The following is a 48,296-nucleotide window of genomic DNA, read 5'->3' on the forward strand; positions in this document are numbered from 1 at the left end:
TTCCCGATTCCCGATTCCCGATTCCCGATTCCCGATTCCCGATTCCCGATTCAAAATCCCCACTAATCAATCCCGCGTACTCGACTCCCAAGCCACATGCCTGACCCCAGGCATGCGCCGCAATCGCTCCACTACCGCGTCCAATTCCTTCGCATCCACCGCGGTGCTGACCAAGGTCGCGACGATCTCCACCACGCCCTCGCCGTGTTCGTCGAGCGCGACATCGCCGACCGGATAATTCGCCGCCTCCAGATGCTCGACCAGCCATTCGCGCGCGGCCGGCAGCGACTCCGGATCGGCGCTGAGCCGCACCTCGTAAGTCGCTTCCGACAACTGCGCATCGATCGGAATGCGATTGATCGCGTTGACCAACGGCCGCAGCAAGGTGTTGCCGGCGATCACGAAGCCGGTCAGCAACACGCCCTCGGCGATCATGTCCGCGCCGGTGCAGGCGCCGACCGCGGCCGAACACCACAACGTCGCCGCGGTATTGAGCCCGCGCACGTTCATGCCTTCCTTCATGATCACGCCGGCGCCGAGAAAACCGATACCGGACACCACATAGGAAATCACCCGCACCGCCTCGACGCTGCCGGCCAGGCGCATGCCCAGGTCGACGAACGCCGCCACGCCGAGCGCGACCAGCGCATTGGTGCGAAGTCCGGCGGTGCGCTGGCGGTACTGGCGCTCGGCGCCGATCGCGGTGCCGAGCACGAATGCGGCGAGCAGGCTGATTACCGTGTCGAGAAAGGGATAGAACTGAAACGTCTGGATGAAGCGCATGCCGCGGCTCCTTCGAAGATAGGTGGGCAGGTTGGAGAGGCCATCGCTCAGCTCGGGTTGTCGAGAGTGAAGCGATCGGCCTGTTCGTCGTAGGCGAAATACTCGGCGTAGCGCGCCCAACTGGTGATCGCGCGCAAGGTCGCGGCGGCGTAATCGGCCGACATGTGGTCTTCGAGTTCGTCGCGGAAACGTTGCGCCGGCGCCTGATGCGAGGCGCGCTCATCCAGCACGCGGCGGATATGCGCGGCCAGGGGAACCTTCGCCGCGAGCTGGCGGGCGAACTCGCGCTTGCGCGCGTCGATATCGTCGCCGGCGAAACGCAGGCCGGCTTCGCTCAGATGCAGATCGCCGTCGCCGAGCGTGGCCAGACCGAACAGCTGCAGACTTTCGGCGATCGGAAACAACTCATCCACTTCCATCCGCAAATGCTCGGCCAAGGCCGGCAGATCGGCGCGACCGCGGTATGGCGCGGCGGCGACGGCTTCGATCAGACCGGCCATCAGATTGCTCGACACCTGCGGCAGTTCCATCGCCAGACCCGGTTGCATCGCGCCGCTCTCGCGTGGCGCCTGCGCCGACGGCGAGCCGGTCATACGCGCGTAAATGCGGTCGACCTGGGCGCGGAACGCCGGGTCGAGCCGATCGCGCGGCTGCGGCAGATCGACGTGGATCTCGTCGATTACCCGGCCGGGATTGGAGCCGAAAATCAGGATGCGATCGCACATCAACACCGCTTCCTCGATGTTGTGGGTGACCATCAGGATCGCTTCGATCGGCATGCGTCCTTCCGACCACAGATCGAGAAGATCGGTGCGCAGAGTCTCGGCGGTGAGCACATCGAGCGCCGAGAACGGCTCGTCCATCAGCAGCACGCGTGGCTGCACCACCAGCGCGCGCGCCAGGCCGACGCGCTGGCGCATGCCACCGGACAGTTCCTTGGGGTACGCGCTTTCGTAACCGTCCAGACCGATCAGATCGATCGCCGCGACCGCGCGGGCGCGACGCTGCGCGGCGGCGACGCCGCGCGCCTCCAGGCCGAGCTCGACGTTCTGCAACACCGTCAACCACGGAAACAAGGCGAAGCTCTGGAATACCATCGCGATGTCGGCCGGCGCCTGGCGTAACGGCGTGCCGCAGAACGCGACCTCGCCCGCGCTGGGCTTGATCAGCCCGGCGATTGCGCGCAGCAATGTGGATTTGCCCGAGCCCGAACGGCCGAGCAGACCGACGATCTCGCCGGAATGCAGGGACAGGTCGACATCGTCGAGCACCACCAGCGGCGCGGCGCCGTCCTTGCGGTAGTGCTGGCGCAGATGCCGAACTTCGATCAGCGGCGCGACGGCGGGCAGTGCGGGAGTGAGGGAGGAGAAGGTCATGGTCGTGACTCCGATGAAGCGACAACAGAAAGGCGACGCGCCAATGCGAATGCACAGGCGTCGCCGCGAACGATCAATCCAGACGCAGCCGCCGTTCGGCGTAGGCGTACAACGGCCGCCACACGGTCCGGTTGAACAAGGTGACGAACAGCGACATCACCGCGACGCCGAGCACCACCCGATGGAAATCCCCGGCTTGCGTGGCGCGCGCGATGTAGGAACCCAGGCCGTAGGCTTCGACTCGCTGATCGCCCCAATGCACCAACTCGGCGACGATGCTCGCGTTCCACGAGCCGCCCGACGCGGTCAGCGCGCCGGTGACGTAATAGGGAAATACGCCGGGCACGATCGCGCGTAGCCACCAAGTCCACGAACGCAGCCGATACACCGTTGCGGCTTCGCGCAGATCGGTTGGATACGCGCTGGCGCCGGCGATGACGTTGAACAGGATGTACCACTGGGTGCCGAGCACCATCAGCGGCGACAACCACAGGTCCGGGTTTGCGCCGGTACGCATGATCGCGATCACCGCCACCGGGAACAGCACGTTGGCCGGGAACGCGGCGAGGAACTGCGCCAGTGGCTGCACGCGTTGGGCCAGCCGCGGACGCAGGCCGATCCACACCCCGATCGGCACCCAGATCGCGCTGGCGATCGCGATCAGGATCGCCACCCGCGACAAGGTCGCCAGGCCGCCGCCGAACGCTTCGGCCACATCGCTCAAGCCGAGCGTCTGACGGCCGTAATCGAACGCGAACCATCCGCCCCATGCCGCCACCGCGAGGGTCAGCGCCAGCCAGATGCGATCGGCCCAACCCGTCGCTGTCGCGCGCGCGGGTACCGGCGCGATCGCGCGTGGACGCAGCCGCAGCAGCATCGCGCGTTGCCACAGCCACGCCAGCGGCCGCAGCGCGCGCTTGAGCAGGCGCGTGCGCCGCGCCATGTCGTAGACCCACGAGGCCGGCCGCTGCTGTCCGGCAGTCTGCTCGACCCGGAACTTGTCGGCCCAGGCGACGATCGGGCGGAACAGCAATTGATCGTAGAGCGCGATCAACAGCGCCATCGCCAACACCGCCCAGGCGACCGCGGCGATGTCCTTGTGCGCGATCGCCAACGCCAGGTACGAGCCGATGCCCGGCAGTTCGGCCGTGGTGTCGCCGACGGTGATCGCTTCGGAGGCGACCACGAAGAACCAGCCGCCCGACATCGACATCATCATGTTCCACACCAGTCCCGGCGCGGCGAACGGCGCGTCCAGGCGCCAGAAACGCTGCCATGCGCTCAGGCCGAAACCGCGACTGACTTCGTCCAGATCGCGCGGCACCGTGCGCAGCGATTGGTAGAACGAAAAGGTCATGTTCCAGGCCTGGCTGGTGAAGATCGCGAACACCGCCGCGCATTCCGCGCCGAGCTGACGACCCGGAAACAAGCCGAGGAAGAAAGTCACGGTGAAGCTGAGAAATCCGAGCACCGGCACCGATTGCAGGATGTCGAGCGCGGGCACGATCACCCGTTCGGCGCGCCGGCTCTTGGCCGCCCAGGTGGCGACCACGAGGGTGAACAACAGCGAGGCGAGCATCGCCGCGAACATGCGCAAGGTGGTGCGCAAGGCGTACTCGGGCAGATTCGCGATCCGCAGCGATACCGGCTGTTGGCTCAGGCCGGACAACGGCTCGCGCATGTCGGCCGCGCCGTGCGCGAGCGCCGCCGCGGCGGCGATCAGCAGCGCGAACGCGGCCAGGTCGTAGGCATTGGGCCAACCGCGCGCGCGGACCAGCGCGGCGATCAGCGGGGAGTGCGGACGGTGACGGACGATGGGCGTCATGGCGAATCTCGATACGGCTCGATGGAACGGCGCCGCGTATCGGTCGAACGACCGCGGCGTGGGCGAGTGCGGTGCGCGGGCGCGCGGCCGGCGGAGGTTCCTCGCTCACGCCTTCGGCGCGGGCCGCGCGCCAACGGCATTCGAGACGATGGTTGAGCCCATTGCGTTGCCAGCGCGCGATCAGGCGCGGCTTGTCGTCGGTTGCGCGGTGGCGCTCGCTCGCGGGTGCGTTGTCGTTCGACACGCGGATGCGGCCGGGCGCGACGGTGTCATCGATCAACAGGCGTGCGTCGACGCGCACTGCACGCACGGATGCAAGCAAGCGCGCCGCGCTCAGGACGAATGCGGTCTTCGGGGGCATCGGCGATCTCCGGACGAACGGAAACGCCAAAGGCCACCTGGGCAGGTGTCTTCAGATGGAAACTGCAGTGCTTGTAGAGAGACGCGCGAATCGATGATTCGGCGATAGCGGCTCCGTTCTGCGCGAACGGTGCCGACCTGGGACATCCCAGACCTGTGGCGATCCGTCAGCGCGGGCGCTGCAGCAAAGGTCTAGATCGACTGTCCAAGGGGAGCCTCTGGGGTGGGCGGGAATGCGTGAACGGGCGCATGATCCTCGCCGATCGCCACCGGGTCAACCCCGCGCGGGCCTTTGCTGCATGAAGGTTTTGTAATGCGCGTCCGCGTCGATGCAGTTCGTGCCTGCGATGGCGGTCGATCCGAAGCCAGGTTGCGGCGGTGGCGATAGCGGATGCGGCGACGGTGATGGTTGTCACTGAGCCGCATTCGGGCGTGATTCGCCGCGGCGGTTAATCCGCGCGTATCCAGCGCTCGATCAGCGATGCCAGGGTCCGCGCCGCATCCATTTCGGTCATGCGTCCGGCGCTCATCTCGCGCGACAAGGACTCGCCCGCGCCGACGATGGCGATGCAGCGACGCCGCAGTTCGGCGTCGTCGACCTTCGCGTACGGCGCCAGCAGATCGCGATAGAACGCCACATAGCCCTGCACCAATTCCTGCTGCACGCGCTCCATCTGCTCATCGCCCTTGAGCGCGGCGAAGATCGCGTGGCACTCCGGGCCGGCGGTGCGGAAGCAGCTCATATAGCTCTCGCCGATCAATGTGGCGACATCGGCCAGGCGCTTGGGCGTGCGGGCGAAATCCTGCGCGACGGTCGTGGCCTGGCGTTCGTCGATCTGCTTGTACAGCGCGATCAGCAGGCCCGAGCGGGTGCCGAAGTGCTCGTAGGCGATCGGCTTGCTGACCCCGGCGCGTTCGGCCACGTAGCCCAGGGTCAGCGCGTCGGTGCCTTGCTCGCGCACGATCGTCATCGCCGTTTCCAGCAATTGGTCGCGGCGCTCGGCCTTGGGCAGGCGTCGGGCGGGGGCGGAAGGACTCATGGGCGCGGCTCTGCAAAAAGTGATCGGGAAGTGCTTGACATTGGCGCGCCAAATGTATCCTACTATTGGTAAGTTACCAATCGTAGTTTGAATCGGGTCGCCTTATGGACCCGTGCCGGCCACGTCCTCTACGACCTCACGGAATCCTCGTCATGAACGCAAACGCTCTCAAGCCCGTCCTCATCATCGGCGGTTCCGGCGTGGTCGGCGCGAAAGGCGCGCAGGCCCTGCGCCGGCTGCATCCCGAGCTGCCGATCGCGATCGCCGGCCGCGACTTGGCCCGCGCCGACGCGGTCGCCGCGACCCTCGGCAACGCTCGCGCACTGCGCGTGGACCTGCAGCGCGCCGATCTCGGCCTGCCCGAGGACGCGCAATTCTCCGCGGTGGTGTTGTTCGTCAAGGACGACACCCTCAACTCGCTCAAGTACGCGCAACGCCACCGACTGCCTTACGTCAGCACCTCCAGCGGTTCGTTCGAGATCGCGCCGGAAGTGGCGCTTCATCTGCGCGCGCCGGGCGCGGCGCCGATCCTGCTCGCCAGCCACTGGCTGGCCGGCGCGGCGACCTTGCCGGCCCTGCATTTCGCCGAAGAATTCCGCCGCGTCGACCGGATCGAAATCGGCGCGCTGCTCGACGAACAGGACATGGGCGGCCCGGCCGCGGCGGCGGATTACGAACGACTGGTCGATGCCGCCGCCGCGCAGATTCTCGAAAACGGCCGCTGGCGCTGGGTGCGTGGCGACGAGGCCGCGCGCAGTTTCCTGAGCGTGGACGGCACCCGCGTGGCGGCGTCGGCGTATTCGCCGCTGGATGTGGTGAGCCTGGCCGCGGCGACCGACGCGCATTCGATCCGGCTCGACATGGCGCTGGGCGAAAGCGCGAGCCGGCGCCGCGGCGAAGCGTTCTCGACCGAGATCGTGATCGAGCTGGAAGGCGAACTGCACGACGGCCGCATCGCGCGCAGCCGGCACGAGCTGACTCACCCGCAAGGCCAGGCGCCGATCACCGCGATCGGCATCGCGCTCGGGGTCGAACGCCTGCTCGGGCTGGCCGGTGGTGACGCGGTCGCGCCCGGCCTGTACACGCCCGATGGATTGATCGACCCGGCGTATCAGCTGCAACGCCTGCGCGAGTTCGGCGTGCAGGTGCGGCGTACGCCGGATGTGATCGCCGCCGCGGCGTAAGCAAGAGCGCGGCGAATCCCGCCGCGAACCCGGTTCACGTTTAAACGGCCGACGCCGATGCGCCGGCCGCGACCCCTTGCGGCCGCGCGTCGCGGCAGGACACCGTCATGGACTTCTCGCGTTTCTTCATCGACCGGCCGATCTTCGCCGCGGTGCTGTCGATCCTGATCTTCGCCGCCGGCCTGATCGCGCTGCCGCTGCTGCCGGTCAGCGAATACCCCGACGTGGTGCCGCCGACCGTGGTGGTGCGCGCGGTCTATCCCGGCGCCAATCCGAAAGTCATCGCGCAGACCGTGGCCACGCCGCTGGAGGAAGCGATCAACGGCGTGCAGGACATGATGTACATGAAGTCGGTGGCCGGCACCGACGGCGTGCTGGTCACCACCGTGACTTTCAAACCCGGCACCGATCCCGATCAGGCCCAGGTGCAGGTGCAGAACCGGGTCAGTCAGGCGCAGGCGCGCTTGCCCGAGGACGTGCGTCGGCAAGGCGTCACCACGCAAAAGCAATCGCCGACGCTGACCATGCTGGTACATCTGGTATCGCCTGGCGGTCAGTACGATTCGCTGTACCTGCGCAATTACGCGAGCTTGAAACTCAAGGACGAACTCGCGCGCCTGCCCGGCGTGGGCCAGACCCAGATGTTCGGCAGTGGCGACTACGCGATGCGGATCTGGCTCGATCCGGGCCGCATCGCCGCGCGCGGCCTCAGCGCCGGCGACGTGGTGCGCGCGATCCGCGAACAGAACGTGCAGGTCTCCGCCGGCCAGCTCGGCGCCGAACCGATGCCCGGCGGCAGCGATTTCCTGATTCCGATCAACAGTCAGGGCCGCTTGAACAGCGTGGCCGAATTCTCCCAGATCGTGCTCAAGAGCGGCGACGACGGCACCATCGTGCGCTTGTCGGATGTGGCGCGGATCGAGCTCGATGCCGCCGACTACACCTTGCGCGCGCAACTCGACAACGTCGACGCGGTGGCGATCGGCATCTTCGAGTCGCCCGGCGCCAATTCGATCGCGCTGTCGGACGCGGTGCGCGAGCGCATGGACGAATTGTCGCGGAAATTTCCGCCCGGTCTGGAGTACCGCATCGTCTACGATCCGACCGTGTTCGTGCGCGATTCGATCAAGGCGGTGGTGACCACGCTCGCCGAAGCGGTGCTGCTGGTGGTGCTGGTGGTTATCGTGTTCCTACAGACCTGGCGCGCGTCGATCATCCCGCTTCTGGCGGTGCCGGTGTCGGTGGTGGGCACGTTCGCGGCCTTGTACCTGCTCGGGTTTTCGATCAACACCCTGAGCCTGTTCGGCTTGGTGCTGGCGATCGGCATCGTGGTCGACGATGCGATCGTGGTGGTGGAGAACGTCGAGCGCAACATCGCCGACGGGCTGACGCCGCTGGAAGCGGCGCATCAGGCGATGCGCGAAGTGTCCGGGCCGATCATCGCCATCGCCATGGTGCTGTGCGCGGTGTTCGTGCCGATGGCGTTTCTGTCGGGCGTGACCGGGCAGTTCTACAAGCAGTTCGCGGTCACCATCGCGATTTCCACGGTGATCTCGGCGATCAACTCGTTGACCCTGTCGCCTGCGCTAGCGGCTGTGTTGCTCAAACCGCACGGGGCGTCAAAAGACGCGGCGACGCGGCTCATCGATCGTCTGCTGGGTTGGCTGTTCGGTCCGTTCAACCGTTTCTTCGGCTCGAGTTCGCAGCGCTACCACGGCGCGATCGGCCGATTACTCGGCCGGCGCGGCGCGGTGCTCGCGGTGTACGTGCTGTTGCTCGCGCTGAGCGGACTGATGTTCAAGGCGGTGCCGGGTGGATTCATCCCGACCCAGGACAAGCTGTACCTGATCGGCGGCGTGCAGTTGCCGGCCGGCGCCTCGCTGTCGAGCACCGACGCCTTGATCCGCAAGATGAGCGCGATCGCGATGGAGACCGACGGGGTGGACGCATCGGAGGGCTATCCCGGGCTGAATCCTCTGCAATTCACCAACACGCCAAACAGCGGAACCTTGTTTTTCGAACTCGAACCCTTCGCCAAACGCGGCCGCAGCGCCGAGGCGATCAACGCCGAACTCAACGAGAAATTCGCAGGGCTGCAGGAAGGCGTGGCGTTCTCGTTCATGCCGCCGCCGATTCTTGGCTTGGGCACCGGCTCGGGCTATGCGCTGTACATCCAGGACCGCGACGGCCAGGGCTACGGCGCCTTGCAGAACGCGCTCAACGATTTCACCGGCGCGATCGCGAACACGCCGGGACTGGGCGTGCCGATCAGCACCTACCAGGCCAACGTGCCCCAACTCGATGCGCAGGTCGATCGGCTCAAGGCCAAGGCGCAGGGCGTACCGTTGAGCGAGTTGTTCGATACCTTGCAGACCTATCTGGGCTCGGCCTACGTCAACGACTTCAATCAGTTCGGCCGCACTTATCAGGTGATCGCCCAGGCCGACGGCGCGCATCGCGACAGCGTCGAAGACATCGCCAACCTGCGCGTGCGTAACGAGCGCGGGCAGATGGTGCCCGTGGGTTCGATGGTTACCCTCGGCCACAGCTACGGCCCGGACCCGGTGATCCGCTACAACGGCTATCCCGCCGCCGACCTGATCGGCGAGTCCGATCCGCGCGTGCTGTCGTCGAGCCAGGCCATGCAGTCGCTGCGTGAAATCGCCCAGAAGACGCTGCCCAACGGCATGCGGATCGAATGGACCGACCTGAGTTATCAGCAAGCGACCCAGGGTTCGTCGGCGCTGATCGTGTTTCCGTTGGCGGTACTGCTGGCGTTCCTGGTGCTTGCGGCCTTGTACGAAAGCTGGACCTTGCCGCTGGCGGTGATCCTGATCGTGCCGATGACTCTGCTGTCGGCGTTGGCCGGCGTGTGGCTGACCGGCGGCGACAACAACGTGTTCGTGCAGGTCGGCCTGGTGGTGCTGATGGGATTGGCCTGCAAGAACGCGATCCTGATCGTCGAGTTCGCGCGCGAACTGGAGCGGCAGGGGCGCGGCATCGTCGACGCCGCGCTGGAGGCCTGCCGTCTGCGTCTGCGCCCGATCGTGATGACTTCGATCGCGTTCATCGCCGGCACCGTGCCGTTGCTGATCGGCCAGGGCGCCGGCAGCGAAGTGCGCGCGGCGACCGGGGTGACGGTGTTCGCCGGGATGCTTGGGGTGACCTTGTTCGGGCTGTTTCTGACGCCGGTGTTTTATGTGGCGTTGCGGATGTGGGTGGCGCGCAAGGGTGGGGCGGACGTGGCAGTCGATGCGTCGACGCAAGGCGTCGGGGAGGCGACCGATCGCACGGTTCCTCATCAGGCATCGATCCCTCATTGAAGTCATCGGCAGCTGACGATCCCTCGCTGAAGCCATCGACGGGGGAATATCCCTCACGCAAGCGACCACCGCGCCAACCGTCGCCCACTTTGTAAAAGGGGGCGAGCGCCCGGCGTGGGCATGAAGCCGAATCGAAACGACAGCGCGGGGGATTCGCTTTTCGCTTCCATCCGAGCAAACAAGCAAGAGCAAAAGCGAATCCCCCCCTTTTCCAAAGGGGGGAACAGCACAAGCAGGATTGCGACTCACAGCTCCTTTCCGCACATAAAGGTGACGCTCAGTCAAAACCCCAAGCGCATCGCAATCTCCCCACCACCGTGTAAAGTGACCCCGCCGGGGGGCCGACTGAATCGACGTCGAGGGGAGTTTCGTGGAGCAAGCAATCCGACTGGCCGGCTTCTTCGCCGCGCACGGGGTCTGGTGCGTCGCCGACGGCGAGGCGCTGATTCCGTTGTACGCCTACGAGGACGCGCAAGGCGCGCGCAAGATGGTGCGCTACGACGCCGACTCGCTCGAGGACGGTGTGGCCCTGGCGCGCGCAAGCCTGGCCCAGAACGACGAAGAGGCCACGCAGGCGGTGGTGGTCCACGACGGCTATGTCACCCTGGAGTCGGGGCGCACCGATGCCTTGATCGTGATCGTGCGCGACCACCTCGCCGATCTGACCCTGACCATGGCCATCCCCTACCGCAACGCCGCCCACCCGCAGGGCTTCGCGGTGCATAGGCCGAAGTTTCTCGACTGGCGCGGCGCCAGCGAACCCGACTACGCGCTGCTCGGCGAACAATTCTTCGCCGGGGTCGAGATGCACGAACTCGGCGACCGGATCTGGCAGGCCAAGCTCGACGATTCGATCTGAGCGTCGCGATCGGCGGCTCCAGGATTGACCCGCGTCACAGAAGCATCGCCTGCCGGCAGCATCTGCAATAACCGGCGTGGATGATGGCGGGTCGCTCACGAGCCACCGCCAGAGCCGTCGCGCCATGCAGCCGGGAACCACGCACCAATGACCGATCCGCAACGCCGCCGCTTTCTGGTCGGCCTCGCCGTGGGCGGCGCCGCCACCGTGGCCGGGCCGATCGCGATGTGGCGCTGGACCGGCGGACACGGCCATCGCATGGGCTCGGCCGCCGCGCCGGACCTGCAACTGCTCGCGCCCGAGGCGCGCTTCGTGCAGCCGCTGCGCCTGCCGGGCGCGGAAGGGTTGCTGGCCGAGATCGAACTCAGGCAGCCGCTGCAACTGATCGCGCAGGCGACGACGCAGGCGTTGTTTCCCGGCGCGCCGACGCAACTGTGGGCCTACGCCACGCAGATCAATGCGCGCGCGGTGGTCAACCCGCTGCTGCGCGCGCGCCGCGGCGACACCATCGAGGTCGGCCTCGACAACCGTCTTGCCGAAGCCACCACGATCCACTGGCACGGTTTGTCGATTGACGAAGCCAACGACGGCAGCGGCCTGCATCCGGTCGAACCGGGCACGCAGCGGCGCTATCGCCTGCGCATCGACAACCGTGCCGGCTTGTACTGGTACCACGCCCATCCGCACGGCCGCACCGGCGTGCAACTGCAGCGCGGGCTGGCCGGTCTGCTGTTGATCGAGGACGCGGAGGAGCTCGCGCTGCGCCAACGCCTCGGCATGCGCTGGGGCGAACGCGATCTGCCGCTGATGATCGCCGACAAGCAGGTCGGCGCCGACAACGCGATCGTCTACAAGGACGGCGCCGACGACTGGATCGGCAATCGCGTGATGGTCAACTGGACACCCGAGCCGTACCTCGAAGTGATCCCCGCGTGGTATCGCTTCCGTCTGGCCAATGTTGCCAACGCGCGCATGCTGCGCGCGGCCTTCATGCAGGGCGAGCGCGCGCTGACGATGCAGTTGATCGGCACCGACGGCGGCCTGCTCGAACGCGCCTGGCCGGTCGACGACGTGTTCCTCGCGCCGGCGCAGCGCATCGACGTGCTGGTCGATTTCAGCGCGCTCAAGCCCGGCGAACGGGTGATGCTGCGCAGCCTGGACTACGTGGCGATGGAGAACGAGGACGAATCGGGCGCGTTCCTGCCCGATCCGATGGCCGACCATCCCGGCGCGGCCGCGATGGGCGAGCCGCTCGACCTGATGGAAGTGCGGGTGATCGAGTGCGCGACCGACAAGCGTCCGCCCGCGCACCTGCCCGACCTGAGCGCGATCTCGACCATCGGTCCGTTGCCCGACACCACGACCTGGCCGGTACGCGCGCTGCGCCTGCGCATGGACGAAGAAGGCCGCTGGTTCATCAACGACTGGAATTTCCACCTTAGCGGTCACGAGCCCGCGTTCTCGGTTCGACGCGGCAGCCGCGAGGTCTGGGAAATCCGCAACAGCATGACCAGCATGCCGCACCCGATCCATCTGCACGGATTCCAGTTCCGGATCCTGTCGCGCGCGATCAGCCCGCCGGACATCCGCGGCCGCCAGGTCGCGGCCGGCGGCTTGAACCCGCAGGACCTGGGCTGGAGCGACACTGTCGTGGTCTGGCCCGGCGAAGTCGTGCGTCTGGCCATCGATTTTTCCCAGCCCTTCAGCGGCACCCAGCGCTACATGCTTCATTGCCACAACCTCGAACACGAGGACATGGGGATGATGCTGACGTTCGCGGTCACCGACTGATCCGTATCGACCGACTCAAGCCACCATCGCTTCACGGAGCCGCCTGCATGCCGCGTTCGACCGTTCCTCGCATCTGCCTTCTCAGCGCCATCCTTGCCGCCGCCGTCGCATGTACGCCCGCGTCCAACGATGCGGCGAAACTGGCGTCGGCGGATGCGCCCGCGCCGCTGACCGCGGCGCAGGTAGCCAGCGACAAGGCCAAGGTCAGCTACATCGTCGGTCGCGATTTCGCCCGCAGCATCGAACCGGTGCGCGGCGAACTCGATACCGAGGTGGTGCTGCGCGCGATCCGCGATGCCCAGGCCGGCCGTCCCTCGCTGTTCGACGAAGCGCAGAGCAAGCGCATCCGCGAAGGTTTCAGCGAACACCTGCGCGGCAAGCACGATGCCGATACCAAGGCGCTGGCGGCGCGCAATCTCGAAACCGGCGAGGCCTTCCTCAAGCGCAATGCGCAGGCGCAGGGCGTGACCACCACCGCCTCCGGGCTGCAATACCAGGTGATGCGCGCGGGCAAGGGCGCGCACCCGAAAGCCAGCGACACGGTGCGGGTGAATTATCTCGGCCGCCTGCTCGACGGCAGCAAGTTCGAAAGCACCTACGACACCGATCACCCGGCCGAATTCGTGCTCGCCCAGGTGATGCCGGGCTGGACCGAGGGCGTGCAGTTGATGACGCCGGGCAGCCAGTACCGGTTCTGGATTCCGGCCAAGCTCGCTTATGGCGAACGCGGCATGGCCGGGCAGATCGAACCCAATTCGGTGCTGGTGTTCGAGATCGAGTTGCTGGAGATCGCGGGCGAGGGTGCGCCGGTGCATGACGAGTGAGGCGATGTGGGTTCGCGGTGATCTGAGCGAAGAGCGTCGGGCTGAAGCCCCATCCACAAAAAAACCTCGGGGCTGCGCTGGCGAATCGAGCTTGATCGGCTCAAGTGATCGTCTGCGGATTCTGCTTATCGCCAGGTTCGCGATGACATCGATAACTCGCGGCAGCGCACTACCGCCGAAGCGGATGCGGCCTGCGTGAAGCAAGCCAGAAAAGACATAAAAACAAACGAGCGAAGACAAAAGATTTTTGTGGGTGGGGCGTCAGCCCCGACGCTCTTCGTTCAGATCGCCGCGCCGCCCCACAACCGCTCGTCGCCCAGGCGCCCAACTTGTGACCGCGACCTCAGCCACGCCCGCAACGGGCGCGAAGTCCGTCGCAATCGTGTAGCAGTTTTCCGGCCAAACTCCGCAGCCAACGCGGCTCGTATCGCCGCGTCCACCCGCCACTCCCCGTTCCCGGAGACAGCCAGTGAATTCCAAGCTCGCCCACGGCGCCCTCGCCACCGTGCTCATCGGCGCCGCGTTCGCGCCCGCGCAGGCCGCCCAGCGCACGCTGCAACTGTCCGAGGACGACACCCTCAGCAAGCCGATCAGCGCCAGCGCATCGACCCTGCGCGGTACGCCGCTGGCCAAGGCAGCGTTGTCGCAGGCCGTGTCCAACCGCGTCTGCGAATCCGGCGTCAAGTGGCTGCGCGTGGGCTTCAAGCAACTCAAGCTGTCGGGTTACGACTCGCTGGTGCTCAGCAGCAGCGGCGGCGACCGCCTGGTGCTGGAGGGCAAGCAGTGGAACGACCGCAGCTTCACCACCCGCGCCTTGCGCGGTGAATGCGTCGACATCCAGCCTTATTTCAGCCAACCCGACAGCGGTTTCCAGCTCGACCGCTATGAATACAGCGCGGTGCCGCTGGACAAGGCCACCGTGGTCGTGGCCGGCGCCGGCGACATTTGCGACACCAGCGGCAACGCCTGCCAGGGCACCTCGGACCTGATCGTGTCGATCAACCCGACCGCGGTGTTCACCGCCGGCGACAACGCCTACAGCAGCGGCACCTTGACCGAATACAACAACCGCTACGCGCCGACCTGGGGCCGCTTCAAGGCGCTGACCAGCCCGTCGCCGGGCAACCACGACTACAACACCACCGGCGCCAGCGGTTACTTCGATTACTTCAACGGCGTCGGTAACCAGACCGGCCAGGCCGGCGATCGCAGCAAGGGCTATTACAGCTGGGACGTGGGCGATTGGCATTTCGTCGCCTTGAACACCATGTCGGGCGGCACCGTCGCCAGCGCGCAGATCAATTGGCTCAAGAGCGATCTGGCCGCGACCACCAAGCCGTGCATCGCCGCGTACTTCCACCATCCGCTGGTCAGCCGCGGCAGCTACAGCGGCTACAGCCAGGTCAAGCCGATCTGGGACGCGCTGTACGCGGTCAAGGCCGATCTGGTCCTGGTCGGCCACGATCACAACTACCAGCGCTACGGCAAGATGAATCCCAATCAGGGCGCCGCCAGCGACGGCATCCGTCAGATCCTGGTCGGCACCGGCGGGCGCGCGTTCTACGGCATCAGCGGCAGCCATGCCTTGCTTGAAGCCAGCAACGCCAGCACCTACGGCGTGCTCAAGCTGACCTTGACCGCGACCGGCTACACCGGCGATTTCGTGCCGCGCGCCGGCAGCAGCTACACCGATCATTTCACCGGCACCTGCAACGATGCCGGCACGCCGCCCGGGCAGTCGCTGACCCTCAACGCGACCCGCGACGTCACCGTCAAATCCGGCGGCACCCGGGTCAACACCGCGGTGCTGTACGCCGACGGCAGCGACGGCGGCCAAGTGTTGCGCGGGTTGATGGGCTGGGACGTGTCGAGCGCGAACGGTCTGAACCTGACCGGCGCGCAGGTGAAGCTGCAGGTCAGCGACAAGTCCGCCGGCGCCTACGATCTGTATCAGGTCGCCAGCGCCTGGAGCGAAAGCAATGCGACCTATGCCGGCGCCACGCTCGGCAGCAAGCTCGGTTCGGTGACGCCGAACGCGACCGGCGCGCAGTACGTCACGCTCAACGCGACTGGCCTGCAACTGGTCAAGAACTGGGCGAACGGCAGCGTGGCCAACAACGGCGTGATCCTGGTGCCGGCCTCGGGCGTTACCGACGGCGTCGATTGGTCTTCGCGCGAGGGCGCGAATGCGCCGCAGCTGGTGCTTAGTTACACGCCTTGATAGCGATGCGTCGCTCGAACATCGGGCGCGCGATCGCGCGTCCGGTGTTCGGCGGTATCAGCCGCCGCCACTGGAACCTCGCACCTCCGCGACACCTCCGGGGATGAGACGCGGCGCGAACGCGCGAGGTTCCAGTGGCGGCGACTGGCGGTCGTGCGCGGCGAGCTCGCATCGATCGCGATGAGTTTTCGCTGCAGTCAGCCTGCTGCGATCAGCTGTTCACCTGCAACGCAGGCCGCGCATTCGCGCCCACGCCGATCATCAACTTGACCGATTCCTTGATCCGCTCGGCGCCGCCCAACTTGACCGCGGCGATCAGGCGTTCGCCGATCGTGCGGCTTTCGTCGGCGGTGCTCGCGTGCGCGCCGAGAATCGCCAAACCTTTTTCGGTCAGCCGATAACGCAGCGCCAGATGCACGAACGGCACGCCGTTCAAGGACTCTTTCACGCAGGCGGTGCTGCGCAGATAGCCTTCGTCCATCAACCATTCGAAGGTCGCGCCGCAGGCGAGCACCGCCGCGGCCATCGCTTCGCGATTGCCGGGGTCCACGCCGGGCATATGTCGCGCGGATTCTTCGGCGTTGAAGCGGGCTACGACGGGATGCTGTTCGAGCGCGGCCGCACAGATGCGTGCGGTGGCTATGCTGAAAACTTCAATGTTTTTCATTAAGGACGCCCCCTGACGTCCTTGCTATTTACGAGGGGCATACGTAAAAACGGCGTGATGAAAAATGTTGTAAGAAATTGAAAAGTAAAGAGTATTTATTGATTATCGTCTCGTTGAATCTGTGATGCGCGCATGGAGAACCATGACAAACTGACCCGGCGCGGCAGTTGCGGCCGGTATGCGGCAAGCGGGCGGGAAAGCGGCGATCAGGTAGATGAACGACGCGTGGGTCGGAGGTGGCTCTAAATCGTTCGATTCCGGCGGGAGCCAATTTCCTGGCTGAGCCAATCGCATATTGCTTCAACTTATTACGCATCGCGCGCGGCCATGCCTGCCACCCATTCAACCATCGACAAGGACGCGACATGAGCACCGACAACATCTTCGACGCCGCGCGCGCGGGCGACATCGAAACCGTCAGCGCCCGCCTCGAGGCCGGCGCCGATCCGGCCGCGCTCAGCGACTACGGTTTCACCGCATTGCAAACCGCGGCGATGGGCGCGAACACCGCGCCGGTCGAGCGCAACCTCGCGGTGCTGCGCGTGTTGCTAGCCGCCGGCAGTCCGTTGGAATACGCGGGCAAAAGCGGACGCACTGCGTTGTACCTCGCCGCCGAGTTCGCGCCCACCACCGATGCGGTGCAGCTGCTGATCGATGCCGGCGCCCAGGCCGACATCAGCGACGGTCACGGCAACCACATCCTGGTCAACGCGATGATGGACGAAGTGGTTGAACTGCTGTCGCGCGTGACCGGCAAGCCGATTCCCGAACCGCCGCCGCCGGAACCCGAACCGGTCAAGATGACGCCGGCGCAATGGCGCGCGGCGAAGCTGCGGATCGATGCGGTGTTCGCCAACCTCGGCCGGGCCGGCGTGGTCGCGCTGCACGACGCCGGCTACACCCAGTCGGATGGATTTTCCGACGCCAGCGAAGCCCTTCTCGACGGCGGCGGCGAGGCCGCCGGCCTGCACGGCGTGTGCTTCTACACCCGCCAGGACCTGAACGCCGCCAAGCGCACCAGCCGCCTGTCGCTCGCGTTCTGGGGCGCGCCGGAAGGCGCCGACGCCGACATGCTGCGGGTCGGCGGGGTCATCGTCGGGGCTTTTCGCGACGCGGGCTTCGAGGTGCAATGGAACCAGACAGCCTCGCGGCGGCCGGAGCTCGACCTGCGGACCTGAGCGCGACGCCACGCGCCGGTGAAGCATCCAGCTGAACCGCAATTCATGTGCCCCCGTGTTATCTTGCGCGCAGAAGGGGAGTAGCTCCCGACTGTCGCATCGTCATTACGGGTCCACAGCCCCGGTGCGCAGGCATCCATCACCGACCCTCGTCGGCCGGATGCGAGCAAGACCTTCGCCGACAGCGGCGAAGGCACGTCTTCCAGATCTCAACGGACGACGCTTCGTGCCCTGCGGCTACGAAGCGCCTTTAATCATCCGGGAGAGTCATATGGAAACCATCGGTAGTCCGATGCTGTGGGGCGCGTTCGCCGCCTTCGTCGTCGTCGCGCTGCTCGTCGATCTGGTGCTGATGCGCCACGGCGGGCCGCACAAGGTCACCTTCAAGGAAGCCGCGTGGTGGTCCGTGGGCTGGATCGCGCTCGCGCTGCTGTTCAACGCCGGTTTGTGGTGGTGGCTGCGCGAACAATCGGGCGCCGAGATCGGCAATCGCATCGGCCTGGAATTCCTGACCGGTTACCTGGTCGAGAAATCGCTCGCGGTCGACAACATCTTCGTGTTCCTGATGCTGTTCTCGTACTTCGCCGTGCCCGAGGAACAGCGCCAGCGCGTGCTGGTGATCGGCGTGCTCGGCGCGATCGTGCTGCGCGCGATCCTGATCTTCGCCGGCGCGTTGCTGTTGGCCAAGTTCCACTGGATCTTGTACGTGTTCGGCGCGTTCCTGATCTTCACCGGCATCAAGATGCTGATGGCCGCGGGCAAATCGCCGGATCTGGACAACAACCCCGTGCTCAAGTGGATGCGCGGGCATCTGCGCCTGACCGACGACTACCACGACAGCAAGCTGTCGATCCTGCGCGACGGCAAGCGCTGGTACACGCCGTTGTTCGCGGTGATCGTGCTGATCGGCGTGACCGACGTGATCTTCGCGGTCGACTCGATCCCGGCGATCTTCGCCATCACCGAAGACCCCTTCATCGTGCTGACCTCGAACGTGTTCGCCGTGCTCGGCCTGCGCGCGATGTTCTTCCTGCTGCAGGGCATGGCCGACCGCTTCCACCTGTTGCCGTACGGCCTGGCGCTGGTGCTGGTGTTCATCGGCGGCAAGATGCTGTTGATCGACGTGTACAAGATCCCGGTGCTGATCTCGCTGATCGGCGTCGCCGCGATCATCGGCGGCTCGGTGGTGTTGAGTCTGATGCGTCCGGCCGCGGCCAAGCCCGGCGTCGGGCAGGGCTCCAGCGTGGTCTGACCGCGCAGCGATGACGCCACCCGGCCGAATCGCGATTAAGGCACATGGCGCGGCATCGATGGTTACATTGATGCCGCGCTGTCGCTTTCCGCCCCTATCGCCGGTGTCAGGACATGGCCAGAACCGCTAGTTCAAAAGCGACCGCTTCGGTGACGAAGAAGCCATCTACGCTCAAGCGAGCGACCGTGAAGAAAGCGGCGGTCGTGAAGGTTCCGGCGAAGAAAGCGGCCGCGAAGAAAGTCGCAGTGAAGAAAGCCGCGCCTGCCAAGACCGCGCCGATCAAGACCGCAACGAAGAAAGCCATCGCGGGGAAGTCAGCGGCAAGTGCGTCCGCGGCAGCGAAGAAGTCGGCCACAGTCAAAGCGAAAGCCAATGCTTCGGCACCCCGAGGCAAGACCCAGACCGCCGCACCCGCACGCGCGCTGGCGACCCGTCTCGACGACGCCCTGCATCAACTCAGAATGTCATCGAGCCAAGCCTATCGCGACGGCCTGGCGCGTTACGCGATTCCCACCGAGCGCGCCTTCGGCGTACCGATGGGTTCGATCCAGGCGTTGGCTAAGCGCCTGGGCCGCGATCACGAACTCGCGGCCGCGTTGTGGGACAGCGCCTGGTACGAAGCACGCCTGCTGGCGTCCTACGTCGACGACCCGGCCTGGGTCACGCCCGCGCAGATGGATCGCTGGTCGCGCGACTTCGACAACTGGGCGGTCTGCGACACCATCTGCTTCGCCCTGTTCGACCGCAGCCCGCACGCCTGGCGCAAGATCGAGCAATGGGCACCGCGCCGCGACGAATACGTCAGGCGCGCCGCATTCGCGCTGCTCGCCAGCAAGACCGTGCACGACAAACAGGCCGCCGACGCTTTGTTCCTGCACGGCCTGGAACTGATCGAGACCCACGCCGAGGACGACCGCAACTTCGTCAAGAAAGCCGTCAACTGGTCGCTGCGTTCGATCGGCAAGCGCAATGCCGTCCTGCATGCCGCCGCGCACGAAACCGCGACCAGGCTAGCCGCGCGCAAGGAGCCCGCACCGCGCTGGATTGGCAAGGATGCGCTGCGGGAACTCAACAGCGCCTCGGTGTTGGGGCGGCTGGCGAAAAAACGAGCCGGCTAGACGGATGGCACGGGATCGCCCAAGCGTTCGCAGTATGTCTTGAGCCCGGCGAGGCGTCGTTCGACCACGCTGGCGAAATAACGCGTCGCCAAGGGTTCGATGGCCCAGCGCGCGAACGCCGGGCGGGCGACTATCGAATAACGGAATCGCGCTGCGGTGCGGTTCGCGGCAGTTGCCTCGAACACCCACGAGCCGGCGAATTTGGCCAGGAACCAGGGTCCGTCGATCATCACGATCGCGGCATGGGTCGGTGGTTTGACCTGGACGAATTCCACCAGCATGCGCATGCCGAGCTTGGAGCGCACCCGCACGCGGGTGCCGATCGACAAGCTATCCGGGGCGCCGGCGACGACCTCGATGCGTTCTGGGAAAGGATCCCAGTGGTAGCGCACCGCGTAATCCTGCGATGCCCGATATACCTGTTGGACACTCGCGGCGATGTCGGCGGTGCGTTCGATGATGGCCATGGAGGAAGGCGCCTTGAAGATGGCTGGATTATCGCGCGTTCGCTTCGCTCCGATGCGGCCTGGATGCTGGCCTATCGTGATCGCAGCGGATAACGATCGTCATGAAGCCAAGTCGCGCGGGTCGGCTAGGATGGCCGCTGGCCGGTCCACGCATCTTGCAGGACTGGCGAGGTTCGACGGACCGAAATCGCCGTTGCGTTCACTGGCTCGTTTCGAGATTAGCTTCCCATGCTCGCATCCCTCATCGTCGCCAACCCGAGCCCCACCAGCCTGAGCCACGCGATGGCGCAGACAGCGCGGGACGTACTGACAGAGCACGGCTATCGCATCGCCTTCCACGACCTGTACGCCGAGCAGTTCAATCCGGTGCAGCCCACCGGCGAAAGCGGCAATGTCGGTTCGAGCGATCCGCTGGTCGAACGGCATTGCGAGGAGCTTGCGCGCGCCGAGTTGATCGCGATCTTTCATCCGAACTGGTGGGGCCAGCCGCCGGCGATTCTCAAGGGCTGGATCGATCGGGTGTTCCGCCTGGATACGGCGTACGCGTATCCGCCCGGCGTGTCCTACGAGGGCGTGCCGGTGGGCCTGCTGAAAGCGCGGCATGCGCTGGTGTTCAATACGTCAAACACGCCGGCCGACCGCGAAATGGCGGCGTTCGGCGATCCGCTCGAAGCGATCTGGGCGCGCTGCGTGTTCGGGCTGTGCGGCGTGGACAGCGTGATTCGGCGTATGTACGGCCCGGTGTCGGGTAGCGACGCGGCACAGCGCGCGCGGTGGCTGGACGAGGTCGGGGCGATCGTAGCCGCGGCGGCCCGTCGTGAAGTGGCGTAACGGCAAGCCGCATTGATCGCCGGCACGGTGCGGTTTCCATCCGGTGTGTCCGGTGCGGTATTACATCGATGCGGCGTCGCACGCCGCATCTGCAAAAGCCTCGCCGCGAAGGTTCAGCCGCCGGCTTTCGCCTCGCCCGGCTCCGCCAGCACATCGTCCTTGAACAAGGCCACATGCGGCTTGCCGTCCACGCCGATCCAGCCGCGGTACATGCCCTCGGTGTTGAACGGCAGGGCGAAACGGCCGTCGGTGCCGAGCACGATCGCGCCGCCGTCGCCGCCGGCTTTCGGGATGTCGCGGTTGATCACGCCTTCGCCGGCTTCGCGCGGGCTCTGGCCGGCGTATTGCATGCGCGCGCAGATCTCGTGCGCGGCGACCGCGCGGATGTAGAACTCGCCCCAGCCGGTGCCCGACACCGCGCAATGGGTGCTGGCGTAAGTGCCGGCACCGATGATCGGCGCATCGCCGACGCGGCCGTAACGCTTGTTGGTCATGCCGCCGGTCGAGGTGCCCGCGGCGAGATGGCCTTGCGCGTCGAGCGCGACCGCGCCGACGGTGCCGAAGTGCTTGGCGGTTTCCAGGTTGGCGTGGGCCTGGCCGGCGGCTTCTTCCTTGAGCGCCTGCTGCAATTGCTGCCAGCGTTTTTCGGTGCGGAAATACGACGGGTCGACCAGGGTCACGTCGTTTTCCTTGGCGAAGGCTTCCGCGCCGTCGCCGACCATCATCACGTGCTTGGATTTTTCCATCACCGCGCGCGCGAGCAGGATCGGGTTCTTGACCCGGTGCACGCCCGCGACCGAACCGGCGCGCAGGCCGGCGCCGTCCATCACCGCCGCATCGAGTTCGTTCTTGCCGTCGTGGGTGAACACCGCGCCGCGGCCGGCGTTGAACATCGGCGCGTCCTCGAGCACGGTGATCGCGGCGGTGACCGCGTCGATCGCCGGCTTGCCCGCGGCCAGTTGCTTGTGCCCGGCGCGCAGCGCCTGTTCGAGCGCGGCGCGCGCGTCTTTTTCGTCCTGCGCGTTCATGCCGGCGCGGACCACGCCGGCGCCGCCGTGGATCACCAGCACCGGTTGCGTTTTCGGCGCGGCGGCGGGAGCGGTGGGTTCGGCGGCCTGAGCCGCGGCGGCCGAGGCCATCAGTGCGACCAGACAGGCATGACGCAAGGCGTAGTTCATTCTCGGCTCCAGCTCGGTGGCGTGCGGTGGGTCGGCATCAGGCCGCGGGTTCGCGACGGATCAGCTGCCCGGATTCGACATCATAAAGCTCGTGCAACGCGGGCTGTTCGACCTTGAAATCGCGCAGGCGCAGGCGGCTGCCGGTGCCCAGGCCGATCACCTGTACCTCGCGGATGCTAAGCGGCTGGCCCGGCGCATACACCTGCGCCGACTGGCGCGGCCGCACCAGCCACACATGCCCGCCGTTGCCGCTGAACACCGTGCCGTGGCCGCGCGCGTCGATGCACAGCGCGGTGTACTCGTCCACGCCCAGGCCGATCAGATCGTCGCGCGCGTGTTCGTTCGACAGGCGTGCGACGAATGCGATCAATCGCCCGAGCCGTTCGCGCTTGCCGAAATGGCTGTCGGTGATGACGCGCTGCAGGTACGGCATGTGCAGGAAATCGTCGACCAAGGTCAGCTGCGGGCCGGTGGGATCGCGCAAGGCTTCTTGTGAGACCAGGCTGCCGCCGTCCATCGCGCCGTACGAATAGCCGCCGAGGATCGCCAGGCCGGCGCTGGTGCCGCCGATCGGCTTGCCGGCGCGCACGTGCGCATCGAGCGCGCGCGCGAGCGGCGTGTCTTTCCAGAAGCGCACGTACTTGGACTGATCGCCGCCGGCGAGGAAGATGCCGTCGGCATCGCGCACGATCGCCAGCACTTGCGGATCGCTGGCGGCGCGGCGGTCGTCGAACACCAGGGTCTGCGCGGCGGTGATGCCGCCGATGTCGTGGAAGAATTCGTTCTGCGCCTCGACCGAACCGGAGGCGCGCAGGATCACGATGCGGCCGTGGCCGGCGCGCTGGATCATCCATTCGAACGCTTCGCGCGGCCAGTCGCCGCCGCCGACCAGCATCATCCCGGCCTGGGTCGGAGCCGGTCGCGGCGCGGACAAGTCGCCGATCTGGTAGTAGCGGTAGCCTTCGCGCTGCGCGGTTTCAGCGGTTGTCGCGGGTGTTGTGTCCTGCGCATACACGGTCGAGCCGATGCCGGCGAGCAATGCGAACAACAGTGCCTTCGCCATCACGTGTTTCAACACGGCATGCCGCAAGCGCAGTCGCGCCGATCGCACGATCGACGTCGGTGTTGCCGACGAGGTCTTGGGTCCTTTCGACGTACTGCGCATCGCTCGGCCTCGGCAGGGATCGATGTAGATGACGAACCAGGCCGCAGCATCCCCCATCGCCTCGCTCAACACCGTCGTGATCGCGACCGGCGTGGTCACGCGGCCGGCGGTCGGCTAATGTCGGCGCAATGGACACCGCTCTCGACGCCTGGTTCGCCGACGAAATCCTGGTGCATGAAGCCGCGCTGGTGCATTACCTGCGCCGGGTCTGGGCGCATATCGACGATGTCCACGACCTGCGCCAGGAGATCTACGTGCGCGTCTACGAGGCCGCCGGACGGGCGCGTCCGCACCAGCCCAAGTCGTTCCTGTTCGCGACCGCGCGTCACCTGATGACCGACCGGCTGCGCCGCGGCCGGGTGGTGTCGATCGAGCCGGTGGGTGATTTCGAGTCCTTGAACGTCTTGGTAGATGAGGTGACGCCCGAACGCCGGCTCGGCGCGCGGCAGAACCTCAGACGCCTCGCCGACGCGTTCGACCTGCTGCCCGACCGTTGCCGGGAAGTGGTGTGGCTGCGCCGGGTCGAGGAGCTGCCGCAGAAGGAGGTGGCCGCGCGCATGGGCATCACCGAGAAGACCGTGGAAAAACAGGTCGCCAAGGGGATGCGTCTGCTGGCGGAGCACTACTACGGCGCAACGCAGTCGTCCGCCGACGATGCGCAGGACGCCGACAGGAATCGCGAACATGGCAGGAAGCAGACAGATTGAACGCGACGCCGCCGCTTGGCTTGCCAGGCGCGACGGCGGCGACTGGTCGCCCGGCGATCAGATGGAATTCGATGCCTGGATCGCGCAGTCGACCGCGCACCGGGTCGCGTGGCTGCGGCTGCGGGCGGCATGGGCTCAGAGTGACCGGCTGAAGGCCTTGGCCGCGGGCGTGCCGGCAGGCGAGGTGCCGGCGCGCGGTGCCTGGTCGGCTTCGCCGTACGCGCCGCGCGGCGAGGCTCAGGCAAGTCGTCAGCTTGATCAAGCCATCGCGAAGCAGTTCGATCAAGATGAAGACCCTAGCGCTGTCGCCGCACAGGAATCGACGGCTGCGCATATAACGGAGATCGGGACCGTATCGCCGATCGGGCTGAAGTTCGCGCCGCGCGTTGCTCCGCGCCGTCCGCGCACCGCGCGTTACGCCGCGGTGGCCGCGATTGCGGTGATAGCCGTGTCGTTGCTGTGGGGCTGGCAGCGCTATGGCGTGGTCGAACACCGTTCCTACCGCACCGCGATGGGCGCGCTCGATACGATCGGGCTCGCCGACGGCTCGCGCGCGACCCTGAGCAGCGACAGTCGCATCGACGTGGCCTTGTCGCGCGCGCAGCGCAACGTAGCGCTGGAACACGGCGAAGCCTTCTTCGACGTCGCCAAGGACCCGGGCCGGCCGTTCGCGGTCGACGCCGGCGCGCGCCGCGTGATCGCGGTCGGCACGCGCTTCTCGGTGCGTCGCGACGGCCACGACCTGCGCGTGGTGGTGACCGAAGGCACGGTGCGGCTCGAATCCGAACCGGTCGACGGCCGCGCGCAGCCGACCACGTTGTTGCCGGCCGGCAGCATCGCCCTGGCCGGCGCCAGCGGCGTGTTGGTGCGCAGCGGGTCGATCGAAGACGCCGAGCGTTACGTCGACTGGCGCAACGGCTATCTGGTGTTCCGCGACACCGCGTTGAGCGCGGCGGTGGCTGAGTTCAACCGCTACAACACCCGTCGCCTGGTGATCGGCGATGCCGCGGTGGGCGAGCTGCGGGTCGGCGGCAACTTCCGCTGGTCCAATGCCGAGGTGTTCGTCGGCCTGCTCGAACAGGCCATGCCGGTGCGCGCCGAGCGCCTGCCGGACCGGATCGTGCTGCACAGCCGCTGAGGCGGTCCCGCCTCGCATGCGCCGCGCTTGGGGGCGCCGTGCATGCGCGGCATGCGGGATTTTTCGAACTCGTTCGTCTGATAACACAACGGCGCCGCATGCGCGCCGATGGGGAGGGGAACCCGATGGTGCGTCGTCTGCGCGTGTTGCTGTTGAGTCTGGCCTGTACCGCCGCGCTGTCGGCGCAGGCGCAAGTCGCCGCGGGGGCGGTCGACATTCCGGCCGGCGATCTGGTCGCGGCGCTGGATGCGCTGGCGCGGCAATCGGGGGTGCAGTTCGTGTACCGCGCCGATCAGCTCAAGGGTTTGCGCACCGCGGGCGTGCGCGGCGCGATGCCGGCCGCCGATGCGCTCGACCGGTTGCTGCGCGGCAGCGGCTATGTCGCGCGCCGCGATGGGTCGGGGGCGATGGTGATCGTGCAGGCGCCGCCGCCGAAGGCCGCGCCCGCGCCGCCGCGCACGCCGCCGGCGAGCGGCGGCGCCTCGGCCGAACCGACTTCGGTGACCGAACTGGAAAGCATCCAGGTCACCGGTTCGCGCATTCCGCGCGCGCAGATCGAAGGCCCGGCGCCGATCACGGTGATGACCGCGCAGGAGATCAAGGCCAACGGCTTCACCAGCGTGCCCGACGTGCTGCGCGCGATGACCCAGAACGGCGGCGAGACCCAGAGCCAGCAATCGGCCAGCGGCGCGGACTTCTCGCCCGGCGCGCAACAGGTCGACCTGCGCGGGCTCGGTCCCAATCACACCCTGGTGTTGGTCAACGGCCGCCGCATCGCCGACTTTCCGATGCCGTTCAAGGGCCGCAGCAATTTCACCGACATCTCCAACATCCCGCTGGGCATGGTCGAGCGGATCGAGATCCTGACCGGCAGCGCCTCGGCGATCTACGGCTCGGACGCGATCTCCGGCGTGGTCAACTTCATCCTCAAGAAGCAGGCCGACGGCACCACCGTGGATTTCCGCATGGGCGACAGCACCCGCGGCGGCGGCGAGTCGTTCAACCTCAGCGTGTCCAGCGGCTACAGCAACGAGCGCTTCAGCGCGATCTACGGTTTCGAACTGCAGGCGCAGAACCCGCTGTGGGCCTACGAGCGCGCGCGCCAGGACTCGACCAAGGATGCGCCGACCGAATCGACGCGCGCGGCGCGGCGCGCGTTCCTGCGCACCAACTTCGACGACGAATACCTCGATCCGGGCGCGGCCTGCGCCGGACTGGCGCAACTCAATGGCGGCACTACCTATCGCGCTTCGCGCCCGGGCTGGGGCGCCGACGGCGAGGACGGTTATTACTGCGGCAGCGACGAGTCGATCGGCTACGGCACCATGATCAGCAAGCGCAAAGGCGTCAACGCGTTCGCCTCGCTGGGCTATCGCTTCGACAACGGCAGCGAGTGGTTCGCCGATCTGCAGATGGGTTACCACGAGCTGTCGATGTTCCGCGACGTGGGCAGCTGGAGCTATCAGGCGCCCGACGGCAACGAGGACGGCTATTTCTTCAATCAGGCCACCGATCAGGTCGAGTACTGGCAGCGCCAGTTTTCGCCGGAGGAAATGGGCGGCCTGGATGCCGGCACGATCCGCAATCGGCAGAAGACACTGAGCCTCACGACCGGCTTCAAGGGCCGCTGGGGCGAACACTGGGATTGGGAAGCGGCGTTGAGCCATTCGCAGTACCAGTCCACCATCAGCTGGCCGCAGATCGTCGCGTCCAAGGCCAACGATCTGTTCCTCGGCCCGCAACTGGGCACCGACGACGACGGCCTGCCGATCTTCAATGCCGACCCCGAGCGCCTGTATCGCCCGCTGACCCGCGCCGAGTACGACGCGATCGCCGCGCGCACCGTGTACCAACCCAAGTCGCGCACCGATACCGCGTCGGTGACCCTGACCAACACCGAGCTGTTCACCCTGCCGGCCGGCGCGGTCGGTTTCGCCGGCACCCTGGAAGTCGGCAATCAGAGCTACAACCTGCGCCCCGATCCGCTGGCGACGCAGTACTACTACTACAGCTGGCGCGATTCCGACGGCAAGGGCAGCCGCGACCGCTGGGCGGCGGCCGGCGAGCTGCGCCTGCCGCTGTTCGACAAACTCAACCTCAGCGTCGCCGGCCGGTACGACCAATACCGCTACGGCGGCCACGACATCGACAAGTTCACCTACAGCGCCGGCCTGGAATGGCGCCCGGTCGAATCGCTGCTGCTGCGCGGCTCCTACGGCACCGCGTTCCGCGCCCCTGACCTGCACTACGTGTTTTCCGGCGAAGGCAACCTGGAATCGTTCGGCGCCGACTATTACCGCTGCCGCACCGAAGAGCCCGATTCGGATCTGGGCGATTGCTCGTACTCCGACGAAAACCTAGTGGTGACCCGCCGCGGCAACCGCGAACTTGAGCCCGAGACCAGCACCGCGTGGACCGCCGGCCTGGTCTGGTCGCCGATGGCGAACCTGGATTTCTCGATCGACTACTTCAACATCGAACTGCGCCAGCAGGTCCAGGACCTGCGCATCGACGGCATCCTGCAGGACGAAGCCAATTGCCGGCTGGGCCGGCGTCCGGACGGCAGCGCGGTCGACGCGGCCTCGCCGACCTGCGTCGATGCGCTCGCGCGCGTCGGCCGCAACGACGACGGCGATCTATACAGCATCTACATCAACCCGATCAACATCGCCCGCGAACGCACCAACGGCATCGACTTCAACGCGCGGTATCGCCTGGAAACGCGCTTTGGCAGCTTGCGCTTCAACGGCAACTACAGCTGGGTGCGCGAACACGAAAGCCAGCAGTACAGCGGCGACCCGGTCGAGGACCAGTTCGCGGTCAACAGCGGTTTCGACATCCCACGCAGCAAGGCCAGCGTCAGCGTGAGCTGGGACAAGGACCGCTGGACCGCGACCTTGCACGGCGAGCGCCTGGGCAAGCTGCCGAACTACGATTCCTACAACCAGTCCTACGATCCCGACGACGGCGGCAGCCCGTGGGTCGGCGCGACCTACCGCTACAACGCCTCGGTGCAGTACCGCTTCACCGACCACGCCCAGTTGTCGCTGGCGGTGACCAACCTGTTCGACAAGCTGCCACCGAAAGACGCGACCTACACCAGTTATCCGTACTACGACGTGTCCTGGTTCGACACCGTCGGCCGTCAGGTGTACCTGCAGTACACCCACAAATTCGGCGGTAGCGCGCTTTAGTTACCCGCTTCCCGCCGCAGGGATGGCGGCGGGAAGCTTTTTCTTGCGGGCAAGAGGGCGGTTGATCCTTGGAGCGAGCGCATCGGAATAGCGACGGCCGATCCGCTACGCGTGCATGCTCTTGCCGATTCCCGATTCCCGATTCCCGATTCCCGATTCCCGAAGCCTCACCCAGCCGTGCGCGCGACCACGAAGATACGGCGGAACTCGAACCAGGTCGTGCCGTCGCCGCGCGGCGGATAAGCGCGATCGAGCATCGGCGCCAGTTCGTCGCGAAACCGCTGCCAATCGGCGTCGTTCAACGCCGACCGCACCGGCCGCAGCGCGGTGCCGGTGATCCACTCCAGCACCGCGTTCGGACCGGACAGGCGCTGCACGTACGTGGTCTCCCACGCATCGACCATGCAGTCCTCGCTGGCCAGCAGTTCGGCGTACTGCCGCGGCATGTCGACGGTATCGTCCTCGCGCAAACCGACATCGGCCAACTGCGGCGACCAGGCCGCGCTCGCCGCGAGTTCGCGGGTGAGCGCGTGCGAGGGCGCGTCGAAATTGCCCGGCACTTGAATGGCCATCCAGGCACCCGGCGGCAGCTCGCGCGCCCAGCGCCGCAGCAGGTCGCGATGCTCCGGCACCCATTGCAGCACGGCGTTGGAAATCAGCACATCGGTGTCGGGTTGCGGCGTCCACGCGCGCACGTCGACCAACCGCGCGTCGATGCCCGCCGCGCGCGCCGCCGCGACCATCTCCGGCGAGTTGTCGCTGGCTTCCAGCGTCGCCCGCGGCCAGCGCTGCGCCAGCGTGCGGGTGAGGTTGCCGGTACCGCAGCCCAGGTCGACCACCCGGCGCGGATGCTCGGCGCCGATGCGTCCGACCAGATCGAAGAACGGCCGGCCGCGCAGGTCGGCGAAGTCGAGGTATTTCTTGGGGTCCCACATGGCGTCGTCCCGTCGTCGCGTCGGCGATCACTATAAAGACCGGGTTTGAAGACCGCGCGACGGCAAACGCCAGACGCCGCACATCGACGGGCGGTCGCGCCATCGGGTGCGTGGTCGGAGCGATCGCCGTTCGGTCGTGGCCGCTGGTTCGTCGCTTACTCCAACGGCACGGGCTTCACCGGGCCAGCGTCGTGGCATTGAGCGATCAAGTTATCCGCCCGCGGGCGCCGTGGAGGTGGTCGCCGGTATCGGTCACACTGGCGGCGAGCCGCGCAAGGCCGGTGGCGCTCCACTCGCGGAGAAACTTCATGACGATGCAGATCGGTTTCATCGGCCTGGGCGTAATGGGCCAGCCCATGGCGCTCAATCTCGCCCGCGCCGGCATGGCGCCGGTGGTGTGGAACCGGTCCGCCGCCGCGTTGGCGGCATTGGCCGAGGCCGGCGCGCGCGTGGCCGACAGTCCGGCGCAGGTGTTCGAACAGGCGCGGGTGGTGATCGCGATGCTCGCCGACGAGGCCGCGATCGACGCGGTGCTCGGCCGCGGAACGCCGCGGTTCGCGACCTATCTGCGCGATCGCATTCTCGTCCACATGGGCACGACCTCGGCCGAGTATTCGCGGGCGCTGCAAGCCGATATCCGCGCGGCCGGCGGCGGCTATGTCGAAGCGCCGGTGTCGGGGTCGCGGCTGCCGGCCGAGGCCGGTCAACTGGTGGCGATGCTCGCCGGCGACGAAGCCACGGTGCAGCGGGTGCGACCCTTGCTCGCGCCAATGTGCAGCCAGAGTTTCGTCTGCGGCGCGGTGCCCAATGCATTGCTGATGAAGCTGTCGGTGAATCTGTTCCTGATCACGTTGGTCACCGGACTGGCCGAGTCGGTGCATTTCGCCCAGCGTCAGGGCCTGGATCTGCATCAGCTGCAGGCGATCCTGGATGCCGGACCGATGGCCAGCGCGGTGTCGAAGATCAAGCTGGCCAAGCTGGTCGACGGCGATTACTCGGTGCAGGCGTCGATCGCCGATGTGTTGAAGAACAATCGTCTGATCGCGCAGGCCGCGCGCGACGCGGGCATCGCCTCGCCCTTGCTCGACGTGTGCCACGCCCTGTTCGGCGAAACCCTGGCGCAGGGCCACGGCGCCGTCGACATGGCCGCGGTGGTGCGGGCGATCCAGGCGCGCAGTTCGGACTGAGTCCGCTCAGCCGCGAGGCCGGTCGAGCAAGGCGACGAATTTCTTCGGCGCCAGCACGCAATAACTTTCGACGATCAACTCGGCGATCTCATCCCAATCGGTGTGCGCGTCGATCGCGACGCCGACGATGTCGGCGAACCACGGCGGCTTGAAGAACGGCGTCCGGGCGAACTTCGGCGCCGCCAGCCGCGCGATCGGCAAACGAAACGTCAGCACCGGCAGCGGCCCGTCGCTGCCGGCCGCGTGCGCGTACGCCGGCGGCCAGCCGCGGTCGATCATCACCGCGTGAGCGAAATTTTTCTTGCCGATCATCCAGCGCACGCCGGTCCATGCGGATTCTTCGTGCACCTCGGGCAGGCCGAGGCAGATGGCGTTGAGTCTGGCGAGGATTTCGCTCGGAACGCTGGCGTGTTCGCTCATCGGGGCGGCTCGCGGTTGCGGGTTCAACGGCAGTGTCGATCTACTTGGCCGCATGGCGGTGTGCCAAAGCCGCATAGCCATCCGAGCCGGCGACACTTTGTGCCGCATCGTCAGCCGCGTCTACAACAGCGAAGCTTCGGCTATGTACTGGCCGAAGCTATTCCGAACTGCGCACGAACAGTCCGGGCAGCTGATCATGGTTCAGCCGGTCATCGTCAGCACAACGCGATGCCGACTCTCGGTGGCCGAGTACATCAATTACCGAAAGATCCAGAATTGCAGCACTTGAAGCCCGCAAGGTAGCCGGAGGTCATTCGACCGACGAAAACGGCCGCAGATTCAACCGCTATGCAGCACTAGCTAGCCGCGCCGACCGATCCATGAAGTACCCAACGATCGCCCCGATCGCGATCGGCACCAGCGCATAGAGCGGGATGAACACCAAAGCGATCGCCGCTTGCGCGTCCGCCGCCAGATCCAGCGAGTAATGGGCGAACGCGAGAAAGCCGAAGCCCAGCAGCACGGGCGCCCATAAGGACGACGGACGCTTGTAGAGGAAGCTGACGGCGATGATGGCGCCCCAGGCGATGGCGTTGAACGCCCCCATGAACAACCAGGCGCCGATGCCGTTGTCCGTGTATTGCTGAAGCCAGCCGATGCCGCGCGGCACACGCGCCGCATACGGCAGCAGTATCCCTACCAACATCACGAGCAGTCGCGCCTTGCGCATCGTCATGACGACCATCCTGGTTGCGATCCGCCCCCGAAGGGGAATGGCCGGATTCTCGACGGGACCACGGAGGGCGTCAATCGGAACTGCGTGGCGCCGCGCTCAATTCGCTGGATCCGCGCCGTCCGTGCAAGCCGATCGCCATTTCGAATTGTTTTTGGCCGACCTGTCCGCCAGACGCAAGAGCCCCGCCGAAGCGGGGCTCTTGCTGGATCATGTTTCGGCTAACCGAGCGGCCGCCGGCGCCGCGATCAACCTTCCGGAAGGTCGCATTTCATCCGCGCATCGATATGAAACGGCTTGGGCACGTCGGGGTTGGGGCTCTTCTGCTCGCCATCGATCTTGAACGAATCCGGATCGGGCTTGCCGCCGCGCTCGGTGCAGGCCGCGGTCAACTTCTCCTTCACCGAGGCCATGGCGCTGTCGCGAGTCGCGCCGGATGCGCTATTGGTCAGATTGACCACTTCCGCGAACGCGGTCTGGCTCATGCCGAAAGCGACACCCATCAGGGCGATCACATACCACTTCTTCATGCCTACTCTCCTTAGTAAACGACTTTGCTGCGCGTTGATGCTAATGCGGCGGTTGTTGAAATCATGTTATCCAGCGTCCGTCGTCAATGCGGCGTAAAGGGTTGGGCTGAACAACCGATACGCGGCTTCGTATTCAGGCGAGCGGCTGCGGATCCGATGACGCTCGTCGAGCGCGGGAAGGTACGATCTGTCCTGACGATGCCATCGACAATCGCCGAATTTCCAGGTGTTTTCTGGCGATTGTCCGGCGCATTCGTTCGTGGACCAAACTGCATAAGAAGCCGGCGAAGTTAAAGCGGTGTTACACAATCAAGAGCGTATGTACTCGCCTTCTTGATAGAAAGACAGATTGAAGGTGTTCTTAATGTGCCAATCGTCAAGCCATGCGCGAGTAGCGAGAACATCACGCTGCGAGCATTGTTGTTCGAGCCTTCGAGCCATCGCTTGAGGTCACAAGATGGCGGACGACCGTTATCGCTTCGACGGATGCACTTGAACGGTCTGTCGCGATTCACGCGATCGATCCACGCGTTCGATACGCACAGGCTCAGCAGGTCGGCATGACCACCGGCCAACGGATATCCCGCTTAGCCAGGGCAAGCGTCGTGCACCTGAAACGTGGCAAATAGCGACGCCATGCCCCTGCCCGCCGGCTCGATCCACCCCCGAAGCTTTGCACTAAGATGGTGCAATGCCCGCCCACCCCCAGCCCGCGCCCGACCTGAGTCTCGACAGCCTGACCACGCCGCTCGCCTGGAGCGATGCGGGCGGGACCTTGAGCGGCTGCAATACCGCGTTCTCGCGCTGGTTCGGGATCGGCGCGCGGCGCTTGCTCGGCTGGCCGCTGGCCGGCCTGGACGCGGGCGACGGCCGTCTGGCGCTGGCCCTGTCGCGCGAAGGCGGCGACGAGGCGCCGCTGCGGATGCGGCGGATGCGGCTGCGCTACGCCGATGGCGAGGAGCGTTTCGCCGACCTATGGTTGAGCCGGCGCGAGGGCGGCGGCTGGTTGTTGGAAGCGCATCCGGTCGACGAGTTTCCCGGCGACGATCCGGCCTTGCTGCTGCCGTCGGCGTTGTCGGCGTCGCTGAAGGGGCTCGCGCACGAGTTGCGCAATCCGCTAGCCGGGCTCAAGGGTGCGTCGCAGTTGTTGGCGCGGCGGGTCGACGATGCCGATTCGCGCGAGTTGATCGGCTTGATCGACAGCGAGGTCGAGCGCCTGACCGGTCTGGTCGATCGTCTGCTGACGCCGGCGCCGCCGCGGCCGCACGCGCCGTTGAACATTCATGCCGTGCTCGAACGCGTATTGCGTCTGGCCGAGGCCGACGCGGGTTGGGCGGTGCGGCTGGTGCGCGATTACGACCCGAGCCTGCCCGAATTCGCCGGCGACGCCGATCGCCTGATGCAGGCGGTGTGGAATCTGGTGCGCAATGCGATCGAGGCCGGCGCGACCCACGTCAATCTGCGCACGCGCATCGAACACGGCGTGCGCATCGCCGATACCTCGCATCCGATCGCGCTGCGCCTGGAGATCATCGACGATGGCCACGGCGTGCCCGACGAACTGGCCGAGCAGCTGTTCCTGCCCCTGGTGTCCGGTCGCGCCGAGGGCAGCGGGCTCGGGCTGGCGCTGGCGCAGCAGGTTTCGCGCGAGCATCGTGGCTCGCTCGCGTATCGCTCGCGGCCGGGCCACACCGTGTTCACCCTGCTGTTGCCGATGCATATCGAAAGCGAAGGAGACGCGGCATGAGCGCGGCGCGGGTATGGGTGGTCGACGACGATCGTTCGGTGCGCTTCGTGCTGGCGACGGCATTGCGCGAGGCCGGTTACAACGTCGATGCGTTCGAAAACGCGGCCGATGCGCTGGACGCATTGGACCAGCGCGGCGCGCCGGACCTGTTGTTCACCGACGTGCGCATGCCCGGCGATGGCGGCTTGGTGCTGCTGGAAAAACTCAAGGCGCGCGCGCCGTCGCTGCCGGTGGTGGTGATGAGCGCTTACACCGATGTGGCGAGCACCGCCGGTGCGTTTCGCGGCGGCGCGCAGGAATTCCTGTCTAAGCCTTTCGATCTGGACGATGCGGTCGCCTTGGCCGCGCGTACCTTGGCGGCGAACGAAGCGCAGCACGAAGTCGCCGAAACGCCGCAGGCCGCCGCCGATACCTTGATCGGCGACACCCCGGCGATGCTGACCTTGTTCCGCGCGATCGGACGCCTGGCGCAGGCGCCATTGTCGGTGTTGATCACCGGCGAAACCGGCACCGGCAAGGAACTGGTCGCGCGCGCGCTGCATCGCGAATCGCCGCGCGCGGCGCGGCCTTTCGTGGCCTTGAACACCGCGGCGATCCCGTCGGAACTGCTGGAAAGCGAATTGTTCGGGCATGAGGCCGGCGCCTTTACCGGCGCGCAGCGGCGCCATGTCGGGCGGTTCGAACAGGCCGACGGCGGCAGTCTGTTTCTGGATGAAATCGGTGACATGCCATTGCCGTTGCAGACCCGTTTGCTGCGGGTGCTGGCCGAAGGCGAGTTCTTCCGCGTCGGTGGACGCGAATTGATCCGGGTCGATGTGCGGGTGATCGCGGCGACTCATCAGGATCTCGAAACCCTGGTCGCGCAAGGACAGTTCCGCGCCGATCTGCTGCATCGCCTGGACGTGGTGCGCTTGCGCCTGCCGCCGTTGCGCGAGCGGCGCGCGGACGTGCCGCAACTGGCCGAACGTTTTCTCGCTTCGGCCGCGATCCGTTTCGCGGCGCCGGCCAAGCGCCTGTCCAAGCCGGCGTTGGAGCGGCTGCGCGCGCACGACTGGCCGGGCAACGTGCGCGAACTCGAGAACGTGTGCTGGCGCCTGGCCGCGCTGGCGCCGGGCGATACGATCACCCGCGAGGACATGGACGAGGTGCTCGGGGTCTCGGTGCGCAAACCGAGCGACGCGGCCGAATGGGAGGCGCAGCTGTCGTCGTGGGCGCGCGCGCAACTCGCCGACGGCCGCGCGAACCTGCATGCCGATGCGCGCGAGCGCTTCGACCGCGCATTGCTGGAGGCGGCGCTTGAGCACACCGGCGGGCGGCGCACCGAGGCGGCGACGCGGTTGGGCCTGGGGCGCAATACCTTGACGCGCAAGTTGGGGCCGGGGCGTAAGCGCAGTTAGCCGTTCGATGACAGATCGGTCTTCAATATTCCTGGGCTGGTGATGACCGGCCCGACCGGGCGGACGCTGCGGAATCTTTTGTGGGAGGGCCTTCAGGCCCGACGCTGTTCGTTCCGGTCGAGGTTCGAGTGGAGGTCTGGGTCAGCAGACGCTTCGTGCTTAACCGGCATTGCACGGCGATCCGAGCCGAAAGCGTCGGGCCTGAAGGCCCACCCAAAAAAGACTTCGTGGCATCACGGCGGCTGTGCGAACAGCGCGGTCCGCGATGGCTAAGCCTGCACGCATCGCGGTAATGCGGCACTTGGCGGAATCGCAGGGCTCGTACCGCGCTGCCGTCGCGACCGCCATAATCGAGCGGCCAGCCGCACGCCAGCCAGCTTCTCTCCGCCGCCGTTTCACCCGCGCTGAACCCGCGCGGGGCTAGCGTCGGGCCACCGTCCCATCCGGCGCCGCTCCAGGGCGCCGACGCACAGGAGTCCTGCATGAATCACCTGCTTCGCACGATCACGATCGCCTCATTCGTCGGCGCGTTGGCGGCCTGCGGTGGACAGACCACCAAGCCCACGCCGCCGCCCGCGCCGCCCAAACCGGTGTCGACCGCGCAATCGGCGACGGTGGTGCTGGCCTCGGCTTCCGGCAGCCTGGTCAGCGGCAAGTTGACCTTGCGCCCGATGGGCGACGGTGTGCATCTCACCGGCGAGGTCGGCGGCCTCACGCCCAACAGCGTGCATGCGATCCATATCCACGAGAAGGGCGATTGCAGCGCGGCCGACGCGAGCAGCGCCGGTGGGCATTTCAACCCGGCCGGGCAGCCGCACGGTCAGGTCGGTCACGGCGCGCATCACGCCGGCGACATGGACAATCTCAACTCCAACGCCGAAGGCGTGGCCAAGGTCGATGCGCACGCCAGCGGCGTGACGCTCGGCGGCGGCGCGGCTAACGATGTGGCCGGTCGCGCGGTGATCGTGCATGCCGTGCAGGACGACTACAAAAGCCAGCCCGCCGGCAATGCCGGTGCGCGCGTGGCCTGCGGCGTGATTAAGGTCGTGCAGTGAGCGTAAGTCTGCGCTGATCGAAGCCGATCGCCTCCCGCCGCGGCGGGAGGCGATGGCGATTTGGCGATTCGAACGATTCGAAGGCAGCGGAATCCTTTGCGGAAGGGCCTTCATGCCCGACGCTCTGCGTTCCGATCGAGGTTGAATTCGAGTTCTCGGCCGACGGCGAGTGGGACTTCGCCGATTGCTGCGCGGTGGTCTGAGCGCAAAGCCTCGGGCCTGAAGGCCCTCCCACAACAAACCTCGAAACATCAGGGCAACCCCTTGGCCGCGCATCGCCTTATCCTGAGCGCATCCCACGCAGCGACCCTCGCCATGACCCACTTGCGCATCCGCGACGCCGTTCCCGCCGACCGCGACCTGATCGCCGACTGGATGATCGCGATGGCCTGGGAAACCGAACACAAACGACTCGACCCCGACACCGTGCGCGCCGGCGTCGCCGGCGGCCTGGCCGACGCGGCCAGGGCGCGCTACTTCATCGCCATGCGCGAGGCCGAGGTCGCCGGCAACGAAACCATCGCGGTCCCGGCCGGCACCTTGATGTTCACCCACGAATGGAGCGACTGGCGCAACGGCGACTGGTGGTGGATCCAGAGTGTGTACGTCGCGCCGGAGCATCGCAGGCAGGGCGTCTACAACGCATTGCACCGCCATGTGTCGGACTTGGCGCGAGCGACGCCGGGCGTGGTCGGCTTGCGGTTGTATGTGGAGCGCGAGAATATCTCCGCGCAGCAGACTTATCGGTCGCTGGACATGGACGATAGCGGTTACCTGCTCTACCAATCCGAATTCTGACCCAGGAAACGACGCCATGGATGGAAGGCGCCCGGCAACGGCCGGCTTGCTCGTAGCATCGCTGATGCTGTCGTGCGCGTTGCCGCTGCGCGCGGGCCCGGCCGATTCGCCACCGGCCGCATCGGCGTCACCCCCGCCCGCCACTACACGCGAAGCGGCGGTGGCCGCCGCGATCGCGGAGCGTCAGGCGCTCAACGAGGCGCGAATCCGGCAGCTGCGACAGCAGGTCGAGCAGCGGGCGAATCCCACCCTCGAGCAGCGTCAGCAGCAGCTGGCCGAGTACCAGCGCACCGCGCCGGAGCGCGAAGCGCGTAAGCGGCTGCTCGATGCGCAGCCCAAGCTCGATGGCACCGAGCTGGAAGTACGCGAAGCGCTATTTGCCCAAGGCCGCGCGTTGATTCAACTGCAGCGTAAGCCAGAGGCGGTAGCGGCCTATCGCGACTACGTCGCCCAGCGTCGGCGCACGCCCAGTGGCCTGTGGATGAGCGAGTCGTTTTACCTCGGCGTGGAAAGCGCCTTGATCGAGAGCGTGCCCGAGCAAGAGCGCGCACGCCGTTGGGATTGGCTGGAAGAGCAGACGCTGCGCTGGGCGCGTGAGGCGCCGGACTCGCCGCTGCCGCGCCTGATGCACGGCGAAATACTGCTTGATCGGGCTTGGGAGATTCGCGGTTCGCGCTATGTCGCCAAGACTCCGCCGCGGGTATGGAAGCCGTTCTACGCCGCGCTCGATCGAACCTTGAAGTATCTCGACGACGAACGCGCGGTGGCGTCGGGCGCGCCGGAGTACTACCGCCTGACCTTGAACACGCTGCGCGGCAGCCAGAGCGGAGGTTCGCCGCTGGAGGTGCTAGACCAGGGCGAGCGCGCATTCCCGGGTTACTACCCGATGTACTTCGAGATTTACACCACGCTGCTGCCGAAATGGAGCGGCAGTGTGGCGCAAATCGAAGCCTTCGCCGCCGATGCGGTGCGCCGCACGCGCGCCAGCGAGGGCGAGAGCATGTATGCGCGGATTTACTGGTTCGCCGCTCAGGGGGCTTACAGCAAGACGCTGTTCTGGCGCACCCACGCGAGTTGGGAGCGGATGAGGCAAGGTTTCGAAGACATCGTGCAGCGTTATCCGGATCAATGGAATCTGCATAACTACGCGCGCTTCGCCTGCGACGCGCAGGATCGCGACACGCTGGCCACGCTGCTGCCGAGGTTGAAAGTGCAGGCGAATATGACGTTGCTCGAATCGGCCTGGGGCAGCCGCAAGCGTTTCGAGGAATGCAGCCAGATGGCCGGCAGCCTGCGTTCGTAAACCGCGGCGCGCGATACCTGCGCAAGCAATCACTTGCGTTGGCGGCGGCACCTGTCAGTCCAATTCCGTTGTCTCGGCTGGAACGAGCGCGGCCGCGGCGGTAACGCAATGGGCCGCGTTTACAGCTGCCCCGGCTCCGGCGCCCCATCGCAATGCACGAACGTCACCGGCACCGCATGCGCGCCCAGCACCGCGGCGATCTGCTTGAGTCGCGCTTCGAAATGCTGATAGCGACGATTGAGTTTCTCGCGGCATTCGTCGGTGTCGCACGGCGCCTCGGGCGCGTAGCGCTGGTGCCAGGCGCTCGGCGAGAACAGGGCGATGCGGGCTTCGCCTTCGCTGTAGTGGATCAGCGGTTCGGGCGGGGCGTCCAGCCATTCCTCGCCGTCGGGCTGCAACAGCGCGGTTTCCAGCAGTGGCCACAGCGGGCCGAGGCCGGCGTGGTCGTACTGCATGGCCATCATCGCGGCGAGGTCGTGGACGGTCAGGTAGCGCGCGTGTTCGACCTGCAGGCCGAAAGCCTCCTGCGCGGCCAGGGCGGTGTCGGCGCCGGCCATGCCGCGTTCGAGCAGGCTGGATTCGAGCAGTTCGCCGACCCGCGCGACCCGGTCCGGGTCGCCGCTGAGCACGAACGGCACCAGCCGCAGCGGGCCGCCGGCGTAATCGGGCGAAGGCGCCAGCGCGCCGGGCAGTTGCTGGTCGTGGGCGCCGAACGCGATCACCCGGCCGGCGTCGCCGGCACCGCGCTCGCGCGGGGCGTTGGCCGACAATTCGTCGAGTTCGCGGTGCAGCGGCCAGCCCGGGCGCAGCAGTTCGACCGGGTCGTAATGGGCGCCCACGGTGACCAGGTCCAGCGCCGCGGTCTCGGCGGCGAAGCCGGCCAGGTCGCGGGCGATCTTCTCCGACAGGGCGCCCGCGTCGTGGCGGGGCAGGGCGCTGCGGCTGACCGCGGCGTCGCCCTTGAGCTCCAGCGCGAGGGCGCCGAGGACGTGCAGGGGCGCGGACGGGCCGCTGGCGGTAGGGCTGGCTGAGCTCATGGTCACCGAAGATACGCTGGCGTTTGGTAGAGCGCGTGTGCGGCGCTACACTGGGCCCCATTATGCCCGGTCCGCCGCGACGGGCCCTGTGAGAACTCCTTGCGAGGTGTGCCGATGCGCCAAAACCGTCCCGTCGCCGTGCTCGGTGGCGTGCGTATTCCGTTCTGCCGCCAAAACACCGCGTATGCGGATGTCGGCAACCTGGGCATGTCGGTGCGCACCCTGGGCGCGTTGGTCGAGAAGTTCGGCCTGCACGGCCAGCAGCTCGGAGAAGTGGCGATGGGCGCGGTGATCAAGCACAGCAGCGACTGGAACCTCGGCCGCGAGGCCGCGCTGTCGTCGGGCCTGTCGCCGCTGACCCCGGGCATCACCCTGCAGCGCGCCTGCGGCACCTCGCTCGACTCGATCATCACCATCGCCAACAAGATCGCGGTCGGCCAGATCGAAGCGGGCATCGGCGGCGGTTCGGACACGACCTCCGACGTGCCGATCGTGTACGGCAAGAGCCTGCGCCGGCGTCTGCTGGAAGCCGCGCGCGGGCGCAGCACCAAGGACAAGATCGCCGCGTTCAAGGGCTTCCACCTGCGCGAGCTCAAGCCCGAGTTCCCCGGCGTGGCCGAGCCGCGCACCGGCAAGAGCATGGGCGAGCACTGCGAGGACATGGCCAAGCAGTGGAACATCTCGCGCGATTCGCAGGACGAATGGGCGCTGTCGTCGCACCTCAAGCTGGCCGCGGCCTACGAGCGAGGGTTCTTCGACGATCTGGTGGTGAGTTTCCGCGGCGTGTCGCGCGACAACAACCTGCGCGCCGACAGCACCCTGGAAAAGCTCGCGACCTTGAAGCCGGCGTTCGACAAGACCTCCGGGCGCGGCACCCTGACCGCGGCGAATTCCACTCCGCTGACCGATGGCGCCTCGGCCTGTCTGCTCGCTTCGGAGGAATGGGCGCAGGCGCATAACCACGAAGTGCTGTGCTACCTGCGCGACGCGCAGGTCGCGGCGGTCGACTTTGTCCACGGCGAGGGCCTGCTGATGGCGCCGACCATCGCGGTGCCGGAAATGCTCAAGCGCAACGGCCTGACCTTGCAGGATTTCGACATCTACGAAATCCACGAAGCCTTCGCCGCGCAGGTGCTGTGCACGCTGCGCGCGTGGGAGAGCGAGGACTACTGCAAGACCCGCCTCGGCCTGGACGCGCCGCTGGGCCGGATCGATCCGGCCAAGATCAACCCGAACGGTTCGTCGCTGGCGGCCGGTCATCCGTTCGCCGCGACTGGTGCACGCATCGTCGCCACCGCGGCTAAGGAATTGAAGCAGCGCGGTGGTGGGCGGTGTTTGATTTCGATCTGTACCGCGGGTGGTATGGGTGTGGTGGCGATTCTGGAGCGGTGAGCTCTCGCTGTCTCCTTCTCCCGCGCGGCGGGAGAAGGTGCCCGAAGGGCGGATGAGGGCGCGTAGTGCGTAATGGTTGCGTAGCCAGCGGCTGGCTTCGCACACCCTCACCCCAGCCGCACCCCGGCCCAAACGCATAGCGTTTGGGCGTTCGCGGGCGCGCGAGCCAATGGCTCGCAAGCGGCGCCCACTCACCCCGCAAGCGGGAGAGGGAGCAAATGTCGCAGTAACCCAGCCTCAAGCCGGCCCACCCCGACTCGTCCCCGCGATGTACTGCGGCGGCCACCCCACCGGCGTCGTCCCCTTCTCCTTCATCTGTATCGCCAACTCCGCTTCCAGCACCGCCTGCTGATCGGCGTAAGCGGGATTGCCGGCCAGATTGGTGTTCTGCTGCGGATCGGCGGACAGGTCGTACAGCTCCCAATCGCCGCCCTGGCTCTGCGCGCCCGCGGCCGGCGCATACACCGCATAGGTCCACTGCGCCGAACGGATCGCGCGGATCACGCTCGGGCCGTTGCCGCCGATGTCGTCGTAGGTGTAATGCACATAGTCCTGCACCGAGCCGCGGCTGCCTTCGAGCACCGGGCTCAGGTCGGTGCCGGCCAGGCCGGGGAATTGCGAACTTACGCCGAGCAGGCTGGCCAAGGTCGGCAGCAGATCGATCGAACTGACCAGCGCCTGCGTGCTTTGCGGCTGCGGCCACGCGATGGGATTGGAGAACAACAGCGGCACGTGGATGGCTTCGTCGTAGGCGTTGACGAACTTCTCGACCATGCCGTGCGACAGGCCCAGTTCGCCGTGGTCGGCGAAACGCACGATCAGGGTCTGGTCGATCTGTTCGGTACTCATCGCATCGAGGATCTGCTGGATCTGCGAATCCACATAGCCGACCAGGTACGCATAGAAGTCGACGAAGTCCTGTTCGGTGGCGTCGTCGTTGCCGCTCATCTGGGCGAAGGTGTAGCTCGACTGCGCGCGCGGCTTGGTCGAAAGATTTTCGTCGGCGTTGAGCGGGATCGGCGCGGCGGCGGCGCGATAGGTGGTCTGGTCGTAATAGCTCGCGGCCTGATTGAGATAGCCCAGATGCACGTCGTGCGGATTGACCAGCGACACCACCAGGCAATACGGCGAATCCGGCGGCGCGGCGAGGAAGCTCAGCGCATCGGCGAGGTAACGCTGATCGTTCTGGTTGGGCGCGCCGGGCGTGACCGGCCCCGTGTTCAAGGTGCCGCCACCGAGGAAAGTCGCGTTCAAGCTGATCCCGGCGTCGTTCGGATCCCAAGTTTCAAAACCCCACTGAGCGAGCTCATCGTCCTGCGTGCCCGGTTCGTTGTTGCCGAGCAGATGCCACTTGCCGATCCAGTAGCAACCATAGCCCGCGGCCTTGAGCACGCTGGCGAGATTGGGAAACTGCGAGGGCGGCGGCAGCGGCGCGCCGCCGGTGTGGGTGCAGCCGGTGACCGCCGGGTACTGGCTGGTCAGAAACGTCGCGCGGCTCGGCGAGCACATGCACGCGCCGGTGAACGCGGCCTGGAAATCGATGCCGTTGGCGGCGAGCTGCCGCATCGCCGGCATGGCCGCGGCGAGGGTGGGTTGGTAGGACGCCGGCCATTGCAGCAGGCTGCGTTCCTGGTCGGTGATGATCAGCAGCAGGTTGGGTCGGTTGCCGTTCGAGAACAGATCGCTCAGGGCCATGTCGGTCGCTCCGTGGGATGCAAGCTCAAACGCGGGTAACGACGCCGGCAGGACGGCCGTGACCACCGCGCGTCGGCCGGGCGCATACAGGCGCCGTGTGCTCGGGCAATATGTGCGCACCGTCACGACAAGGAGCTGTCATGCGCCGTTCCACACCCACCGTCCTCGCCCTGCTGGTCGCCGCGTTGTTGCCGTTGTCGTCCGTGGCGATGAGGTTGACCGCGCAATCGTTCGTCTGCCCGATCGACGGCCAGACCTTCTCGACGCGGCTGATGAGTTCGGGCACCTCGTTCGGCTCGTATTTCGATACCCAGCGCTTCGGCGCGATCGCCTCGCCGGCGCCGCTGCCGGTGTGTCCGGGCAACGGCTTCATCGTGGTCGACGAGAAGCGCAGCTACAGCGACGCCGAACTGGTCAAGCTGCGCGCGTTCGTGGCGTCGGACGAGTACCGCGGTTGGGTCGCGAACGACACGCCGTATTACCGATTGGCCAAGCAGATGGTCTGGTCGGGCGAATCGCCCGAGCGCATCGCCGGTGTGTTGCTGCAGGCGACCTGGGAGGCTGGCAGTCAACGTTATCCGCGCTACGCCGCCGAAGCGCTGGAGGCGATGCAGCAACGCGCCGCGGGCGAAGCCGGCAGCGATCGCGTCTATCACACGCGCATGCTGATCGGCGAATTGCAGCGTCGCCTCGGGCGCTTCGATCAAGCCCAGGCGACCTTCGAGGCGCTGCGCCGCGACCCTGCGTTTCCGGGCAAGCAGGAAGCGGACACCGCCGTCTACATGCGCAAGGTGCTCGACGCGCAGTTGCAGTTGGTACGTGCGCGCAGCGTGGCGCATGCGCGGTTGGACGAGGACGGCACGATCGTCGATTTCTGATCGGTAGTCGGTTGACGCGCAATCGCGCCGCGAGTGAATGCGGCGCGATGCGCGAACCCGAACCGGTTGTTGCTTGATCGCCCGACGCACGCGGCGATCGAGACTCGCGCCGACGCCATAGCGCCGGCACGAATCACAGCGCTCAGGCCATGCTGCGCGCCGGATTGCGTTGCTGTTCGGCCTGCTGCTCTTGCTGCAGCGCCGCCTGCTGCTGAGTCGGCTGCGACTGATTCATCGCCAGCGCCTGGAACGACTGCTCGACCTTGGTCTCCATCGCCTCGCGGGTGTTGACATGCGCGCGTTGAGCGGCCGGGTCGGAGGGATCGCCGCGCACCACGAATACGTTCTCGCCGGCGCCGAGCCCATCGGTGCCGCGGCTGAGCACGACCGCATCGACCCGATCGAAACGGTTGTCGCCGGCGAGCTGGGTCAGGCGCGCGGTCAGGCGTTCGCTGCCATCGTCGTAACTGCGGCCGTGCGCCGCATCCAGGCGCTGCACGCCCTCGCGGCACTGGCAATACAGCGAGTGCTGCGGATGGTCTTCGCGGCGCGGGTCGAACGGTGCCGCGCTGGCCAATTGCACGGCCGTTTCGCGCCCAGGCGCCGTGAGGCCTGGTTGTGTGTTGTCGGCGAGCGTCCACGGGCTGGTGGCGATCGGCCGGCCGCGATTGGGGTCGGCCTCATGGAAGTCGTCGCGCAAATCCTGTCGATGCAGGCGCACCGCGCGCGCGTCGTTGAGTTGGGCGAGTTGCGCGGGATCGCGCACTTCACGGATGTAGGGCATCCCGCCCGCGCCGCCGCCGCTGATCGACGTCCAACTGCGGTCGCGCTGATCGTAATGAAACGTGAGCGGTGGCCCACCGATGGTGTTCGGATCGGTCGTGGGGTGACTGCCCGCGGCCGCGCCCATCCGGGTCAGGCCCAGCCGCGCGGTGTATCCCGCGGCTTCCATCGGCGGCAGGTTGCGAGCGATGTCGGCGAGCGTGCTGCCGCCGCGCTCAAGGCCGAGGCCGCCGTTGTTGAGCATGTGCGACCACACTTGCTCGACCTCGCCTTCGCCATGAGTGCGACGGGCGCCTTCCAGCAATACTCTCGGGGTCCAGGCGTTGGGATCGATGCGCGCGTGAGTGAATGCCTGATCGTGCGCGCGCTGTACGTCCTGGGCGGGCAGGTTCAGCGCCCGCTCGGGCCGGCCGTCGGCGAAGTGTTGCTGACGCAGGGAGAGGTCCCTGCGGATCAGGTCGACGCCGAAATTTTCCCAGTCGCGTTCGCTCAGATTGCGGCCATCGCTGCGCGCCCGGTTGTCCGCATACAGATTGGCGACCTGACCGGGGGCGTTGTCGTTGCGCACCACGCCCAGCGCCAGCAGGCCGTAGCCGTCGTTGCCGGTGTGCTGGGCCAGATAATTCCAGTACAACTCGCGATTGCCCGCGCGCGCGTAGTGGCTCAGGATTTCCATGTCCTGCTGGTTCATGCCGCTCATGATGTCCTCCTTGAAATCGTCGCCTTAGCGCGCGTCGTTGATGTGGTACTGGTCGAAAAGGTCGCGGATGCGACGTTCGATTTTCTGCCAGTCTTGCATGAACACGCGCAGATAGCTGACGTTGATGCGCGCGTCGTAGCGGGCGATGGTGAAATCGTGCGAACACATCGACAGCTTGGGCGTACCGAGCAGGCGTAACGTGGCGCCCTGTAGTTCGGCGCCGTCGGGCATTTCGCGCGACGTGCATTTGATGACCGTGGTCAGCGTGCCGTTCGCGTCGCGGGCCACGAACCAGTCGTTGTTGAACAGCGAGTCGCGATCGCCGGCGCGGCCGATCTTGTCGCCGTAGGTCTTGAGGTTGTACGCATCGACCTTGGCGAAATCGGTGTAGTAAGGCGTCAGGCCGAACACCGGTTCGCCACGAAGGCGCAGGTCGGGATTGAGCGTGGGGTCTTCGCGGCGCTTTTGCTCGGAGTCCACATTGGAGATCAACGCTCGGTCCAGACTGGTCTGCAGCGGCACGCGGTCGATGTAGTTCGGAGTGATGTCGATATTGCGGGCGAAACGCTGTTCGCCGCCTTCGAAGTAGCGCTCGCCCGGCGCCAGCGGCTGCAGGTCGGGCCACTGCACGATCAGCCGCATGTTGCCCTGGAAATCCGGGCCGAGCTGGGTGTCGAAATAATTCGCGGGAATCTCGAAGCGGTGCGGGCCGAGCTTGGCTTGCACCGGTTTGTCGGTATAGGGCGAGGCGACGGCGGCGTCCGTCATGGCATGAGGCTCCTGGGCTGGGCTGGAGGGCAGCGCCGACGATGTGCAGGCCGCCAGCGCGAGGCTGGCGGCGAGGACGAAGCTGCGGCAAGTCCGGGCCGAGGTCGTCATGGGCATCCTCCATTGATGCGGTGCGGATGTACGGGTGGGGTGCGCACAGCGGGCCAGTCTAGGTGCGGCTGCTGGAGGGGTAAAGGAAGGCGGCGATTCGCCGATCGTCGAGGCCACGGGTCGTGGTTAGTTGCCCCAGGTCGCGGCACCCATCGGCGATGCCGGCCAGGCGAGTACCCACCCGAACCCCGATCCGTGATCGCAGTCGCGGCGGTTCACCAAGCTGCTCCGGTGGCACGGTTGTTGTGTCTCCATTCGCGATGGTACGGTCGATCGGCAACAAACCATACGCAAACGTATCTTAATGTGCTGAACAGTCTCTGGGAGGGGACAGCCTCATGCGCAAGCTCGGGTCGTGGTTCGCGTCGTGTCTGGTCCTGGCCGTGTTCGCCGCTCCGGCGATGGCGGGTGGTTTCAACGGCAGCTATCAACGCATTCCCGGTTGGGACGGCGCGGAGATGGGCGCCTTCGTGATGGTGCCCAAGGACCAGGGCCCGGGACCGTTTCCGCTGCTGGTGATGCCGGCCAGCTGGGGCGCGCCGAACCTGGAGTACGTCGGCCGCGGCGCGGTGCTCGCCGGCCAGGGCTATGTGGTGGTCAGCTACACCTCGCGCGGGTTCTACGATTCGGCCGGGCAGATCGACATCGCCGGGCCGGGCACGGTCGAGGACGTCAGCGCGGTGATCGATTGGGCCTTGGCGCATACCCCATCCAACCCGGCCAAGATCGGCGCCAGCGGCATTTCCTACGGCGCCGGCATCAGCCTGCTCGCGGCCGAGCGCGATCCGCGGATCAAGGCGGTCGCGGCGCTGAGCGGCTGGGCCGACCTGGAGGCGTCGCTGTACGCCAACCGCACCGTCAGCCAGCAAGGCGCGGCGCTGCTGGTGCTGGCCGGTTCGCTGACCGGACGGCCCGGGCCGGAACTGGCCGGCGCCACCGCGCGCATCGCGCTCGGCGATTTCGACGGCGCGGTCAAGGGCCTGTTGCCGGTGGTGCCGCAGCGCAGCCCGATCACCGACGCGGCCGCGTTGAACCGCAACGGCACCGCGGTGTTCCTCGCCAACGCCTTCAACGACAGCCTGTTCCCGCCGGGCCAGTACATCGACTTCTACACCGGCCTGAGCGGACCCAAGCAACTGCTGTTCGCCCACGGCGATCACGCCACGGTCGAGGTCGCCGGCGCGTTCGGCCTGCCGAACGAGGTCTACACCGGCGCGGTGCGCTGGTTCGATCATCACCTCAAGGGCATCGACAACGGCGTGGAGCGCGAACCGGCGGTGCGGCTGAAATCGCAGGACGGCGACTGGCGCGGCTATGCCGACTGGAACGCGGTGCAGACCGGTTCGACCGTGCTCGCGCTGAGCCGGCCGAGCGGGCTGATCGCGCCGACCGGCGAATTGCGCAGCACGCCGAGCACCGGTTGGAACCATTCGATCCTGACCGGTCTGCCGACCGTCGCCGATTCCGGCATCGCCTTCGTCAGCGGTTTCCTGCAATCGGTGCAGGTCGCGCCGCAGGCGTCGATTCCGCTGGTCCTGCGAGCCGGCGCGGGCGTGTGGCAGACGCCGATGAACTGGTTGCCGCAGCAGCTCAGCGGCATGCCGAAGCTGCACGTCACGGTGACTCCGAGCCAGTCCGAAGTGAGCCTGTTCGCCTATTTGTACAGCGTCGACCTGCTCGGCAACGGCACCTTGCTCAGCCACAAGCCGTACTCGCTGCGCGGCGCGCGTCCGGGTGTGGCGCAGGCCATCGACCTGCGCCTGGAGGCGACCAGCTGGGACATCCCGGCCGGCAGCAGGCTGGTGCTGGTGGTCGATACGCAGGACCCGCGCTACACCAGCGCGAGCACGATCGGCGGCAGCGTGAGTTTCAGTTCGCCGGCGTCGGATCCTTCGACGTTGACGGTGGCGTTGCGCTGAATTTCGCGATGGTGTGGCAAACGAGACGGCGCTTCGATGCGCCGTTTTCGTTTTGGTGGCGTGAGATGGGGGCGGTGCTTCGATGGGTGTCAGGCACACGGTGCCGTGGAGACGTGGGTCCAGGATTTCGAGCGGAGATGTCGCCATGTCATGGCGATGGCGTCGTGATCGTAGTCCCGCGGTCGCGGCTTGCGCGGCTCCTACAGGGTGGTCACGCAGCTTTTGCTTGAGCTTGAAGCCGCGCAGTTCATCCAGCGCCGCGAAGCATCGAACTCGCGCTAGCAACAGCACACCCGAAGGGCGGCGCACATGGATGTGCGCCGCGCGCCACCGGGACAGGATGTCCCGTNNNCTGCACCGATCGTGCGGGCCCTTGATTCACAAAAAAGCATTTTTCTTTGGTTACCTTTCTTTTGTTGCTTTAGAC

39 protein-coding genes are annotated in these 48,296 nt (G+C 66.7%); 22 read left to right on the forward strand and 17 right to left on the reverse strand.

Annotation, left to right across the window (positions count from 1 at the left end; genetic code table 11):
* Nucleotides 1–66: 66 nt before the first annotated feature.
* From ASD86_RS17140 to ASD86_RS17155, 4 genes are all read right to left on the reverse strand, one after another.
* Nucleotides 67–783 (reverse strand): MgtC/SapB family protein, encoded by a 717-nt coding sequence (locus tag ASD86_RS17140; RefSeq protein WP_056113289.1) that lies wholly within the window; start codon nucleotides 781–783, stop codon nucleotides 67–69.
* A 47-nt stretch (nucleotides 784–830) separates the two neighbouring features.
* Nucleotides 831–2,159, reverse strand: coding sequence for a nitrate/sulfonate/bicarbonate ABC transporter ATP-binding protein (locus ASD86_RS17145; protein ID WP_056113292.1), 1,329 nt, complete (start codon nucleotides 2,157–2,159; stop codon nucleotides 831–833).
* A 73-nt stretch (nucleotides 2,160–2,232) separates the two neighbouring features.
* Nucleotides 2,233–3,984 (reverse strand): ABC transporter permease subunit, encoded by a 1,752-nt coding sequence (locus ASD86_RS17150; RefSeq protein ID WP_056113295.1) that lies wholly within the window; start codon nucleotides 3,982–3,984, stop codon nucleotides 2,233–2,235.
* Between the two features lie 809 nt (nucleotides 3,985–4,793).
* Nucleotides 4,794–5,384, reverse strand: coding sequence for a TetR/AcrR family transcriptional regulator (locus ASD86_RS17155; protein WP_056113298.1), 591 nt, complete (start codon nucleotides 5,382–5,384; stop codon nucleotides 4,794–4,796).
* Between the two features lie 152 nt (nucleotides 5,385–5,536).
* On the opposite strand from ASD86_RS17155, the gene ASD86_RS17160 reads away from it, so the two are divergent.
* From ASD86_RS17160 to ASD86_RS17185, 6 genes are all read left to right on the forward strand, one after another.
* Nucleotides 5,537–6,568 (forward strand): hypothetical protein, encoded by a 1,032-nt coding sequence (locus ASD86_RS17160; protein WP_056113301.1) that lies wholly within the window; start codon nucleotides 5,537–5,539, stop codon nucleotides 6,566–6,568.
* Nucleotides 6,569–6,675: 107 nt separating this feature from the next.
* Entirely contained in the window at nucleotides 6,676–9,891 is a 3,216-nt protein-coding gene (locus ASD86_RS17165) for a multidrug efflux RND transporter permease subunit (RefSeq protein WP_082578449.1), read from the forward strand.
* A gap of 370 nt (nucleotides 9,892–10,261) precedes the next feature.
* Nucleotides 10,262–10,750: a hypothetical protein gene (locus ASD86_RS17170; protein WP_056113305.1), complete on the forward strand. Its 489-nt coding sequence runs from the start codon at nucleotides 10,262–10,264 to the stop codon at nucleotides 10,748–10,750.
* A gap of 147 nt (nucleotides 10,751–10,897) precedes the next feature.
* Entirely contained in the window at nucleotides 10,898–12,541 is a 1,644-nt protein-coding gene (locus ASD86_RS17175) for a multicopper oxidase domain-containing protein (RefSeq protein WP_056113308.1), read from the forward strand.
* A gap of 47 nt (nucleotides 12,542–12,588) precedes the next feature.
* Nucleotides 12,589–13,365 (forward strand): FKBP-type peptidyl-prolyl cis-trans isomerase, encoded by a 777-nt coding sequence (locus ASD86_RS17180; protein WP_056113311.1) that lies wholly within the window; start codon nucleotides 12,589–12,591, stop codon nucleotides 13,363–13,365.
* Nucleotides 13,366–13,834: 469 nt separating this feature from the next.
* On the forward strand, nucleotides 13,835–15,586 hold the full coding sequence (locus tag ASD86_RS17185) for a DNRLRE domain-containing protein (RefSeq protein ID WP_056113314.1): 1,752 nt from the start codon (nucleotides 13,835–13,837) through the stop codon (nucleotides 15,584–15,586).
* A 211-nt stretch (nucleotides 15,587–15,797) separates the two neighbouring features.
* On the opposite strand, the gene ASD86_RS17190 is transcribed toward ASD86_RS17185, so the two are convergent.
* The gene (locus ASD86_RS17190) at nucleotides 15,798–16,145 is read right to left on the reverse strand and encodes a hypothetical protein (RefSeq protein WP_036110834.1); all 348 of its coding nucleotides are present in this window, start codon (nucleotides 16,143–16,145) and stop codon (nucleotides 15,798–15,800) included.
* 473 nt (nucleotides 16,146–16,618) lie between these two features.
* Here ASD86_RS17190 and ASD86_RS17195 point away from each other — a divergent pair, with 473 nt between their 5' ends.
* Nucleotides 16,619–17,431 carry an ankyrin repeat domain-containing protein gene (locus ASD86_RS17195; protein WP_056113317.1) on the forward strand — a complete coding sequence of 271 codons (813 nt, stop codon included), beginning with the start codon at nucleotides 16,619–16,621 and terminating at the stop codon, nucleotides 17,429–17,431.
* A 271-nt stretch (nucleotides 17,432–17,702) separates the two neighbouring features.
* On the forward strand, nucleotides 17,703–18,683 hold the full coding sequence (locus tag ASD86_RS17200) for a TerC family protein (RefSeq protein WP_056113320.1): 981 nt from the start codon (nucleotides 17,703–17,705) through the stop codon (nucleotides 18,681–18,683).
* Between the two features lie 106 nt (nucleotides 18,684–18,789).
* Here ASD86_RS17200 and ASD86_RS17205 read toward each other — a convergent pair whose 3' ends face one another.
* Nucleotides 18,790–19,044, reverse strand: coding sequence for a hypothetical protein (locus ASD86_RS17205; RefSeq protein ID WP_056113322.1), 255 nt, complete (start codon nucleotides 19,042–19,044; stop codon nucleotides 18,790–18,792).
* A 100-nt stretch (nucleotides 19,045–19,144) separates the two neighbouring features.
* Between ASD86_RS17205 and ASD86_RS17210 the strand changes: the two genes are divergently transcribed.
* A complete protein-coding gene (locus ASD86_RS17210) occupies nucleotides 19,145–19,801 on the forward strand; it encodes a DNA alkylation repair protein (RefSeq protein WP_056113324.1) in 657 nt (218 codons plus the stop codon).
* Here ASD86_RS17210 and ASD86_RS17215 read toward each other — a convergent pair.
* On the reverse strand, nucleotides 19,798–20,268 hold the full coding sequence (locus ASD86_RS17215) for an SRPBCC family protein (RefSeq protein WP_056113326.1): 471 nt from the start codon (nucleotides 20,266–20,268) through the stop codon (nucleotides 19,798–19,800). The two genes, ASD86_RS17210 and ASD86_RS17215, sit on opposite strands and share 4 nt — an antisense overlap.
* A gap of 228 nt (nucleotides 20,269–20,496) precedes the next feature.
* Here ASD86_RS17215 and ASD86_RS17220 point away from each other — a divergent pair, with 228 nt between their 5' ends.
* Nucleotides 20,497–21,099 carry an NAD(P)H-dependent oxidoreductase gene (locus ASD86_RS17220; protein WP_056113328.1) on the forward strand — a complete coding sequence of 201 codons (603 nt, stop codon included), beginning with the start codon at nucleotides 20,497–20,499 and terminating at the stop codon, nucleotides 21,097–21,099.
* A gap of 113 nt (nucleotides 21,100–21,212) precedes the next feature.
* Here the strand turns inward: ASD86_RS17220 and ASD86_RS17225 are convergent, their stop codons facing one another.
* Both ASD86_RS17225 and ASD86_RS17230 read right to left on the reverse strand, forming a co-directional pair.
* Entirely contained in the window at nucleotides 21,213–22,238 is a 1,026-nt protein-coding gene (locus ASD86_RS17225; protein WP_056113605.1) for an isoaspartyl peptidase/L-asparaginase, read from the reverse strand.
* A 76-nt stretch (nucleotides 22,239–22,314) separates the two neighbouring features.
* Complete coding sequence (locus ASD86_RS17230; protein WP_082578464.1) at nucleotides 22,315–23,340, reverse strand: cyanophycinase; 1,026 nt, start codon at nucleotides 23,338–23,340, stop codon at nucleotides 22,315–22,317.
* A gap of 230 nt (nucleotides 23,341–23,570) precedes the next feature.
* Here ASD86_RS17230 and ASD86_RS17235 point away from each other — a divergent pair, with 230 nt between their 5' ends.
* From ASD86_RS17235 to ASD86_RS17245, 3 genes are all read left to right on the forward strand, one after another.
* On the forward strand, nucleotides 23,571–24,149 hold the full coding sequence (locus ASD86_RS17235; RefSeq protein ID WP_056113330.1) for a sigma-70 family RNA polymerase sigma factor: 579 nt from the start codon (nucleotides 23,571–23,573) through the stop codon (nucleotides 24,147–24,149).
* The gene (locus ASD86_RS17240) at nucleotides 24,127–25,287 is read left to right on the forward strand and encodes a FecR domain-containing protein (RefSeq protein ID WP_056113333.1); all 1,161 of its coding nucleotides are present in this window, start codon (nucleotides 24,127–24,129) and stop codon (nucleotides 25,285–25,287) included. Before ASD86_RS17235 ends, ASD86_RS17240 begins: the two co-directional genes overlap by 23 nt.
* Before the next feature lie 125 nt (nucleotides 25,288–25,412).
* Complete coding sequence (locus ASD86_RS17245; protein WP_056113336.1) at nucleotides 25,413–28,481, forward strand: TonB-dependent receptor; 3,069 nt, start codon at nucleotides 25,413–25,415, stop codon at nucleotides 28,479–28,481.
* Nucleotides 28,482–28,648: 167 nt separating this feature from the next.
* On the opposite strand, the gene ASD86_RS17250 is transcribed toward ASD86_RS17245, so the two are convergent.
* Complete coding sequence (locus ASD86_RS17250) at nucleotides 28,649–29,416, reverse strand: trans-aconitate 2-methyltransferase (RefSeq protein ID WP_056113339.1); 768 nt, start codon at nucleotides 29,414–29,416, stop codon at nucleotides 28,649–28,651.
* A gap of 308 nt (nucleotides 29,417–29,724) precedes the next feature.
* Here ASD86_RS17250 and ASD86_RS17255 point away from each other — a divergent pair, with 308 nt between their 5' ends.
* Nucleotides 29,725–30,603 (forward strand): NAD(P)-dependent oxidoreductase, encoded by an 879-nt coding sequence (locus tag ASD86_RS17255; protein ID WP_235567797.1) that lies wholly within the window; start codon nucleotides 29,725–29,727, stop codon nucleotides 30,601–30,603.
* Between the two features lie 6 nt (nucleotides 30,604–30,609).
* On the opposite strand, the gene ASD86_RS17260 is transcribed toward ASD86_RS17255, so the two are convergent.
* From ASD86_RS17260 to ASD86_RS17275, 3 genes are all read right to left on the reverse strand, one after another.
* The gene (locus ASD86_RS17260) at nucleotides 30,610–31,023 is read right to left on the reverse strand and encodes an MmcQ/YjbR family DNA-binding protein (RefSeq protein WP_056113341.1); all 414 of its coding nucleotides are present in this window, start codon (nucleotides 31,021–31,023) and stop codon (nucleotides 30,610–30,612) included.
* 346 nt (nucleotides 31,024–31,369) lie between these two features.
* On the reverse strand, nucleotides 31,370–31,759 hold the full coding sequence (locus ASD86_RS17270) for a hypothetical protein (protein WP_056113613.1): 390 nt from the start codon (nucleotides 31,757–31,759) through the stop codon (nucleotides 31,370–31,372).
* Nucleotides 31,760–32,004: 245 nt separating this feature from the next.
* Nucleotides 32,005–32,286, reverse strand: coding sequence for a hypothetical protein (locus ASD86_RS17275; protein WP_056113354.1), 282 nt, complete (start codon nucleotides 32,284–32,286; stop codon nucleotides 32,005–32,007).
* Between the two features lie 691 nt (nucleotides 32,287–32,977).
* Between ASD86_RS17275 and ASD86_RS17280 the strand changes: the two genes are divergently transcribed.
* The 5 genes from ASD86_RS17280 to ASD86_RS17300 all read left to right on the forward strand — a co-directional run bounded on the left by ASD86_RS17280 (nucleotide 32,978) and on the right by ASD86_RS17300 (nucleotide 38,586).
* Nucleotides 32,978–34,033: an ATP-binding protein gene (locus ASD86_RS17280; RefSeq protein WP_056113357.1), complete on the forward strand. Its 1,056-nt coding sequence runs from the start codon at nucleotides 32,978–32,980 to the stop codon at nucleotides 34,031–34,033.
* A complete protein-coding gene (ntrC, locus tag ASD86_RS17285; protein WP_056113360.1) occupies nucleotides 34,030–35,430 on the forward strand; it encodes a nitrogen regulation protein NR(I) in 1,401 nt (466 codons plus the stop codon). Before ASD86_RS17280 ends, ntrC begins: the two co-directional genes overlap by 4 nt.
* 482 nt (nucleotides 35,431–35,912) lie before the next feature.
* Complete coding sequence (locus tag ASD86_RS17290) at nucleotides 35,913–36,485, forward strand: superoxide dismutase family protein (protein ID WP_056113362.1); 573 nt, start codon at nucleotides 35,913–35,915, stop codon at nucleotides 36,483–36,485.
* Between the two features lie 315 nt (nucleotides 36,486–36,800).
* Nucleotides 36,801–37,283, forward strand: a complete 483-nt coding sequence (locus tag ASD86_RS17295; RefSeq protein ID WP_056113364.1) for a GNAT family N-acetyltransferase — start codon at nucleotides 36,801–36,803, stop codon at nucleotides 37,281–37,283.
* Between the two features lie 46 nt (nucleotides 37,284–37,329).
* Entirely contained in the window at nucleotides 37,330–38,586 is a 1,257-nt protein-coding gene (locus tag ASD86_RS17300; RefSeq protein ID WP_157476783.1) for a hypothetical protein, read from the forward strand.
* Nucleotides 38,587–38,705: 119 nt separating this feature from the next.
* Here ASD86_RS17300 and ASD86_RS17305 read toward each other — a convergent pair whose 3' ends face one another.
* Nucleotides 38,706–39,623 (reverse strand): hypothetical protein, encoded by a 918-nt coding sequence (locus ASD86_RS17305; RefSeq protein ID WP_056113371.1) that lies wholly within the window; start codon nucleotides 39,621–39,623, stop codon nucleotides 38,706–38,708.
* A 114-nt stretch (nucleotides 39,624–39,737) separates the two neighbouring features.
* On the opposite strand from ASD86_RS17305, the gene ASD86_RS17310 reads away from it, so the two are divergent.
* Entirely contained in the window at nucleotides 39,738–41,015 is a 1,278-nt protein-coding gene (locus ASD86_RS17310) for an acetyl-CoA C-acetyltransferase (RefSeq protein WP_056113374.1), read from the forward strand.
* Between the two features lie 237 nt (nucleotides 41,016–41,252).
* On the opposite strand, the gene ASD86_RS17315 is transcribed toward ASD86_RS17310, so the two are convergent.
* Nucleotides 41,253–42,710, reverse strand: a complete 1,458-nt coding sequence (locus ASD86_RS17315) for a sulfatase-like hydrolase/transferase (RefSeq protein WP_056113377.1) — start codon at nucleotides 42,708–42,710, stop codon at nucleotides 41,253–41,255.
* A gap of 140 nt (nucleotides 42,711–42,850) precedes the next feature.
* On the opposite strand from ASD86_RS17315, the gene ASD86_RS17320 reads away from it, so the two are divergent.
* Nucleotides 42,851–43,588: a hypothetical protein gene (locus tag ASD86_RS17320; protein WP_056113380.1), complete on the forward strand. Its 738-nt coding sequence runs from the start codon at nucleotides 42,851–42,853 to the stop codon at nucleotides 43,586–43,588.
* Nucleotides 43,589–43,730: 142 nt separating this feature from the next.
* On the opposite strand, the gene ASD86_RS17325 is transcribed toward ASD86_RS17320, so the two are convergent.
* Both ASD86_RS17325 and ASD86_RS17330 read right to left on the reverse strand, forming a co-directional pair.
* Nucleotides 43,731–45,071 (reverse strand): XVIPCD domain-containing protein, encoded by a 1,341-nt coding sequence (locus ASD86_RS17325; protein WP_056113382.1) that lies wholly within the window; start codon nucleotides 45,069–45,071, stop codon nucleotides 43,731–43,733.
* 24 nt (nucleotides 45,072–45,095) lie between these two features.
* Complete coding sequence (locus tag ASD86_RS17330; protein ID WP_056113385.1) at nucleotides 45,096–45,839, reverse strand: hypothetical protein; 744 nt, start codon at nucleotides 45,837–45,839, stop codon at nucleotides 45,096–45,098.
* A 449-nt stretch (nucleotides 45,840–46,288) separates the two neighbouring features.
* Between ASD86_RS17330 and ASD86_RS17335 the strand changes: the two genes are divergently transcribed.
* On the forward strand, nucleotides 46,289–47,869 hold the full coding sequence (locus tag ASD86_RS17335; RefSeq protein WP_056113387.1) for a CocE/NonD family hydrolase: 1,581 nt from the start codon (nucleotides 46,289–46,291) through the stop codon (nucleotides 47,867–47,869).
* Nucleotides 47,870–48,296: the final 427 nt, after the last annotated feature.

The organism is Lysobacter sp. Root690 (genome assembly GCF_001427785.1).
In the GTDB taxonomy this organism is placed as follows: domain Bacteria; phylum Pseudomonadota; class Gammaproteobacteria; order Xanthomonadales; family Xanthomonadaceae; genus Lysobacter.

Coding starts and splice junctions, on each gene's coding strand:
- ASD86_RS17250 (WP_056113339.1), bottom strand. CDS start 29,416: ATGTGGGACCCCAAGAAATACCTCGACTTCGCCGACCTGCGCGGCCGG.
- ASD86_RS17290 (WP_056113362.1), top strand. CDS start 35,913: ATGAATCACCTGCTTCGCACGATCACGATCGCCTCATTCGTCGGCGCG.
- ASD86_RS17240 (WP_056113333.1), top strand. CDS start 24,127: ATGGCAGGAAGCAGACAGATTGAACGCGACGCCGCCGCTTGGCTTGCC.
- ASD86_RS17260 (WP_056113341.1), bottom strand. CDS start 31,023: ATGAGCGAACACGCCAGCGTTCCGAGCGAAATCCTCGCCAGACTCAAC.
- ntrC (WP_056113360.1), top strand. CDS start 34,030: ATGAGCGCGGCGCGGGTATGGGTGGTCGACGACGATCGTTCGGTGCGC.
- ASD86_RS17200 (WP_056113320.1), top strand. CDS start 17,703: ATGGAAACCATCGGTAGTCCGATGCTGTGGGGCGCGTTCGCCGCCTTC.
- ASD86_RS17230 (WP_082578464.1), bottom strand. CDS start 23,340: ATGGCGAAGGCACTGTTGTTCGCATTGCTCGCCGGCATCGGCTCGACC.
- ASD86_RS17150 (WP_056113295.1), bottom strand. CDS start 3,984: ATGACGCCCATCGTCCGTCACCGTCCGCACTCCCCGCTGATCGCCGCG.
- ASD86_RS17140 (WP_056113289.1), bottom strand. CDS start 783: ATGCGCTTCATCCAGACGTTTCAGTTCTATCCCTTTCTCGACACGGTA.
- ASD86_RS17255 (WP_235567797.1), top strand. CDS start 29,725: ATGACGATGCAGATCGGTTTCATCGGCCTGGGCGTAATGGGCCAGCCC.
- ASD86_RS17315 (WP_056113377.1), bottom strand. CDS start 42,710: ATGGCCCTGAGCGATCTGTTCTCGAACGGCAACCGACCCAACCTGCTG.
- ASD86_RS17275 (WP_056113354.1), bottom strand. CDS start 32,286: ATGAAGAAGTGGTATGTGATCGCCCTGATGGGTGTCGCTTTCGGCATG.
- ASD86_RS17160 (WP_056113301.1), top strand. CDS start 5,537: ATGAACGCAAACGCTCTCAAGCCCGTCCTCATCATCGGCGGTTCCGGC.
- ASD86_RS17175 (WP_056113308.1), top strand. CDS start 10,898: ATGACCGATCCGCAACGCCGCCGCTTTCTGGTCGGCCTCGCCGTGGGC.
- ASD86_RS17210 (WP_056113324.1), top strand. CDS start 19,145: ATGTCATCGAGCCAAGCCTATCGCGACGGCCTGGCGCGTTACGCGATT.
- ASD86_RS17220 (WP_056113328.1), top strand. CDS start 20,497: ATGCTCGCATCCCTCATCGTCGCCAACCCGAGCCCCACCAGCCTGAGC.
- ASD86_RS17235 (WP_056113330.1), top strand. CDS start 23,571: ATGGACACCGCTCTCGACGCCTGGTTCGCCGACGAAATCCTGGTGCAT.
- ASD86_RS17310 (WP_056113374.1), top strand. CDS start 39,738: ATGCGCCAAAACCGTCCCGTCGCCGTGCTCGGTGGCGTGCGTATTCCG.
- ASD86_RS17320 (WP_056113380.1), top strand. CDS start 42,851: ATGCGCCGTTCCACACCCACCGTCCTCGCCCTGCTGGTCGCCGCGTTG.
- ASD86_RS17225 (WP_056113605.1), bottom strand. CDS start 22,238: ATGGCCTCGGCCGCCGCGGCTCAGGCCGCCGAACCCACCGCTCCCGCC.
- ASD86_RS17155 (WP_056113298.1), bottom strand. CDS start 5,384: ATGAGTCCTTCCGCCCCCGCCCGACGCCTGCCCAAGGCCGAGCGCCGC.
- ASD86_RS17215 (WP_056113326.1), bottom strand. CDS start 20,268: ATGGCCATCATCGAACGCACCGCCGACATCGCCGCGAGTGTCCAACAG.
- ASD86_RS17280 (WP_056113357.1), top strand. CDS start 32,978: ATGCCCGCCCACCCCCAGCCCGCGCCCGACCTGAGTCTCGACAGCCTG.
- ASD86_RS17195 (WP_056113317.1), top strand. CDS start 16,619: ATGAGCACCGACAACATCTTCGACGCCGCGCGCGCGGGCGACATCGAA.
- ASD86_RS17270 (WP_056113613.1), bottom strand. CDS start 31,759: ATGACGATGCGCAAGGCGCGACTGCTCGTGATGTTGGTAGGGATACTG.
- ASD86_RS17330 (WP_056113385.1), bottom strand. CDS start 45,839: ATGACGGACGCCGCCGTCGCCTCGCCCTATACCGACAAACCGGTGCAA.
- ASD86_RS17295 (WP_056113364.1), top strand. CDS start 36,801: ATGACCCACTTGCGCATCCGCGACGCCGTTCCCGCCGACCGCGACCTG.
- ASD86_RS17165 (WP_082578449.1), top strand. CDS start 6,676: ATGGACTTCTCGCGTTTCTTCATCGACCGGCCGATCTTCGCCGCGGTG.
- ASD86_RS17305 (WP_056113371.1), bottom strand. CDS start 39,623: ATGAGCTCAGCCAGCCCTACCGCCAGCGGCCCGTCCGCGCCCCTGCAC.
- ASD86_RS17245 (WP_056113336.1), top strand. CDS start 25,413: ATGGTGCGTCGTCTGCGCGTGTTGCTGTTGAGTCTGGCCTGTACCGCC.
- ASD86_RS17325 (WP_056113382.1), bottom strand. CDS start 45,071: ATGAGCGGCATGAACCAGCAGGACATGGAAATCCTGAGCCACTACGCG.
- ASD86_RS17180 (WP_056113311.1), top strand. CDS start 12,589: ATGCCGCGTTCGACCGTTCCTCGCATCTGCCTTCTCAGCGCCATCCTT.
- ASD86_RS17335 (WP_056113387.1), top strand. CDS start 46,289: ATGCGCAAGCTCGGGTCGTGGTTCGCGTCGTGTCTGGTCCTGGCCGTG.
- ASD86_RS17190 (WP_036110834.1), bottom strand. CDS start 16,145: ATGCCCGGCGTGGACCCCGGCAATCGCGAAGCGATGGCCGCGGCGGTG.
- ASD86_RS17145 (WP_056113292.1), bottom strand. CDS start 2,159: ATGACCTTCTCCTCCCTCACTCCCGCACTGCCCGCCGTCGCGCCGCTG.